We start from the raw sequence: 57,524 nt of genomic DNA on the forward strand, positions 1-57,524 counted from the left end.
GCTTGCCGACCGAATCGGCGACCGGGTGGCTGCCGACGGTCAGCGCGGCGAACCCGGCCTCGGTCGCCAACCGTGCCGACCACGCGTCCCACACCGTCGGCAAGATCACCGGATTCCCCGGCTGGTGCAGCGCCAGCAGCGCGGCTGCGCGGTCGGCGAGTGTGCGCTCTGCTGGCATCGGTGCGGCCCTTTCCGTCGCACGGACGTGACCTGCCTCACCTCCGCTGTGTGCGATGGATAGTATCGAGGGACGTACTGTGATCCACGACACCATCAGCTCAGGAGATCCGTTGTCGAGCCCCACTGAATTCGCCGAACTGCACAACCTCATCGGTGGTTTGCGGCGGTGTGTGACCTCGCTGAAGTCGCGCTATGGCGACACTCCGGCGATGCGGCGCATCGTCAACGACGCCGAGCGGATTCTCAACGATGTCGAACTGCTCGACATCGACGCCGGGGAGCTGGAGTTGGCGCACGCCAGCGTCCCGCATGCCGGTGAGAAAATCCCGATCCCCGACACCGAATACGACGCCGAATTCTGGCGCGACGTCGACGACGAGGGAGTTGGCGGGCACAGCCGGCCCTGAGGACCCCCGCGGTTCGGGTGCGCAGGTGTGACTTAGTACCCTCCAACGAGCCCCACGCGAAGAGGATCACAGTTGATGAGCGCACCTACCGCGAACCGTCCTGCCACCGGCGTCTTCTCGCCCACCCGCGCGCAGCTGTCGCAGCGCACGCTGCGCACCGACCGGTGGTGGATGCCGATCTTTTGGACAGACCTGGGTCTGTCGGTGTTCATCATCTACGCGACAATCCGGGCTTTTTGGGGCAGCGCCTATTACGTCGAGAAGTACCACTACCTGACGCCGTTCTACTCACCGTGCGTGAGCGCGTCATGCGTGGAGGGAGCCCGGCACTTCGGCACGTGGGTCGGTGAACTGCCCTGGTTCATCCCCATGGCATTCATCTCGCTGCCGTTCCTGCTGGCCTTCCGGTTGACCTGCTACTACTACCGCAAGGCTTACTACCGGACCGTGTGGCAGTCCCCGCCGGCATGCGCTGTGGCAGAACCACATTCGAAGTACACCGGCGAGACACGGCTTCCGCTGATCATGCAGAACGTGCACCGCTACTTCTTCTACGTGGCGTGCGTCATCTCACTGATCAATACCTACGATGCCATCAAGGCGTTCCACTCGCCGAGCGGCTTCGGCATCGGACTGGGCAACGTGATCCTCACGGGCAACGTGATTTTGCTGTGGATCTACACGCTGTCCTGCCACTCCTGCCGCCACGTGACCGGCGGCCGGCTCAAGCACTTCTCGAAACATCCGGTGCGCTACTGGCTCTGGACGCAGGTCAGCGTGATCAACACCAAGCACATGCAGTGGGCGTGGATCACCCTGGGCACCCTGATCCTGACGGACTGCTACGTCATGCTGGTGTCCAGCGGCGTCATCTCAGACCTGAGATTCATTGGCTGACAAGACAAGTGAGGGTTCATGGTTGAGGTCGAACGGCACTCCTACGACGTAGTCGTCATCGGTGCCGGCGGCGCGGGGCTGCGTGCGGTCATCGAGGCGCGCGAACGGGGCCTGAAGGTCGCCGTGGTGTGCAAATCCCTTTTCGGCAAGGCACATACGGTGATGGCCGAGGGCGGTTGCGCGGCGTCGATGGGCAACGCCAACCCGAAAGACAACTGGCAGGTGCATTTCCGCGACACCATGCGGGGTGGGAAGTTCCTGAACAACTGGCGGATGGCCGAGCTGCACGCCAAGGAGGCGCCGGACCGGGTCTGGGAACTGGAGACCTACGGCGCGCTGTTCGACCGCACCAAAGACGGCAAGATCAGCCAGCGCAACTTCGGCGGGCACACCTACGCGCGGCTCGCCCACGTCGGCGACCGCACCGGGCTGGAACTGATCCGCACGATGCAGCAGAAGATCGTCTCGCTGCAACAAGAGGACTACGCCGAGCTCGGCGACTACGAGGCGCGGATCAAGGTGTTCGCCGAGTGCACGATCACCGAACTGCTCAAGGACGGTGACGCCATCGCGGGAGCGTTCGGCTACTGGCGCGAGTCCGGCCGGTTCATCCTGTTCGAGGCGCCCGCGGTGGTGATGGCCACCGGCGGAATCGGCAAGTCGTTCAAGGTGACGTCGAACTCCTGGGAGTACACCGGCGACGGGCACGCGCTGGCGCTGCGGGCCGGCGCGACGCTGATCAACATGGAGTTCGTCCAGTTCCACCCGACCGGCATGGTGTGGCCGCCCAGCGTGAAGGGGATCCTGGTCACCGAGGGCGTGCGCGGTGACGGCGGGGTGCTGAAGAACTCCGACGGCAAGCGGTTCATGTTCGACTACATCCCGCCGGTGTTCAAGGGCCAGTACGCCGAGACCGAGCAAGAGGCCGACCAGTGGCTCAAGGACAACGACTCGGCCCGGCGCACCCCGGACCTGCTGCCCCGCGATGAGGTGGCCCGCGCCATCAACTCGGAAGTCAAGGCCGGCCGCGGCACGCCGCACGGCGGGGTCTACCTCGACATCGCGTCGCGGTTGACGCCCGCGGAGATCAAGCAGCGGCTGCCCTCGATGTATCACCAGTTCATGGAGCTTGCCGGGGTCGACATCACCAAGGAGCCAATGGAAGTCGGGCCCACCTGCCACTACGTGATGGGCGGTATCGAGGTCGACCCGGACACCGGCGCGGCGACGGTCCCCGGGCTCTTCGCCGCCGGCGAATGCTCCGGCGGGATGCACGGCTCCAACCGGCTGGGCGGCAACTCGCTGTCGGACCTGCTGGTGTTCGGCCGGCGCGCCGGCCTGGGCGCCGCCGACTACGTCCGCGCGCTGCGCAGCCGTCCGTCCGTCTCCCAAGAGTCCGTCGACGCCGCTGCCACGCTGGCGCTAGAACCTTTCGAGGGACCCAAAGACGGTTCGCCGGCGGAGAATCCGTACAAACTGCAGATCGACCTGCAGGACACGATGAACGACCTGGTCGGCATCATCCGCAAGGCCGACGAGATCTCCGAGGCGCTGTCCCGGCTGGAGGAGTTGCGGACCCGGTTCACCAGGATGCAGGTGGAGGGCAACCGGCAGTACAACCCCGGCTGGAACCTGGCCATCGACCTGCGCAACATGCTGATGGTCAGCGAATGCGTGGCCCGCGCGGCGCTGGAACGCACCGAGAGCCGCGGCGGCCATACCCGTGACGACCATCCCGCCATGGAGGCCGACTGGCGCAACACGTTGCTGGTGTGCCGGGCTGACGGGGACCAGAGCCTGCCTCACATCAGCGTCACCCGCGAGGAGCAGGTCCCAATGCGGCCCGACCTGCTGGAGCTCTTCGAGATCTCCGAGTTGGAGAAGTACTACACCGACGGCGAGCTGGCCGAGCACCCAGGACGGAGAAGCTAGAAGATGAGCTACAACGCGAGCATGCGGGTGTGGCGCGGCGACGACGACGGCGGCGCGCTGCAGGATTTCAGCGTCGAGGTCAACGAGGGCGAGGTGGTGCTCGACGTCATCCACCGGCTGCAACAAACCCAGACACCCGACCTTGCGGTGCGGTGGAACTGCAAGGCCGGCAAGTGCGGGTCGTGTTCGGCGGAGATCAACGGCCGGCCCCGGCTGATGTGCATGACGCGGATGTCGACGTTCGCCGAGGACGAGGTCGTCACCGTGACGCCGCTGCGGACGTTCCCGGTGATCCGCGACCTGGTCACCGACGTGTCGTTCAACTACGAAAAGGCCCGCGAAATCCCGTCGTTCACTCCGCCCAAGGAGCTGCAGCCCGGTGAATACCGGATGGCGCAGGTCGACGTGCAGCGCTCTCAGGAATTCCGTAAGTGCATCGAATGCTTCCTGTGCCAGAACGTCTGCCACGTCGTCCGCGACCACGAGGAGAACAAGAAAGCCTTCGCCGGACCGCGCTATTTGATGCGGATCGCCGAGTTGGAGATGCATCCGCTGGACACCCTGGACCGGCGCAACCAAGCGCAGGAGGAACACGGCCTGGGCTTTTGCAACATCACCAAGTGCTGCACCGAGGTGTGCCCGGAAAACATCAAGATCACCGACAACGCGCTGATCCCGATGAAGGAGCGCGTGGCCGACCGCAAATACGATCCGGTGGTGTGGTTGGGCAACAAGCTCTTCCGTCGCTGAGCGCACGTTAGCTCGCGGCCGGTCCGGGGTATCCCGTTGTGATGCCCATCCGACAATCCCACAGCATCAACGACATTCGAACCGCGATCCGGGAGCTGTCCGCTCGTGCCGAGCTTGCGCGCAAAGAGGGGCGACACGACGAGGCCGACGAGATCGATCAGCGCATCCAGGGTTACCGCGACGAACTGGGCCACCGCCCCTAGCGGTCAGGCGCCGAGGCGGCGGAAGACGCTGCGGTGAAACACGATGGGCGCCACGTCCGGGTCCACCCGGACATCGCTGACCCGTAGCACGACGATCGTGTGGTCCCCGGCGGAGACCAACTGGTCGACGCTGCTTTCCAGCCAGACGCTGGTGCCCTTGATGAACACGGCGCCGCTACGGTAGGACACCGTCTCCAAGCCGGCGAACCGGTCGCCGGTCTTGGCCGCCAGCGTGCGAACCGCCTCGTCGTGCGCCTCCCCCAGCACGCTGATCCCCAGTGCCGGTGCGTCTTTGAGCTTCGGCCACGTCGTCGATGTGTTCTGCACGCAGAACGACACCAGCGGTGGATCCAGCGAAACCGGAACGAACGTACTGGCGGCCAAACCTTCCCGCACGCCGTCGACCTCGGCGGCGATCGCGATCACGCCGGTCGGGAAATGCCCGAAGGCTTCGCGCAATGACGACGGTGTCAGCTTGTCGGGTGAGTTCACCGGGCTTCATTCGTATAGACGGGTTTTCGCCTCACGACCCTACCGAGTAGCCGTGCGCCTCGGCGACGTCGGGGTGTGCGCGCAGCCTGCTCTTCCAGGCGTTACGGCCGTAGACCGCGAAAATCGGATCCGACGGGTCCACGCGCCTGCCCCCGCGCACCGCCAGGTCCGGCGGCAACGACAAAACGGGCAGCTGCGCGTCCAGCCGCGGGTTGAAAAAGTACGGCACCGAAATCCGGTCGGCCGCCTCATACAGGTTCACCCGGTGCTCGGTGGCGCGCAGATACCCTCCGGTCGCCAGCTCCAACAGCTCGCCGATGTTGACGACGAACGCGCCGTCACGCGCGGGGACGTCGATCCAGCCGTCGCGCCGGCCGCGCACCTGCAGGCCACGGCTACCGGGCTCGGCCAACAACAACGTGAGCACCCCGGCGTCGCGATGTGCGCCCACCCCCTGCGAGGTCGTCGCGCCCGCCGGGTACCGGACGATCTTGATCAGGGTGGCCGGCGTCTCGGCGAAGGCCGCGTCGAACACGTCGGGTGCGCTGCCCAGTGCGGCCGCCCAATGCCGCAGCAGGGTTCGGGCCACCCGGGAAAGCGCGGCGTCCCACGCGTCGACGAGGCCGGGCAGCTCCGGTAGCCCGGCCGGCCACTGATTAGGGCCCTGCAGCCACAGGTAGTCCGGCTGGCCGGCGCTGCCGACGGGCGCCCGTTCCGGCCCGATGTCGATCTGCTCGCGCCAGTCCACCTTGCCGCCGGTCAGCTCGCCGCCCAGCCGGGTGTAGCCGCGGAAATGCGGACTGCGCACCATCGCGATGGCGTCCTTGTCGGCCTGCGGCAGCGCGAACAGCCGCCGCGCCGCGTCCAGCATCGCCAGGGTCAGCGTCTCGGGCACGTCGTGGCCGGTCAGGTAGAAGAAACCGACCTCGTGGGCGGCCTCGCGCAGCCGTCGTCGCAGTGCGCCGGGATGCTCGCTGAGGTCGACGACAGGAAGCGCAGTGATGGCCGACACAGATCCCACGGGTACATCATCGCCGCAGGTGAGGCCGCCCGCCATGGTAGTGCTCAGGCCGATCCCAACCGGTTGGTTGAAATCTTGCTCACACTCGCTTGCGTTGAAGTTACTGACCCGTTAAGTTTAGCGGTGTTACTGGTGGGTAACTTAGCCTTAGTACCCAACCAACAAGTGGCATTCTCATCGAGGAGGAGCACGTGAGCCACTACAAGAGCAACGTCCGCGACCAGGTATTCAACCTTTTCGAGGTCTTCGGCGTGGACAAAGCATTCGGGGAGGGCAGCTTCAGCGATCTCGACGTCGACACGGCGCGGGAGATGCTGGGCGAGATCAGCCGACTGGCCGAAGGTCCGGTTGCCGAGTCGTTCGTCGAGGGTGACCGCAACCCGCCGACCTTCGACCCGGAGACGCACGCGGTGACGTTGCCCGAGTCCTTCAAGCAATCCGTCCGCGCGGTCATCGACGGCGGTTGGGACAAGGTCGGCATCGACGAGGCTCTGGGCGGCATGCCGATGCCCCGGTCGTTGGTGTGGGCGCTGCACGAGCACATCCTGGGCGCCAACCCGGCGGTGTGGATGTACGGCGGCGGCGCAGGCTTCGCCAACATCCTCTACCACCTAGGTACCGAGGAGCAGAAGAAGTGGGCCGTGGTGGCCGCCGAGCGTGGTTGGGGCTCGACGATGGTGCTGACCGAGCCGGACGCCGGTTCGGATGTGGGCGCCGCCCGCACCAAGGCTGTGCAGCAGGACGACGGCTCCTGGCACATCGACGGTGTCAAGCGGTTCATCACCTCCGCGGACTCCGGCGACCTGTTCGAAAACATCTTCCACCTGGTGCTGGCCCGCCCGGAGGGCGCCGGCCCCGGCACCAAGGGTTTGTCGCTGTTCTTCGTGCCGAAGTTCCACTTCGACCCCGAGACCGGCGAGCTGGGCGAGCGCAACGGTGTGTTCGTCACCAACGTCGAGCACAAGATGGGCCTGAAGGTCTCCGCCACCTGTGAGCTGTCCTTCGGCCAGCACGGCGTACCGGCCAAGGGCTGGCTGGTCGGCGAGGTGCACAACGGCATCGCGCAGATGTTCGAGGTCATCGAGCAGGCCCGAATGATGGTCGGCACCAAGGCAATTGCCACACTTTCCACTGGCTACCTCAACGCGCTGGACTACGCCAAGGAGCGTGTGCAGGGCGCCGACATGACGCAGATGACCGACAAGACCGCGCCGCGGGTGACCATTACTCACCACCCCGACGTTCGCCGGTCGCTGATGACCCAGAAGGCCTACGCCGAGGGTCTGCGGGCGCTGTACCTCTACACCGCGACCTACCAGGACGCCGAGGTGGCCAAGGCTGTGCACGGTGTGGACGCCGAGCTGGCGGTCAAGGTCAACGACCTGATGCTGCCGGTGGTCAAGGGCGTCGGCTCCGAGCAGGCCTACGCCAAACTCACCGAGAGCCTGCAGACGCTGGGTGGGTCCGGCTTCCTGCAGGACTACCCGATCGAGCAGTACATCCGTGACTCGAAGATCGACTCGCTCTACGAGGGCACCACGGCCATCCAGGCGCAGGACTTCTTCTTCCGCAAGATCGTCCGCGACAAGGGTGTGGCGCTGGCCCACGTGTCGAGCCAGATCGAGGAGTTCGTCAAGAACGAGGCCGGCAATGGCCGGCTGAAGGCCGAGCGTGCGCTGCTGGCCACCGCGCTGGCCGACGTCCAGGCGATGGCCGCGTCGCTGACCGGCTACCTGATGGCCGCGCAGGAGGACATCTCCAGCGTCTACAAGGTGGGCCTGGGTTCGGTGCGCTTCCTGATGGCCGTCGGCGACCTGGTGATCGGCTGGTTGCTGCAGCGTCAGGCCGCGGTGGCGGTCGAGGCGCTGGACGCCGGCGCCGGCGACGGCGACCGGGCGTTCTACGAGGGCAAGATCGCGGTGGCGTCGTTCTTCGCGAAGAACTTCCTGCCGCTGCTGACCAGCACCCGGACCATTCTGGAGAACATCGACAACGACATCATGGAGCTCGACGAGGCAGCCTTCTAAGCCTGCCGAGAACACGTAAAAGGTCCCGACACGCACGGCGTGTCGGGACCTTTTACGTCTGGTCGCGCAACAGGGCGCGGGTGCGGGCCCGAACCTCGGGGGAGCGGTCGAACACGACGCCGACGAACTCGTCGACTCCGGCGGCGCGCAAGCCGTCCAGCCGCTCGCCGACCGAGGCCTCGTCACCGATGATCACGGCGTCTTCCGGTCCGGCGTAACCCTCCCGGTCGAGCATGGCGCGGTACGACGGCAGCTGGCCGTACATCGCGAACTGTTCGGCGGCCTGCGCCCGTGCGGCGGCGACGTCATCGGTGACGCTCACCGGAAGCGCGGCCACGACTCGCGCCGAACGCCCGGCTTCGGCGGCGGCCTGCCGCAGCGTCGGCCCGATGTGCTCGGCCAGGGTCGTGGGGCCGGTCATCCAGGTCACCGTGCCTGCCGTGCGCCGGCCCGCCAGCCGCAACAGTTGCGGGCCCAATGCCGCGATGTACACGTCCGGCGCCGCAGCGCCCGGGATCTGCAGCGCGCCGCGGGTGGTGACGGTCTCGCCGACCGCGTCGGCCTTGTTCCCCGCCAGCAACGGCTGCAGGCCGTCGAGGTACTCACGCAACCGCCGAACGGGTTTGTCCCAGGGGATCCCCCACATGCCTTCGGTGACCGCCTGATGCGTCATACCCAGCCCGAGGATGAAGCGGCCGCCGCTGATCAGGCTGAGCGTCAACGCGCGCTGCGCCAACAGCATCGGGTGCTGGTTCTGGATCGGTATGACGCCGGTGCCGACCTCGATGCGGTCGACTTCGCGCAGCGCAACGGCGAGCACGGTGAGCAGATCCGGTTCATAGGGCATCTGCGTCATCCAGACCCGGCGGAAGCCCTCGTCGCGCAAGCTGGCCAGGTTCTCCACGGTGGCGTCGACGGGCGAGCGGCCCTGGGTATCGCTCAACGAGCCGAGGATGCTGATCTGCACGACTCATCGTAACGGCGTCGACGGTCGAAAAAAGGGGCCGCCGCTGGATCCCCTCTTTTCAGCGGCGGCCCCTAAATCCAGGGATGCCCCGCGCTGCCATCGGGTCGGGGGGTCGGACGACAACACGGAGCTATCCGGTCTATCGGATAGCCGTGACGTCGCGTTACTAAACTTTTCCGGCGGAAATTTTTCCGCCGTTTCCGCTGGTAGCGGCTCAGGCTTCGAGGATGGCGGCCACGCCTTGGCCGCCCGCCGCGCAGATCGAAATCAGCGCGCGCAGCGGCTTTCCGCCGGACCCCTTCTGCTCGGCCTTCTTCTCGGCCAGCTGCTTGGCGGTCTGTGCCAGGATCCGTCCGCCGGTGGCGGCGAACGGGTGGCCGGCGGCCAGTGACGAGCCGTTGACGTTGAGCTTGGACCGGTCGATCGGCCCCAGCGCGGCATCCAGGCCCAGCCGTTCCTTGCAGTACTCCTCGGACTCCCAGGACTGCAGGTGCGCCAGCACCACCGAGGCGAACGCCTCGTGGATCTCGTAGAAGTCAAAGTCTTGCAGGCTCAACCCATTTCGGGCCAGCAGCCGCGGCACCGCATACGTCGGCGCCATCAGCAGACCGTCGGCGCCGCTGACATAGTCCACTGCCGCGGTCTCGGCGTCGACAAAGTAAGCCAGCGGGGTCAGCGAGTGCTCGGCCGCCCACTCTTCGCTGGCCAGCAACGCCACCGAAGCGCCGTCGGTCAACGGCGTGGAGTTGCCGGCCGTCATCGTGGCGTCGCCGGCTTTGACCCCGAAGACCGGCTTGAGCTTGGCCAGCTTCTCCACCGACGCGTCGGGCCGCAGGTTGTCGTCGCGGTAGAGCCCGAGGAACGGCGTGACCAGGTCGTCGAAGAAACCGCGGTCGTACGCGGCGGCCATGTTTTGGTGGCTGGCGGCGGCCAGCTCGTCCTGGGCGACCCGGGTGATGCCCAGCTGCTTGGTGGTGATGGCCTGGTGCTCGCCCATCGACAGGCCGGTACGGGGCTCGCTGTTCACCGGGATCTCCACGCCGAGGCTGGCGGGTAGCTTGCCGACCAGCTTCAGCCGCTGGACGTTGGTCTTGGCCCGGCGCAGTCCGAGCAGCGTGCGGCGAAGGTCGTCGCCGAAGCCGATCGGCGCGTCGGAGGTGGTGTCCACCCCGCCGGCAGCGGCGGCCTCGTAGCGGCCGGCGGCGATCCCGTCGGCGGCGCAGATCGCGGCCTGCAGACCCGTCCCGCAGGCCTGCTGGATGTCGAACGCCGGCGTGTAGGACGACAGCTTCGACCCGAGCACGCACTCGCGCATCAGGTTGAAGTCGCGGCTGTGCTTGAGCACGGCGCCGCCGATCACCGCGCCCAGCCGTTCGCCGGCCAGACCGAACCGGTCGACCAGCCCGCCCAACGCGGCGGTGAACATGTCCTGGTTGGACGCCTCTGCGTACGCGCGGTCGGAGCGCGCGAACGGGATGCGGTTGCCGCCCAGTACGGCGACGCGTCGCTGGGACTTGGAACTTGCAGAAGAATTTTCAGGGGCCACGCTTATCTCCGTCAGTTGAGGGTTACTCGCGGTTGAGGGCCATACTACCCACTGTTCTTACTCTGGAGTAAGTTCGGTCTTCGATACGGTTAGACGGCACGCTCGACATGGAAGGCAACATCAGTGGCCCCCAAGCTTTCATCGGATTTATTCTCCCAGGTCGTCAACTCCGGCCCCGGGTCGTTTCTGGCCAAGCAGCTCGGCGTTCCTCAGCCCGAGCCGCTGCGCCGCTACCGGGTCGGTGAACCGCCGCTGGCCGGTTCCCTGCTGATCGGCGGCGAAGGCCGCGTCACCGAACCGCTGCGCGCCGCGTTGGAGCGCGACTACGACGTGGTGGGCGCCAACCTCGGCGGCCGCTGGGCCGACTCGTTCGGCGGGCTGGTTTTCGATGCCACCGGGATCACCGCGCCGGCCGGGCTGAAGGCACTGCACGAGTTCTTTCCCCCGCTGCTGCGCAACGTCGCGCCCTCCGGACGCGTGGTCGTGGTGGGCACCACCCCTGAGGCGGCGGGCAGTAGCGACGAGCGGATCGCGCAGCGGGCGCTGGAGGGCTTCACCCGCTCGCTGGCCAAGGAGCTGCGGCGGGGCGCCACCGCTCAGCTGGTCTACCTGGCGCCGGACGCCAAACCGGCCGCCACCGGCCTGGAGTCGACGATGCGGTTCATCCTGTCGGGCAAGTCGGCCTATGTGGACGGTCAGGTGTTCTACGTCGGCGCCGAGGACGCGACGCCGCCGGCTGACTGGGACCGGCCGCTGGACGGCAAGATCGCGATCGTGACCGGCGCCGCCCGGGGGATCGGCGCGACGATCGCCGAGGTGTTCGCCCGGGATGGCGCCCGGGTGGTGGCGATCGACGTCGATGCCGCCGCCGAGGCGCTGGAGAAGACCGCCAGCAAGGTCGGCGGCACGGCGCTGACGCTCGACGTCACCGCCGCCGACGCCGTCGACAAGATCACCGAGCACCTGCGCGACCACCACAACGGCCGGGCCGACGTTCTGGTCAACAACGCGGGCATCACCCGCGACAAGTTGCTGGTCAACATGGACGAGGGCCGCTGGGACGCGGTGCTGGCCGTCAATTTGCTTGCCCCACTTCGTCTTACCGAGGGATTGGTCGGCAACGGCAGCATCGGCGAGGGCGGCCGGGTGGTCGGGCTGTCGTCGATGGCCGGCATCGCCGGCAACCGCGGGCAGACCAACTACGCCACCACCAAGGCCGGCATGATCGGGATTACCCAGGCGTTGGCGCCGGAGCTGGCGGGCAAGGGCATCACGATCAACGCCGTCGCACCGGGATTCATCGAAACGCAGATGACCGCCGCGATCCCGCTTGCCACCCGCGAGGTGGGCCGCCGGCTGAACTCGCTGTTCCAGGGTGGCCAGCCCGTCGACGTGGCCGAGACAATCGCTTACTTCGCCAGCCCCGCGTCAAACGCCGTGACCGGCAACGTGATTCGGGTGTGCGGCCAGGCCATGATGGGGGCATGACGCGCCGGCGACGATGCAGAGCGAAGCGATGAGGAGGAGCGGCGCAATGAACACGACCCAGCCGAGTGGTCTGAAGAACCTGGTGCGCGCGGCGGCGGGGGCAGTGCCGTTGGTACCTCGCGGCGACCAGCTGCCCAGCCGCACGCTGACCGTGAAGGACGTGCCCATCGACCGCGCGAACGTCGCCGCCTATGCGGCGGTCACCGGGCTGCGCTACGGCGACAACGTCCCACTGACCTATCCGTTCGCGCTGACCTTCCCGACGATGATGTCGTTGGTGACCGGATTCGACTTCCCGTTCGCCGCAATGGGTTCCGTTCACATCGAAAACCACATCACGCAGTATCGGCCGATCGCGGTGACCGACACCGTCAACATCTCGGTGCACGCGGAAAACCTTCGCGAGCATCGCAAGGGACTGCTCGTCGACCTGGTGACCGACGTCAGCGTCGGCAACGACACGGCGTGGCACCAGGTGACGACCTTCCTGCACCAGCAGCGCACCAGCTTGTCCGACGAGCCCAAGCCACCGCCGCAGAAGCAGCCGAAATTACCTCCGCCCACCGCGATCCTGCGCGTCAGCGCGGGACAGATCCGCAAGTATGCCTCGGTGGGCGGTGACCACAACCCGATCCACACCAATCCGATCGGCGCCAAGCTGTTCGGGTTTCCGACCGTCATTGCACACGGAATGTTCAGTGCTGCAGCGGTATTGGTGAACCTCGAGGGCAAGCTGCCCGACCAGGTGAGCTATTCGGTGCGGTTCGGCAAGCCGTTGGTGCTGCCCGGCACCGCGGGGCTCTACGTCGACCAGGTGGACAACGGCTGGGACCTCAACCTGCGCAACATCGCCAAGGGCTACCCGTACCTGACCGGCACACTTCGCGAGCTGTAGAAAGGCAATTCGCGAGACTTAAATGTCTGCGATTCCTCGCGGCGTGTCATCGCAAAGATTTAAGTGTCGCGGTAATGCCGAGACTAGGTGCTGGTCGTGATTTCGGTGGGCGTGCCCTTGAGACCGCGCCAGAACAGGTTGATCATCAGCTCGGCCGCCTCGTCGACGTCGGTGTCGCCCGTGCTCAGTCGGGTGGCGACCGCCTCGCCGGCCCCCACCAGCGCCACCGCCATCATCTCGAAGTCGGTGCCCGGCTCGGGGTTTCGGGTCCCCGCCTGCAGAAGGCGGCCCACCAGCGCGATGATCCGCTCGCGGCCCTCGCGCACGGTGTGCGCAAACGCCTGCGAGCTGGTGGCCTGGGTGTACATCACTATCCACGACGCCCGGTTGGCGTCGATATAGCGCAAAAACGACACAATGGTGTTGCGCAGCAAATCCTTTGGGCTTTGCTCGAGGTCGATGTCTTCGCGTACGCCGTCGATGAACCGAGACAGCTCGCGGTTCAGGCAGGCGCCGAACAGTTCTTCCTTGGAGCCGTAGTACAGGTACAGCATCGGTTTGGAGATCTCGGCCTTGGCGGCGATGGCGTCCATCGAGGTCTCGTGGTAGCCGTTGACCGAGAACATCTGCACGGCGGCGTCGAGCATCTGCTGCTCGCGGACTGCACGCGGTAACCGCTTGGTACCACCTGCCATGAGCCGTCCTTCACCTGCAACCGGAGTTATCTGACCCCAGAGTAAGCAATGCGTGCGCTCTACCTGCCACATCCGGGCGACGACTTCTTCATCGTCGCGATCCGATGCAGCGAGGCGTCGACGGCCGGCTGGGCCAACTCGCCCGCGGCCAACGCCTTCTCCAGTCGGTCCAGCACGGCGGGCACTTCGTCGGTGGTGACCCATAGCGCGACGTCACTGCCGGCCTGCAGGGCGCGCAGGGCCGCGTCGGGCACGCCGTAGCGTTCGTTGATCGCGGCCATGCTGGACAGGTCGTCGCTGAACACCGGACCGTCGAAGGGCGGTCCGCCGTAGCCGGTTCCGGTGCGCAGCAGCTGCACGGCGGCCGGGCTCAAGCTGGCCGGCTGGTCGCCGGTCAGACCGGGAACCTGCAGGTGACCGATCATCACCCCGACCGGGGATGCGCTGACCAGCGTCCGATAGGGCACCAGGTCGTCGCCTTGCAGCTGGTCCAACGGCGGTGTGGTCACCCCGCCGGTGTGCGAGTCGCCCGAGCCGTGCCCGTGGCCGGGAAAATGCTTGAGCACCGGCAGCAGTCCGGCGTCGCGCAGGCCGCGGGCATACGCGCCGGCGTAGTCGGTGACCACCGCGGGATCCGAGCCGAACGACCGGTCACCGATCACGGTGTCGTCCGCGGTGTCGGTGACGTCGACGACCGGTGCGAAGTCGATGGTGACGCCCAGGCCGCGCATCTTGTGGCCGCGCTCCAGCGCGATCGCGTAGACCTCGTCAGGGGTATGCGTCTGCGCGAGCACCTTCGCCGAGGGCGCCGTGCCGATCAGCGACGAGAGCCGGGACACCCGGCCGCCCTCCTCGTCGACGCTGACTGCCAGCGGCAGGGAGCCCGCGGCGCCGGTGATGCCGTGCAGCGAGCCGTCGGTCAGCATCGACAGGTCGGTCCAGCTGCCGATAAAGATGCCGCCGACATGGTGGTCGGTGACCACGGCCTTGGCGTCGGCGGCGTTGCGCACGCCCACCATCAGCAGCTGGGCCAGCTTGTCGCGGGCGGACAGGCCAGCCGTCGGGTCCCCACACGCAGGCGGGTGACCGGCGGCCGGGGTCGACGGCGCCGCGGATGGTTTGGTGTGGTGGCCGCATGCGGCAACCATCGCCGACACCACGGCAAGCACCGCCAGGACGCGTGAGAAGGCCATCGGCCCATGTTGTCATGGGCACACATCCCGACGACCGCGCGCCGACGCCTCAGCCACGCGCGAAGGCTCTGCTAGGTTTGGCGACTAAGTCCCGCACGTTGAGGAGCTCCCGATGAACCGGTTCGTTGCGCCCGCCGCAGCAAGCATCGTCGTCGGTCTGCTGCTGGGCGCGGCCGCGATCTTCGGGATCACCCTGATGGTGCAGCAAGACACCAAGCCGCCACTGCCCGGCGGCGACCCGCAGTCGTCTGTGCTCAACCGGGTTGAGTACGGCAACCGCACCTAACCTGAGCGCGGAGTCGCTGCCGCGGCGCTGGTTGTGGTTGGTCGGGGCGGCGGCTCTGGCCTTGAGCTTCGCCCAGTCGCCCGGGCAGATCTCCCCCGACACCAAACTGGATCTCACCGCCAACCCGCTGCGCTTTTTGGCCCGCGCCACCAACCTGTGGAATAGCGAGCTGCCGTTTGGCCAGGCGCAAAACCAGGCCTACGGCTACCTGTTCCCGCACGGCACCTTCTTTCTGGCCGGCCACCTGCTGGGTGTGCCCGGCTGGGTGACGCAGCGGCTGTGGTGGGCATTGCTGCTCACCGTGGGCTTTTGGGGCCTGCTGCGGGTCGCCGAGGCGCTCGGTATCGGAAGCCCGACGTCTCGAGTGGTTGCCGCGACGGCGTTCGCGCTGTCCCCGCGGGTGCTGACCACTCTGGGGTCGATCTCGTCGGAAACCTTGCCGATCATGCTGGCGCCGTGGGTGTTGCTGCCCACGATCCTGGCGTTACGCGGCGAGAGGTCGGTGCGACGGCTGGCCGGGCAGGCCGGGCTGGCGGTGGCGCTGATGGGCGCAGTCAACGCGATCGCGACGTTGGCGGGCTGCCTGCCCGCGGTGATCTGGTGGGCCTGTCACCGGCCGAACCGGTTGTGGTGGCGCTACACCGCCTGGTGGCTGCTGGCGCTGACACTCGCGATGACGTGGTGGCTGGTGGCGCTGGTCCTGATGGCCCGGATCAGCCCGCCGTTTCTGGACTTCATCGAGTCCTCCGGCGTGACCACGCAATGGTCGTCACTGGTGGAAGTGCTGCGCGGCACCGAGAGCTGGACGCCGTTCGTGGCGCCCAACGCCACTGCGGGCGCGCCGCTGGTCACCGGCACGGTGGCCATCCTGGCCACCTGCCTGGTGGCTGCGGCGGGTTTGGCCGGCCTCGCGATGTCCGGCATGCCCGCCCGAGGTCGGCTGGTCACGATGCTGCTGGTCGGGGTGGTGCTGATCGCCGCCGGCTACTCCGGCGGGCTGGGGTCGCCGCTGGCCCACCACGTGCAGGCATTTCTGGATGCCGGCGGCGCGCCGCTGCGCAACGTGCACAAGCTGGAGTCGCTGATCCGGATCCCGCTGGTGCTGGGTTTGGCGCAGCTGCTGAGCCGCGTGCCGCTACCGGGAAGCGCGCCGACGCCGGTGTGGCTCCGCGCCTTCGACCATCCGGAACGCGACCGGCGCGTCGCGGCCGGGATCGTCGTGCTGATCGCATTACTGGTCAGCACGTCGCTGGCCTGGACCGGTCGGCTCACCCCACCCGGCGCGTTCCGCGCGATACCGCAGTATTGGCACGACGCCGCCGGCTGGCTCGACGAGCACAACACCGGCGGGCGGGTGCTGGTGGTGCCCGGCGCGCCGTTCGCCACTCAGGTGTGGGGCACCAGCCACGACGAGCCCCTGCAGGTGCTGGGCGACAGCTCGTGGGGGGTGCGCGATTCGATTCCGCTGACCCCGCCGCAGACTATCCGCGCGCTGGACTCGGTGCAGCGGCTGCTCGCCGCCGGTAGGCCGTCTGCCGGTTTGGCGGATACCCTTGCCCGGCAAGGCATTTCGTACGTCGTGCTGCGCAACGATCTCGATCCGGACACGTCGCGCTCGGCCCGCCCGATCCTGGTGCACCGCGCCATCGTCGGGTCGGCGCGGCTAAAGAAGGTGGCGCAGTTCGGCGCGCCGGTGGGGCCCGGCCCCGTGCAGGGGTTTGTCAGCGACAGCGAACTGCGGCCGCGGTATCCCGCCGTGGAGATCTACCGGGTCGGCGCCGCTGCGGGCAACCCTGGCGCGCCCTACCTCGCCAACCTCGACCAAATGCCCCGCGTCGACGGCGGACCCGAGGTGCTGTTGCGCCTCGACGAACGGCGACGGCTACTCGGTAAGCCGGCGCTGGGACCGGTGCTGCTGACCGCCGACGCGCAGCACGCCGGCCTGCCGGTACCCGTCGTGACCGTCAGCGACACACCCGTCGCGCGGGAGACCGACTATGGCCGGGTCGATCACCACTCGTCGGCGATTCGCGCCGCGGGCGATGCCCGCCACACGTTCAACCGAGTGCCCGACTACCCCAGCCCGGGCGCGGAACCCGTCTACGGCGGCTGGACCGGCGGGCGGCTGACCGTATCGAGCTCGTCGTCGGATGCCACTGCGCTGCCCGACGTCGCACCGGCCGCGTCACCCGCCGCCGCGATCGACAGTGACCCGGCGACCGCGTGGGTCTCCAACGGGCTGCAGTCGGCCGTCGGGCAATGGCTGCAGGTGGACTTCGACCACCCAGTGACCAACGGCGTCATCACCCTCACGCCGAGCGCAACCGCCGTCGGCGCCCAGATCCGCCGCATCCAGATCGAAACCCTCAACGGCACCACCACGCTGCGGTTCGACGAGGCCGGCAAGCCACTGAGCGCGGCGCTGCCCTACGGCGAAACACCATGGGTGCGGATCACCGCGATCGGCACCGACGACGGGTCCGCCGGTGTGCAGTTCGGCATCACCGACCTGTCGATCACTCAGTACGACGCGTCGGGCTTCGCTCACCCGATCGACTTGCGGCACACCGTGCGAGTTCCGCCGCCGCCCGCCGGCGCCGCGGTGGCGGGATGGGACCTGGGTTCGGAGATGCTGGGCCGGCCGGGCTGCGCGCGCGGTCCCGACGACGTGCGCTGCGCGGCATCGATGGCGCTCACCCCGGAAACGCCGGCCACCTTCAGCCGCACCCTGAGCGTCCCGGGCCCGGTGTCGGTGACGCCGACGGTGTGGGTGCGAGCCCGGCAGGGCCCGAAGTTGGCCGACCTGGTCGCCGCGCCGGACAGCACCCGCGCGCGCGGCGACTCCGATCTGGTCGACGTCCTGGGCTCGGCGTATGCGGCCACCGACGGCGATCCGGCCACAGCCTGGACGGCACCACAGCGGGTGGTGCAGCACAAGACTCCGCCGACGCTGACCGTGACCCTGCCCCGGCCGGCCGAGGTGACCGGATTGCGGCTCACCCCCAGCGCTTCGGCAGTGCCCACGCATCCGAGGCTTGTCGCTGTCGACTTGGGCGACGGCCCGCAGACTCGCGAACTGAAATCGGGTGACGGCGGCGCCCAGACCGTGCCGCTGAAACCGCGAGTCACCGACACCGTCAGGGTGAGCCTGCTCGACTGGGACGACGTGATCGACCGCACCGCGCTGGGCTTCGACCAGCTCAAACCGCCGGGGCTGGCCGAGCTCACAGTGCTGGGCGGCGACGGCGAACCGGTCGCGGCCGCCGATCCCGCCCGCAACCGTTCCCGTGAGGTGACCGTCGACTGCAGCAGTGGGCCGGTCGTCGCGATCGCGGGACGTTTCGTGCACACGGCGATCAAGACCACGGTGGGTGCGCTGCTGGACGGCGAGCCGGTGGCCAGCCAACCGTGTGAGCATGAACCGATCTCGTTGCCGGCCGGTCAGCAGGAGCTGTTGATCAGCCCCGGCGAGCAGTTCGTCGTCGACGGCGCCCAGTTGACCAGCGGACCCGAATTAGCGAGTGCCCCAACGAGTCCCGTCGAGATCGCGTCATGGGGCCCGGCCCGTCGGGAGGTTCGGGTAGGTGCGGCGCCGACCGCGCGGGTGCTGGTGGTGCCGGAAAGCATCAATCGCGGCTGGGTGGCGCGTACCGACACCGGCGCCCGGCTGGAGCCCGTCGGTGTCAACGGCTGGCAGCAAGGCTGGGTGGTGCCCGCCGGAACCTCCGGCACCATCACGTTGACCTTTGCGCCCAACTCGGCCTACCGAGTCGGACTGGCCGGCGGCCTTGCGCTGCTACCGCTGCTGATGCTGATGGCGTTATGGCGTGGGCGCCGGCGACCGCCAGACGACCCACCCGCGCAGCCGTGGGCGCCCGGCCGGTGGGCGGCCGTTGCGGTGCTGGCGGCCGGCGCAGTGATCGCGGGTGCGGCCGGTGTCCTGGTATTCGCGGCCTTCCTCGGGCTGCAGTGGCTGCGGCCGCAACACCGAATGACGGTCGGGTTTTCTGCGGCGGGACTGATCTTGGCCGGCGCCGTGTTGTCGCGGCATCCGTGGCGCTCGGTGGACGGCTATGCCGGCCATTCGCCGTGGGTGCAACTGCTGGCGCTGATTTCCATGGGCGCTTTGGTCGGCTCGGTGGTGGTATTGCGACCACGCGAACCGGGGTAAGCGAGACAATAGACGTCCACCGTCGCAGGAGCCGCGGGCATGGAATGGTTCGGCGCACCCGAATATTGGCTGGGCAGGCTGGTACTTGAGCGCGGTATCGCAGCCGTCTACCTGATTGCGTTCGTCGCGGCGGCCCGACAATTTCGCGCGTTGATCGGCGAGCACGGAATGCTGCCGGTGCCGCAGTTCGTGGCTCGAGTGAGTTTCCGGGAACTGCCGAGCATCTTCCATTTCCGCTACTCCGATCGGCTTTTCGCCGCCGTCGCTTGGTTCGGTGCGGCACTGTCCGCGGCGATCGTCGCCGGTGTGGCCGGCTTGGTGCCGCTCTGGGCCGCAATGCTGATGTGGCTGGTGCTGTGGCTGCTCTATTTGTCGATCGTCAACGTCGGGCAGACCTGGTATTCGTTCGGCTGGGAGTCGCTGCTGTGCGAGACCGGCTTCCTGGCGATCTTCCTCGGCAACGACCAGGTGGCTCCGCCCGTGCTGACGATCTGGCTGGCCCGCCTACTGCTGTTCCGGCTCGAGTTCGGTGCGGGGCTGATCAAGCTGCGCGGTGACCGGTGCTGGCGCGACCTGACCTGCCTGTACTACCACCACGAGACCCAGCCGATGCCGGGGCCGTTGAGCTGGTTCTTCCATCACCTGCCCAAGCCGCTGCACCGGATCGAGGTGGCGGGCAATCATTTCGCGCAGCTCGTCGTGCCGTTCGCGTTGTTCGCGCCGCAGCCGGTGGCGAGCGTCGCGGGCGCGATCGTTGTCATCACCCAGCTGTGGCTGGTGGCGTCCGGCAATTTCGCCTGGCTCAACTGGCTGACGATCCTGTTGGGGTGCAGCGTGATCGACGTGTCGTCGGCGTCGGCGGTGCTGCCGATTCCGCCGCAGCCGGCGATGGCCGAGCCGCCGCTCTGGTTCGCGGTGTTTGTGATCATGTTTGCCGCGGTGTCGGTGTTCTTGAGCTATTGGCCGGTGCGCAACATGATTTCGCGGCGACAGCGGATGAACATGTCGTTCAACCCATTTCACTTGATCAACACCTACGGCGCGTTCGGCAGCATCGGCCGGGTCCGCCGAGAGGTCGTGATTGAGGGGACCGACGAGCCGACGATCACCGACCAGACCGTCTGGAAGGAATACGAATTCAAAGGCAAGCCGGGCTCGGTGCGCCGGCTGCCGCCGCAATGGGCGCCCTATCACCTGCGGCTGGATTGGCTGATGTGGTTCGCGGCGATCTCTCCGCACTACGCGTACCCGTGGCTGCGAGGGTTCTTGGTGCGGCTGTTGCAAAACGACAAGCCGACGCTACGACTGCTGCGGCACAACCCCTTCCCGGATTCGCCGCCGAAGTTCGTCCGCGCCCAGCTCTACCGCTATCGGTTCACCACGCCCAGGGAACTGGTCAGGGAACGGGCGTGGTGGCATCGCACGCTCGAAGGGCTGTACGTTCCGCCGGTGGCGTTGGAGAAGGTTCATCGGGCTAGCGCGTAGCTATCTAGCACGGATGCCGTCTTCGACTCTCTTGCCGATGTCGCGGTCGATGTTGTACCAGTATTCGACGACTCGGGACAGCACGGGTTCTTTGACACCGTCGGTGACGTGGTGAACGATGTTGTGCACCAACCGCTCACGGGCCGCGTCGTCCATCACCTCGCGAACCAGAGCGCCGGCCTGGCTCCAGTCGTCGTCATCGGACCGCAGCGTGTATGCGGCGCGCACCATCTCCGTCGGCGGCCCGTCGCACCTCGGAGGCCCGATCGGGATCGGCTTTAGGCCCACCGACGTGCGAGACTTGTCCGCAGCACTAGCACGCGCGAAGGAGATCTCGTGCTCTTCCGGCAGCTGGAATATTTCGTCGCGGTCGCCGAGGAGCGCCACTTCGCTCGCGCGGCGGAGAAGTGCTATGTGTCGCAGCCCGCGCTTTCCGCCGCGATCGCCAAGCTCGAACGCGAACTGGACGTCACGCTGATCAAACGCGGACGCAGCTTCGAAGGCCTCACTCCGGAGGGAGACCGGTTACTGGTGTGGGCCAAGCGAATAATCGCCGAGCACGACGCTTTCCGCGACGAGGTGCGGGCGATGCGGTCCGGGGTCGTCGGCACACTGCGGCTCGGCACCATACCGACTGCCTCGACCACCTCATCTCTGGTCCTCTCGGCATTCTGTTCGGCTCATCCGCTGGCCAAAGTGCAAATCCGATCGCAGCTGGCCACCTCCGATTTGTACCGGCGGCTGCGCGGGTTTGAGCTCGACGCCGCCATTGTCCCCGTCGGACCGGAAGACACCAAGGGCTTGGATGTGTTGCCGCTGTATGAGGATCGCTACGTCCTCATCGCGCCGGCCGACATGCTGCCCGCAGGTACCACGACAATGCGGTGGCCGGAAGCAGCCCTGCTGCCGCTGGCCTTACTCACGCCGGACATGCGGGTCCGCCAGATCATCGACGCGACCTTCGCCGGCCACGGCATCACGGTGAGCCCGCATGTCGAGACCGACTCGGTCAGTACGTTGCTCGCCCAGGCCACCACCGGCGACAGGGCGTGCATCGTTCCGCAAACCTGGCTCTGGGCCAACCTGATGGCTGCCGATTTGCGGGCAGTCGAACTCGTCGACCCGGTGCTCAAGACACAGATCGCCGTCGCCGCCAACTCGACGGGACCCGGTTCGCCGGTGGCCCGGGCGTTCGTGGAGAGCGCCCAGAAGCTGGAGCTCGACGAGTTCTTCGCCAAGCGGCTCGGCAGCATCTACCGCCATTGACCCGTCGTGAAACGCCTTAGCAGTGCCTTGTGGCCCATCGCGCAGACCGCGATCGCCGCCAGCCTCGCGTGGTACCTCGCTCGCGACGTACTCGGCCATCACAACCCGTTTTTCGCGCCCATCGCCGCTGCGGTGTGTTGCGCCGACGAACTGCAGCGGGTGGCCGACCTCAGCGGGTGATGCGGTCCGGCCGACTGTAGACGTTCATGGAGTCGCCGCGCAGGAAGGCGACCAGCGTCAAGCCAGACTGCGTGGCCAAGTCCACCGCCAGTGACGACGGCGCGGAAACGGCTGCCAGTACCGGGATTCCGGCCATCACGGCCTTCTGGGTCAACTCGAACGACGCGCGGCCACTGACGAGTAGCACCGTGCCGGACAACGGAATTCGACTCTGCTCGACGGCCCAGCCGATCACCTTGTCGACCGCGTTGTGGCGGCCGATGTCCTCGCGTACCACCAGCATCCGGGCGTCGGCGTCGAACAGTGCCGCACCATGAAGGCCGCCGGTGCTGGCGAACACGTTCTGCGCGTCCCGGAGCCGGTCCGGCATAGCGGTAATCGCTTGCGCGTCAACGGTGACCGGATCGTCGCCCGGACAGTACCGGCTGATCGACTGCACCGCTTCCAGGGAAGCCTTGCCGCATACCCCGCACGACGACGTGGTGTAGAAGTTGCGGGTGACGTCCACCTCGGGCATCGGTACACCGGGCGCCAAGGTCACGTCGAGCACGTTGTAGGTGTTGAGGTTGTCGGCCCGCGGCGATCGCAAGCGCGGCGAAGCCGGGCGCAGCGGGTCGCCGCCATCGGATTGGGCGCCACGGCAATACCGGACGGTGAGCACATCGTCGCGGCGGGCGATCACACCTTCGGTAAGCAGAAACCCTTGGGCCAGCTCGAAATCGGAGCCGGGCGTGCGCATCGTAACCGTCAATGGGCGGCCGTTGACCCTGATCTCCAACGGCTCCTCGACCGCCAGCGTCTCGGGCCGTTCGGCCGCATGACCAGCTGCCAGGTGACTGGCGCGCCGCCGTGCCGTTACGCGACCCATGGTTACCGGGCCGCCGATCGGGTAACTTCGATCGGGACGTGCTTCATCACCGGTTGGCCACTCTCGGCGTTGAAGTTCCCGATCGGGCACAGCACGTTGAGCTCGGGCATGTATCCCGCCGCGCAGCCGCGGGGAATGTTATAGCCGACCGCGCGATAGCCGTACACGCTGCGACGGGTGCCGTCCTTGGCGATGCTGGTGATGTCGATGTAGTCAAACTCGGAGATACCCATCTCGGCCATGTCGGTGGTGTTCATAAACAGTAGCGTGCGCAGGTTCTTTACCCCGCGGTACCGGTCGTCGTCGGAATAGACGGTGGTGTTGAACTGGTCGTGGGAGCGCATCGTGCCCAAGATGAGTTGCCCCTCGGAGGGAACCACATCCGGCAACTCCGCAGCGGAAAATTCGGCTTTGCCGGAGTCGGTGAGAAACACGAGTTCTCGTGCGGGCTGGCGGATTCGGAAGCCCAGCGGTTGGCGCACCCGCCGGTTGAAGTCCTCAAAGCCGTAGAGTCCCTTGGCCATCCGGTCGCGGATCAGGTCGTAGTCAGCGACCAGTTCGCGCCACGGGGTCTTGGAGTTCGGCAGCGTAGCTTCGGCCATGCCGGCTACGATGGCCGGCTCCGACAGCAGGTGCGGTGACGCCGGTTCCTTCATGCCCACCGACAGGTGCACCATACTCATCGAGTCCTCTACCGTGATCGACTGAATTCCGCTGGCCTGCCGGTCGATTTCGGTGCGGGCCACGCAGGGCAAGATCAATGCCCGTCGGCCGTGGACCAAATGGCTGCGGTTCAGTTTGGTGGAGACGTGCACGGTCAGGTCGCACTGGCGCAACGCTTCGAAGGTGTAGGCGGTGTCGGGCGCGGCCAGCGCGAAGTTGCCGCCCATCCCGAAGAACACCTTGACGTCGCCGCGGTGCATCGCATTGAGGGTGGCGACCACATCGAGCCCGTGCTCACGGGGCACGTCGATCTCGCAGGCGGCCGCGATGCGGTCCAGGAACTCCTTGGACGGATGGTGGTCGACGCCGCAGGTCCGGTTGCCCTGCACGTTGCTGTGGCCGCGAATCGGACAGGGCCCCGCGCCTTCCCGGCCGATGTTACCGCGCAGCAGCAACAGGTTGACGATCTCGCGCACCGCGTCGGGGCCGTGGGCGTGCTGGCTCACACCCAGGCACCAGGCGATGATGGTGGCCCGGGCCTTCCGATAAACATCGGCCAGGGCACGGATTTGGTCGACCAGCACGCCCGACTGGTGTTCGATCTCCGGCCAGCTCACCGCCTCGCATGCCGCTTTGTACTCGCCGAAACCTCGGGTGTAGCGCTCGATGAACAACTCGTCGATAGCCCCGGGGTCGTCGTTGGCTGTTTCCAGCAATGCCTTTGCGACGCCCCGGATCAACGCGAAATCCCCTCCGGTGCGAGGCTGGATGTTCATCGTGCTGATGTCGGTGGCGCGGAAGAGTGCCATGTCGAGCATCTCGTGCGGCACGATCGTGCGGGTCGCTGCCGCCTCGATCAGCGGGTTGATATGCACGATGGCCGCCCCGCGGCGGTGCGCTTCCACCAATGCCGTCAGCATCCGCGGCGCGTTGGTGGCGGCGTTGACGCCCATGATGATCAGCGCGTCGGCCTCCTCCCAGTCGACCAGGTCGACGGTGCCCTTGCCGGTGCCCAGCGTCGACAACAACGCGACACCGCTGGCCTCCTGACACATGTTCGAGCAGTCCGGGAAATTGTTGGTGCCGAACTCGCGAACGAACCACTGGTAGAGGAACGTTGCCTCGTTGCCCAGTCGGCCCGACGTGTAGAAGGAGGCCTGGTTGGGCGAGTCCAGCCCGCGCAGCGTCTCTCCGATCAGGGCGAACGCCCGCTCCCACTCGATGGGCACGTAGTGATCGGATTGCGGGTCGTACACCATGGGTTGGGTGAGCCGGCCGGCGTCCTCCAGCGCGAAATCGCTCCATGTCAGCAACTCGGTAACGCTATGGACGGCAAAGAAATCAGCGCCGACGCGCTTGGGGTCCATTTCCCAGGTCGAGTGCTTGATGCCGTTCTCGCAGATGTCCAGGCGCAGGCCCTTGCGGTTGTCCGGCCAGGCGCAGCCCGGGCAGTCGAACCCGCCGTTCTCGTGGTTCATCCGCACGATCACCTGCGGACCTTCCAGCAACTCCCGACGTTGCAGCAGTACCTTACTGACGCTCATCGCTGCGCCCCATCCCGCCGCGGGATGGTGATAGTCGCGTTTCTTCGGACGGCCCTCCCCCGGCCCGCATCCGGGCGCCGCCGAATCGGGCGTGCCCTGGCCTAGCAGAACCTCTGCACCCTCGCCGGGCAGCCGGGATGCCGACTCGTCGGGCGTTGTTGTGGTCATCGTCGTACTCTCCTTATGCCGCAGGGGCTTTGCGGTCAACAGTGACGCGCGGCCCCGCGGCGTCCCTGCGCAGTCCGATCGACGGCGGGATAGCGTCGGCCGAAATCCGGCGGCGGAACACCCAGTACGTCCACGCCTGGGCGATCAGCACCGCCGGAGCGGTGATCAGCGCGGCCCACGTCATGATCTTCAGCGTGTAGGGGGTCGACGACCCGTTGTAGATGGTGACGCTCCACTGCGGGTTCAGAGTCGACGGCACCAGGTTTGGGTACAACGCGCCGAACAGCAGCACGACGACCGCAGCGACAACGAGCGTCGTGCACACGAAAGTCCAGCCTTCCCTGGGGTTTCCGGTCATGACCTTCAGACCGATCCACTGACGCCACACCAGCACGACCGCGACAAGCTGAGCGACCACGGCAGCGGCCAGCACATACCAGGTCCAGTCCTTTCCGTGGGCCAACTGGGTCCACAGACCGAACGCCGCAACGACGGCCGTCACCGGCAGCGACAAGACGGTCGCGAACCGCAACGCATCCTCGCGAACTCCCTGGGCGGTCTTGAGGACCAGAAAGACGGCGCCATGGAACAAGAACAGCGCGGCGGTCGTCACGCCGCCCAACACCGTGTAGGGGTTGATGATGTCGCCGAACGACAGATGCACACGATGGTTCGCATCCACCGGCAGCCCGCGAACCAGGATGGCGAACGCGACGCCCCACAGCACGGCGGGCAGCCAGGATCCGGCCGCGATGCCGACGTCGGCCCACTTGCGCCACCCCGTGTCGTCGACCTTGCCGCGCCATTCGATGGCCACGACGCGAAGGATCATGCCGAAAAGGATTGCCAACAACGGCAGATAGAGCGCAGAGAAAACCGTTGCGTACCAGTTGGGAAACGCGGCGAACATCGATCCGCCGGCGACGATCAGCCATACTTCGTTGCCGTCCCACACCGGACCGATCGTGTTGAGAACCGCCCGCCGGTGCATCTCGGGGTCGCCCTTGGCGACGCGGCCCAGCGGCGCCATCAGCATCCCGACGCCGAAGTCGAAGCCTTCCAGAATGAAGAAGCCGACAAACAGCGCGGCGAGGATGAAGAACCACAGCTCTTGCAAGTGAATCCCTTTCAATACGCGAACGACAGCGGCGCGACCTCGTCCGGGCTCGGTACGGCCGGCGGCGCTGGTTCGACATCGTGTTCTTGGGGACCGGCAACGACGTAGCGGCGCAACAACCCGAACCAGATCACCGCGAGCACCGCATAAACCAGCGTGAGGGTGATCACCGAGAACAGCACCATTCCGGCGACGTGGTCGGACACCCCCTGCTGCACGGTGATGTGGATCATCTGGTCGCCGGTCGGGTTGGGCACCACGATCCACGGCTGGCGGCCCATCTCGGTGAAGATCCAGCCCGCACTGTTAGCCAAAAACGGGGTTGGGATGGTCAGCAGCGCAAACCAGGACAGCCAGCGCCACTTGGGAATCCGGCCACGTCGCGTCAGCCAGAGGGCGACAAGGGAAAACAACACCGGCACGGCCAAGAGGCCGACCATCGCGCGGAACGACCAATACGTCACGAACAGGTTGGGCTGGTAGTTGCCCGGACCGAATTGCTCTTCGTACCGCAGCTGGATGTCCTTGACGCCTTCGAGTGTGACGCCGCTGAACTTGCCCTCAGCCAGGAACGGCAGCGCGTATCGCGCCTCGAGAACGCGCGCCACGCTGTCGCAGTTGTTGTGGGTGCCCACCGTCAGAATCGAGAAGGTGGGGTCGGTTTCGGTGTGGCACAACGACTCCGCAGAGGCCATCTTCATCGGCTGCTGCTTGAACATCAGCTTGCCCTGGATATCACCGGTGAAGAACAAGCCCACGGAGGCGACCAGCACAACCAGACACCCCAGGATGGTTGCCGGGCGGTACATCGTGCGTGCTTCGTCTGCCGTGGGTTCGCGCATCATCAGCCACGCAGAAACTGCGGCAACGAACACGCCGGCGGTCAGCCAGGCGCCTACGACCGTGTGGGTGAACGCCGCTATCGCCGTGTTATTGGTGAAAAGCGCGACGATGCTGTCGAGTTCGGCGCGTTTGGTTTCCGGGTTGTAGTGCGCTCCGACCGGATGCTGCATAAAAGAGTTGGCAGCGATGATGAAGAACGCCGACACGTTGACCGAGATCGCCACCACCCAGATGCAGGCCAGGTGCACGAGACGTGGCAGGCGACTCCACCCGAAGATCCACAACCCGACGAACACCGACTCGAAGAAGAACGCGGCGAGGCCCTCCATGGCCAACGGGGCGCCGAAGATGTCCCCGACGAACCGCGAGTATTCACTCCAGTTCATCCCGAACTGGAACTCCTGCACGATCCCGGTTGCGACGCCGAGCGCGAAGTTGATCAAGAACAGCTTGCCGAAGAACCTCGCCAGCCGATACCACGAGGTGTTGCCAGTGACCACCCATGCCGTCTGCATCAGTGCGATCAGCGGAGCCAGCCCGATCGTCAGCGGCACCATGATGAAGTGATAGACGGTCGTGATCCCGAACTGCCATCGTGAGACGTCGACTACATCCATCAGGGCGTCACCTGCCGGTCTCGAGGGCCACCGGGCCTTGGTGCTGTCGGCTAACCGTCCCCGCAAGAGAGCAGACGCTCATGAGCAAACGATAGGCCGGGTCAGCGGCCGCACGCGAGGGTTCCGGCAGACTATTCAATAGATGTTTTTTATTAGTCCTGCACCTTGCCGGTTAACATTTTTGGCCTGTAATTTTTTCGTTCGGTAATCGGCGCAACAGAGCATCATCGCGTCGACCCGCAAGCCGTAATCGCAGCTATCTCAACGGAAGCTCGGTGTGCTTGCAGAACTCTCCAATGAATACGTCTGCCATTCGTTGAACAATCGACACTGCGTGAGCGACGGTTACACCGCGCGTCGGACAGCGGGACGCTGCTGGGCCACGGTCGCCGCACGCCACTGCGGCCTCTTAGCGGTTGCGCTGCGGGCCCGTCGAACACCGGCCATGACCTTCGGGCCGACGGTGACGGCCACCGGGATCCACAGCGGGAACATGATGAAGAACATGAAGACGGTGAGCTGTAGAAATGCCACGAGGTACTCGCTTTCTTCGCAAGATGGAATTGGGATCTCGTGCGCTCGGCCGTCGCGCTGCAATGAAAATTACCCAGGCCGGGCGTGGCGGGCGATGTCGTCAGCGGACCAAGTTTCGGCGCCGTCTTGTCCGCGGAAGACAAGGCGGCGCGAATATCCGCAATTGCCAAAAACTAAGCACGTCAACCGGGTTACGATGTCAACCACCAGGTGAGATACCCCCGACGGGCCGGGCGAAATGATCGAATTGACAATAGCGTCAGCGTTTATCAATGCCGGACAGTCGCTTGGGGGCTACACGATCGAGTACCGGCGCCGCACCAGGTTCTTCGACGCCGGTAACGACGAGGCCTATTCGCCGGTCGAATCTCGGCCGCTGACGAGCGTCAGCGCTGCTGACACCAGGGCGTGATGGCCGACGGCGCCGACGACGCGGTCGTTGTCGCGGCCGCGGCCACGATCATCGGCAGGCTGGAAGACCGGCTGGCCGAGCTGACGCGTTCGACCCAGGAGTTCCTGGTCAGCGAGATCGTGGACCTGCGCGGGGATGTGCAGTTGCTGCAGCTGTTGCGGGACACCGTCTCCAGCAATATCGACACGTTCTTCTCCGCCATTCGCAACCGGATCCCGGTCGAGCACATCGAGCCGCCGGCGGCCGCACTAGAATACGCGCGGCGGCTGGCGCAGCGCGACGTGTCGGCCAACGCGTTGGTGCGTGCATACCGGCTGGGGCATCAAGAGGTGCTCAAGACTGCGCTGGAGGAAATCCGTGCATCGGAGCTGGATCCCAAGCTGAGCCTCAACGTCTACGAGCTCATCGCGACAGTCTCGTTCGAGTACATCGACCGAATCTCGCAGCTGGTGGTGGTGACCTACCAGGACGAGCGTGAGCAGTGGCTGGAACGCCGGAACACGTTGCGCGCGTTGATGGTTCGCAAGCTGCTTTCTGGCGCGGATGTCGACATCGATGCAATGACAACCGCAGTCCGCTACCCGCTCAAGCAGAACCACCTGGCGCTGGTTGTCTGGTGCCCCGAGTCGGATCGTGGCGACGAACTGGCGTCAATGGAGCGATTCGTGCACAAGCTCGCCGAATCGATTGGCGCCCGCGATGCTCCGTTGTTCGTCTCGATCGACCATGTGACGGCCTGGGCATGGATTCCGCTGTTGGGCAAGGCGGCATCGGACACGCCGTCGCGGATCCGCGAATTCGCGAGCACGACGGCGGACGCGCCTTTCATCGCCACCGGCAATCCGTTGCCGGGGATCGAGGGCTTCCGCCGCTCGCATCAGCAGGCGCTGGATGCTCGCACCGTCGTAACCGCGTCGGAAACGGAAGTGCCGGCGGTGATCACGGCCAGTGATCCCGGGCTTGCGGTGGCGGGACTGGTCGCCGACAACGCTGGAGCGGCGGCTGCCTGGGTCGGGGAGGTACTCGGTCCGCTCTCATCCACCACCGAAGGCGACGAACGGCTCCGGGAAACGCTGCGGGTGTTTTTGCGGACGGGTTCCAGCTACAAAGCCGCCTCCGAGGAGCTGCACCTACACGTCAACTCGGTGAAATACCGGGTGCAGCGGGCGGTCGAACGTCGGGGCAAGCCAATCGCCGACGACCGCCTGGACGTCGAGGTCGCCTTGTTGCTGTGCCAATGGTTCGGCTCGGCGGTGCTGCGCGAGGACTGATTGCGTGGGCCGTCATCCTCCGGCAACTGCGGCGTCCTTCGTGGCGACCTTCTCCCGGTATATCGGGGAACAGCGGCTCGCCCAATGGGACCAGCTTGTTGATGAGCGTTTTCACCGGCCCTGACCGCGTGATCTTGGCGTAGACCTCGCTGTTGATGATCCCGCGAGCCAGGTTGTACTCGCCGCGCCAGAATTTGTCGGCGATGTCACCGGGCATCAGCAAAGTGACGTCAGGCTGCAGGTCGCTGGGGCCGAAGACGACTTGGTAGTCCTCGCGGAACGCGACGGTCAGCTCGCAGTCGAGGTCGGTGAGGACGACCCGCAAGACGAGGTTTTCCGCCCGAACCTTGGGGCCGACCTCGGGATGATTGCCCGCGTCGCGAAACATTCCGCAGATGTATTCGTCAACCTCGTCTGCATTCTTGAAGAACATTGTCCCCAACTCCTCCCTGGGGGTAACCGGTATGGGTCAAGTATTTGGCGGGGCACAGGAGACTGCTATGGAACCGTTGCCAAGATGCGCACCGCGTCCTTGGTGGCCGTTACAAACGACGCGGGCGATTAGAGCGTGCTGTCGAGTTGGCCGAGGCGCTCGGTCAACCGCAGGTTCTCCGAGTAGTCCACCGGGCAGGAGATCAGCGAGACACCGTCGTCGTCGAGCGCGGCTTTCAGTGTCGGCAGCAGATCGTCGGCGCTTGTGATGCGATATCCCTTGGCGCCGAAGCTTTCCGCGTAGCTCACCACGTCGGGGTTGCCGAACTTGACGTAGTAGTGGTCGCCGAGTTCGAGGTCCATCTTCCACTCGATGAGCCCGTATCCGCCGTCGTCCCAGATCAGCACCACCAGCGGGATCTTTTCCCGAACGGCGGTCTCGATCTCCTGCGAGTTCATCAGGAACGCGCCGTCACCCACGACCGCCAACACCTTGGCATCGGGACGCGCCAGCTTGACGCCCAGCGCCCCGGGCAACGCAAAGGCCATGGTGGACAAGCCATTCGAGATCAGACAGGTGTTGCGCTCATACGTCGGATACAGCCGCGCCATCCACATCTTGGTGGCGCCGGTGTCCACCAGGACCACGTCGTCGCGGCCCAGTGCGGCACGAGTATCTGCGACCACCCGCTGCGGCGCGAGAGGAAACCGCGAATCCTGTTGCCCTCGTTCGAATTCCTCGGTGAGCAGATCACAGCCGGGAGCCGCGGCGTCGGTGCTGAAGCGGTGCCCCGCAAGCGCGTCGGTGAGCGCATCGAGAGAGGCGCTGATGTCACCGATGATGCCGACGGCAACCGGGTAGTGAACGTCGACCTCGGCGGGGAACCGGTGAATGTGGATGATCTGTTTGTCACCGTTCGGGTTGATCTGGACCGGGTCGAACTCCTGCAGCTCGTAGCCGACAGCGACCACGACGTCGGCGTTGTCGAACCCGAAGTTGACGTAGTCGTGGCGCATGAACCCCATCGTCCCGATGCTGTTCGGATGGTCGTCGGGCATCACGCCCTTGCCGTGGAAGGTATTGGCGACCGGGATCGAGAGCTCCTCGGAGAACCGGACAAGGGCCGCGGTGGCGTCGTTGCGGGCCGCGCCGTGGCCGGCCAGCACCACGGGACGTTTCGCGGCGCGAAGGATGTCGGCCGCACGCTGCACCTGACCTTCGGCCGGCGCCTCAGCGCGGGGGACGTTGCGCGGCAACGGCTTCAAGTCGTAATCGGTGTCATCTGTGTCTATGTCTTCGGGCACCGCGAGATACACCGCCGCCGGACGTTCGGCCTCGGCCAGCTTGAACGCCTTGCGGAACATCTCCGGGATCGCCCGCGCGGTCGGCACACCGTCGGCCCAGCGGGTGATGGGCGCGAACATCGACACCAGGTCGACGTACTGGTGCGACTCCTTGTACTCCCGGTCGTGGCCGACCTGGGCGGAGATCGCGACCATCGGCGTGCTGTTGGTGGTGGCGTCGGCGACCCCGAGCTGCATGTTGATGGCACCCGGGCCGAGCGTGGTGGACACCACCGCCGCGCGGCCGGTGACCCGGCCGTACATCTCGGCCATGAACGCCGCCGCCTGCTCGTGGCGGGTCAGCACGTAGCGGATGTCGGAGTCGGCCAGCGCCTGCACAAAGCGGATGTTCTCCTCACCCGGTATGCCGAAGACCACCGACACACCCTCGTTTTCCAGGCACTTCACCATCAGCTGGGCGGCAGTACTCACAGCCGCCACGATAGTGGGCGCCATCATGTATGTATTTTGTATGTATATAGAGCTATCATGCATACATGAGTTCGTTGGTGCAGATCCGCAACGTCCCCGAGGCGGCCCGTCGGGAACTCAAAGCACGCGCTGCCGCGCGCGGTCAGTCGCTGAATGCTTACCTGCTTGACATGATCAACCGGGAGGTCGGCCGGCCCTCGGTCGCCGAAGTCCTTGAGCGTGCCGCGCAACGCGCCGAGCGTTCTACCGGGTCTGCAGTCGAGGTCGTCGACGTCGCTCGAGCCGAGCGAGACGAGCAGTTGACTCGCCGTCGCGCGTGATCGTCATCGATAGCGCGGCGCTCGTCGACGCACTCACTGTCGTCGAGGGCACCGACGAGCTGCGCGACGACCTCGCCGCCGAGGAACTACATGCTCCTACGTTGCTGGACTTCGAGGTGGTCTCGGCGCTGCGCGGGCTAACGCTGTCCGGGCACATCAGCCCGGCTCGAGCACGCGATGCCTTGACCGACTTCGATGCCCTAGCTATTTGGCGGTGGCCGAGCAGCGCAGCCTTTCGGTTACGGGCCTTCGGCCTCCGCGACAACCTCACTGCGGACGACGCCGCATACGTAGTGCTCGCCGAAGCGCTGGAATGTCCAATCCTGACTCGGGACACACGACTGTCGCGCTCCAGCGGCCACGATGTGGAGATTCGTGTCCGTTGAGTGGCAGGCTGGAAGAGAACGTGCCGCCCATTCAAGGAGCTCACCGTGTCCATCGCCACGATCAACCCCGCCACCGGAGAGACGGTCAAGACCTTCACCCCGGCGACGGCCGAGGAAATCGACGCCGCGATCGCCCGCGCGCATGACCGGTTCGCCGATTACCGTCGCACCAGCTACGCGCAGCGTGCCGAGTGGACCAACGCGACGGCGGACCTGCTGGAGGCTGAAGCCGACCAGGTCGCTGCGATGATGACCTTGGAGATGGGCAAGACGCTGGCGTCGGCGAAGGCAGAAGTCCTGAAGTGCGCCAAGGGTTTTCGGTACTACGCCGAACACGCAGAGCAGCTGCTGGCCGACGAGCCGGCGGACAGTAAAGCGGTGGGCGCAACCAAGGCATACACCCGCTACCAGCCGCTGGGCGTCGTGCTGGCCGTCATGCCGTGGAACTTCCCGCTGTGGCAGGCGGTCCGGTTCGCGGCGCCGGCGCTGATGGCCGGCAACGTCGGGATCCTCAAGCACGCATCGAACGTGCCGCAGACCGCGTTGTATCTGTCCGACGTCATCCGTCGCGGCGGCTTCCCTGAGGGTTGTTTCCAGACGCTGCTGGTGCCGTCGAGCGCGGTCGAGGACATCCTGCGCGATCCGCGGGTGGCGGCGGCGACGCTGACGGGCAGCGAGCCGGCGGGCCAATCAGTCGGAGCCATCGCGGGCGACGAGATCAAGCCGACCGTGCTGGAGCTTGGCGGCAGCGACCCGTTCATCGTGATGCCGTCGGCGGATCTGGACGCGGCGGTGTCGACCGCGGTCACCGCGCGGGTGCAGAACAACGGCCAGTCGTGCATTGCGGCCAAACGCTTCATCGTCCACACCGACGTCTACGACGAGTTCGTGGACAAGTTCGTCGAGAAGATGGCCGCTCTACGGGTGGGTGACCCGACCGACCCGGACACCGACGTCGGCCCGCTGGCCACCGAGTCCGGCCGCGCCGACGTCGAGAAGCTGGTCGACGAGGCCGCGGCGGCGGGCGCGGTAATCCGTTGCGGCGGAAAGCGTGTCGACGGGCCTGGCTGGTTCTACCCGCCGACGGTGATCACCGATATCACCCGCGATATGCCGCTCTTCTACGAGGAGGTGTTCGGGCCGGTCGCCTCGGTGTACCGCGCGGCCGACATCGACGAGGCGATCGAGATCGCCAACGCCACCACCTTCGGACTGGGCTCCAACGCGTGGTCCCGCGACGAGTCGGAGATCAGCCGTTTTGTCGACGACATCGAGGCCGGGCAGGTCTTCATCAACGGGATGACGGTGTCCTATCCCGAGCTGCCGTTCGGCGGCATCAAGCGCTCCGGCTATGGCCGCGAGCTGTCGGGTCACGGGATCCGGGAATTCTGCAACGCCAAGACCGTCTGGGTCGGGTAGCCGACAGGATTTCGGCGCGATAATCGTCGCTCAGCGACGTGTCCTGTGTCGGGACATCGCTGACAGGTGTATGTCTCGGGACATCGCTGACACCTAAGTAGGGCTGCGACCAGGATGGTCCATGGCCCAGAAGGTGACGGCGATGGATATCCGTGCCGCGACGGCGTTAGCCGGGCAGATCAACAATGTTTCGCAGTTTTGCCGTGATCGGCAGATCAGTCGGCAGACGTTTTACAAGTGGCGGCGTCGGTTCGGTCAGGACGGTCTGGCTGGCCTGCAAGAGCAGTCACGGCGGCCAAATTCGTCGCCCGGTCAGACCCCGGTCGCGGTGGAAGAAGCCGTGCTGCGTAAACGCAAACAGCTGCTTGAGCAGGGCCTCGATCATGGGCCGCAATCGATCGTGTGGGCGCTACAACGCGACGAAACGCCAGCGCCGTCACCCTCGACGGTGTGGCGGATTTTGACCCGTCACGGCGTGATCGTTGCCCAGCCGCAGAAACGGCCCAAATCGGCGACCAAACGGTTTTGCTTTACCCGACCCAATGAATGCTGGCAGTCCGACTGGACCGGGTGGGACTTGGCCGACGGCGCTGCGGTGGCTATCGCCGCCAGCCTCGATGACCACTCTCGCTATGTGCCCGCCCTACAGGCCGGCCTCGGCTACGGCACCGCTGAGTTGGTGTGGTCGACGATGCTGGCCGGTATCGGCGAATGCGGGATCCCGACAATGTCGTTGGCCGACAACGGATTCGTCTATACCGGTCGGCTACGCGCGTTCGAGTCAGCATTCGAGGCCAACCTGCGCGCACTGGGCACACGCACCATCAACTCGACCCCGGCCCATCCGCAAACCTGCGGCAAGATCGAACGGTTCTGGCAGACGTTGAAGAAGTGGCTACGCGCCAAGCCGGCCCCGGCCACCCTCGATGAACTCAACGTACTGCTAGACCAATTCCGCGACTTCTACAACCATCACCGGCCTCACCGGGCCCTGCGCGGAGCTACCCCCGCCCAAGCCTTCCACGCCACGGAGAAGGCCCGACCCAGCGACCGCCCGCTACCGACACCGGTCTTCGTCAGCCGCCACACCGTTGGCGAAACCTCCGGCAAACTGCACGTGGCGCCCTACCGCGTCAACGTCGGACTGCGCTGGGCCGGACACAGCTGCGATGTCGTACGCCAAGATGACTACATCGCCATCTTCAGCGGCACCACCCTGATACGCGCACTCACCGCCGACCCGACACGCAACTACCAACCCGGCGACAAAACCACCCGTACCTACCGCACCCGCGAACCCAAACCGACATCATGAGTGTCAGCGATGTCCCGAGACATAACTGTCAACGATGTCCCGAGACACCACACCTCGCTCAGCGACGAAAACCGCGCCCAAATCAAGCGGAGGCGGCCAGGACCCGTTGGTCCTCGTCGGCGAAGGTGTCCTCCAGCTGGAGCGGCGAGTAGTCGAGGTCGATCTCCTCGACCGGCCGACCGCGGGCACTGCTGATCGTGCCGAACCGTCGCATGCCCTTGTCGCTGGCGTAGGCGAGGAATTCGTCGGTGGACAGGCCGAACGGGATGTCGGGCGCATACAGCGCAAAGCCTTCTTCGGTGAGCTTGAGCGCCAGCGGCATCAGCTCGTTCATCCGGGTTTCGAAGACCGTCCAGTTGGCGTCGTCGGCGGCGACGTGGCGCCGGCAGGTGAACGTGCCCCACGCCATGTGGCGCCGCTCGTCGTCGCCGATGTGCCGGACCAGCGCCTGCATTCCGGGCAGGATGCCGCGTTCCACGCAGATCTTGTGCCAGGCGTAGTAGCCGGTCAGCGCCAACATGCCCTCGACGATGTGGTTGTAGGTCACCGACGCCCGGACTTGAGCCGCCGGTGAGGGATCGTCGGACAGCGCGTCGAGCGACTGCGGAAGTTCCTCGTTGAACATTTGCCGATAGGCCGGCAGGTCGTCGAAGTAGCTGTGCAGATCGGCGCTGATCCCGACGGCGTCGAGCCACCGCCGAAAGACCGACACGTGTTTGGCTTCCTCGAAAGCGAACTGGGTCAGATACATCTCGTCGCCCAATCGGCCTTCGGCGCGCATGGCGTCCATGAAGGGCTGGATGTCCTTGGTGACCGCTTCCTCGCCGGCGATGAACTGGGTGCACAGCCGGGTGGCATAGTCGCGTTCACGGTCGGAGAGCTTCTCCCAGTCGGCGCGGTCCTTGGAGAAGTCGATGTCGGCCGGGTCCCAGAATTTCGCGTTGCCTCCTGCAAAGAGCTTGAGCGGCAAGCTATCCCAGTTGAGACCGCCGGCGGCCAGTGAACCGTAATGTGTCCGTGTCATACGTCGACCTCCTTGATCGTTGGCTGGCCGGCGAATGCGGCCGCCAGTACCGCGACCAGCCGGCGCACCGCCAGCGCCGGCTGCTCCGGTGTGGGCTCGTCGAGCCCGAGGATTGGATCCATCCCGCGCACGTAGGGCGCCAGAGCCAGATGCGGAAAGATCAACAGCAGCAACGACAGCAACGCGTCGGTGTCCGCATCGGAACGCAGGTCGCCGCGGACCTGCGCATCGCGCACCAGCGGCCTGAGCACTTCGAGGTAGTGCCGGTGGATGACGGTTCGCACGCTGACGCGGGCGTCGGTGTCGACTTCCAGGCTGGCCGCAGCATGCAGCGAACGTTCCCGGGGGTGGTCGGCGAAGTAAGCGACCCAGTCGTCGAGCAGGTCGGTGAGGAACTCGAAAAATGGTCTGCTCGGGTCGAGTTCGCGGATGCGGTCCTCCATGTAGGAGCGCACGCGCTGGCTGCCGACGTCGGCAATGAACGCGTAGAGGTCGCGCTTGTCCGCGAAGTATTGGAACAGGCTGCCCTTGGCGACGCCGGCGCGGCGCGCGATGACGTTCAGGCTGCCGCGGGAAAACCCGTGCGCGCCGAATTCAGCCTCGGCGGCTTCTATCACGGCTGCGCGCCGAGCCGGGTCGACGCGAGCCCACGTCACGGTCGGCATCGGTCCCTCCTAGCGGTCGATGACCACTGGTCATTCTAGTGTGACGCGGCTCACTCCTCAAGATGCGAAGATGCTCAGATGAACCGGCCGTTCGACGAGCTTGTGGCAGAGGCCGATTCGGTATCGGTCGCCGGCTGGGACTTCTCCTGGCTGGAGGGTCGGGCCACCGAAGAGCGCCCGTCGTGGGGATATCAGCGGTTGCTGCGTGAGCATCTGGCGGGGGTCTCGTCTGCGCTGGACATCTATACCGGCGGGGGTGAGGTTCTGGCCGGGGCCGGTCCTTTTCCACCGACGATGGCCGCCACGGAGCCGTGGCCGCCGAACATCGCTCTCGCCACTCAGCTACTGCATCCGCTGGGTGTGGTCGTGGTCGCCACAGGTGACGAGCCGCCACTTCCGTTCGCCGATGCGGCTTTCGATCTGGTGACCAGTCGGCATCCGTCGGCCGTGTGGTGGGACGAGATCGCCAGGGTATTAACGCCGGGCGGTACCTATTTCGCACAGCATGTCGGCGTCATCTACTTGCGCAAACTGATTGAGTACTTCATGGGGCCACAGCCTCAGTCGCGGATCCGCGGGCAATTGAACCCGGATAGCGTCGGCGACGAGGTCGCAGCAACCGGCCTGGACGTGGTTGACCTACGCCACGAGGAGATCCGGCTCGAGTTCTTTGATGTCGGGGCCGTGATCTATTTTCTGCGCAAGTTGAGTTGGGTCGTTCCGGACTTCACAGTCGCCAAGTACCACGACAAGCTACTCAGATTGCATCAGCGGATCGAAGCCGAGGGAGCTTTCGTCACCCACAGCTCACGAGTACTAATCGAGGCGCGCAAGAGGGGTCAGCGATGAGTCAGCCAGATCGACTACGCAGCGCGATCATCGGCGCCGGCATGGTCGGCTCGGTGCATGCTCACGCCGTGCATCGAGCTGGCGGAAAGCTCGTGGCGATCTGCGGCAGCACGCCGCAAAGCAGTCAGCGCTCCGCGCAGCGCCTCGGAGCGGAACGCGCAGCCACTGCAGAAGACATCTTCACCGCTGATGACGTCGACGTCGTGCACATCTGCACACCGAACCATCTGCACCTCGAGCAGGCCACCGCGGCCCTGGCGGCAGGAAAGCACGTCATCTGTGAAAAGCCTTTAGCCACAACAGTTGCCGACGCCGCCGCCCTCGTCGACGCCGCCGATGCCGCCCGCACCGTCGCGGCTGTGTCGTTCATTTACCGCTTTTACGCGATGGTGCGCGAGGCTCGTTGCCGGATCACCGATGCGGCTGTGTGGCTCATGCACGGCGGCTACATGCAAGACCACATGGCTAAAGCCGACCCGCAAGGCTGGCGATCCGATCCAACGCAAAGCGGTGTTTCGATGACCTTCGCCGACATCGGCTCGCACTGGTGTGACTTGATGGAATTCGTCACCGGCCATCGCATCAGCGCTGTGGTGGCAACGGAGGCCACTGCACCGAAAGGCGACGGTGCAGTGGTCGCTTTTCGCACCGACCGCGGCGCGATCGGCAGCGTGGTCGTCAGCCAGGCCTCACCCGGCCGAAAAAACCAGTTGTCCTTCTCTTTCGACAGTCGCGAAACAGCGGTGCAGTTCGACCAGGAACACCCCGACGAGCTGATCATCGGCGGGCTGCACGCCAACACGGTGTTATCGCGTGACGGGGATGCGCTCGATCCGCGCAGCGCGCGCTACTCCGTGCTGCCCGCGGGACATCCCCAGGGATACCAGGATTGCTTCAACTTGTTTGTCGCCGACGTGTACGAGGCCATCCAAACCGGCAGCGCGCCCGAGGGATTGCCCACGTTTGCAGATGGCTTGCGCGCAGCCAAGGTTCACGCCGCGGTGGCCGCCTCGGTGTCCAGCGGTGCATGGACCGACGTCGAATCACCGGGTGACCGGTGAGCGCTAAGCCGCTGCGGCTCGCCCTCATTGGGTTGGGCAACATGGGAATGGAGCACTTGGCGATCTTCGCTAGCCTGCACCCACAGGCCCAGATCACCGCACTGGCCGACAGCCATGTCCCGTTCGCCGAACGCGCCGCCGCTTCTGTGCCGACCGCAGCCGTTTTCCACGATCCCTTGGACTGCGTGAACAACGCCGACGTCGACGCGGTAGTGGTGGCGACCGCTGACGATACCCACCACAAGATCGTCGAAGCGTGCATCGCCCGCGGTCTGTTCGTGCTCTGCGAAAAACCGCTTACTACGTCGGCCGACCAGTCGCTGCAGTTGGTCAACGCCGAACGGGCCACTGGTCGCCGGCTGGTGCAGGTCGGTTATATGCGTCGCTACGACGCCACCTATCAGGATGTCCACCGCGCGCTGCAGTCCGGGCGCATCGGTGAACCCGTCCTGATCACTCAACGCCACCGTAATCCGCTGTCGCTCATCACCTTTGACGAACAGCAGCTCATCACGAGCTCTGCGTCCCACGACATCGACGTGTTCCGTTGGCTGTGCGGTGAGGACATCAGCGAGGTTTCCGCCATCGCCAAGACCAGCCGCGACGGATCAACCGTGTTCGTCGTCCTCACGCTGACCTCGGAGTCGGGTGTGCTCGGCATCATGGAGCTCGGCCGCGGACCGGGGCTGGAATACGACATCGGCTGCGACATCGTCGGCAGCTCCGGGGTACTCACCCTAGCCTCGCCCGCACCTGCCGCGCGGTCTGAGGCCTGGATGCAACGTTTCCACGAGGCGTATCGCGCACAAGATGCAGCGTGGTTGGCCGCGGTGGCCGGCGAGCGTTTCACCGGAGCCTCGAGCTACGACGGGTATGCCACCAACGTTGTCATCGATGCGGCGCTGGCTTCCCTGGCCAGTGGTCACCCATATTCGGTACGGCAGACGCGAAAGTCGGAAATCTGAAGTGACCGTGCCAGCACTGCGGCGCGGAAACCGACATCGCGGCCGAACCGGATGACGCTTCACCAACGCAATCTCGCCTATTTCAACCCGCGAGAGTCCTAGCATCACCCCCATGTCGCAACTGAATACTGCACGCGGACCGATCGATACTGCCGACCTCGGCGTCACGCTGATGCACGAGCACGTGTTCATCATGACCACCGAGATCGCGTTGAACTATCCCGAAGCCTGGGGCGACGAGGAGCAGCGGGTCGCCGACGCTGTCAACCGACTCAACGAACTGAAAGCCCGCGGCGTCGACACCATCGTCGACCTGACCGTGATCGGGCTGGGCCGCTACATCCCGCGCATCGCGCGCGTCGCTGCGGCCACCGATCTGAATATCGTTGTGGCAACCGGGCTTTACACCTACAATGACGTGCCGTTCCGGTTCCACTACGAGGGTCCGGGCGGACTGCTGGACGGCCCGGAGATCATGACCGAGATGTTCGTCCGCGACATCGAACAAGGCATCGCTGATACCGGTATCAAAGCGGGCATCCTCAAGTGTGCGACCGACGAGCCCGGCATCACCCCTGGCGTCGAGCGCGTGCTGCGGGCCGTCGCCCAGGCGCACAAACGCACCGGAGTGCCGATCTCCACCCACACCCACGCAGGCCTGCGCCGCGGGCTCGAGCAGCAACGCATCTTCGAATCCGAAGGCGTCGACCTCTCCCGGGTGGTGATCGGGCACTCGGGTGACAGCACCGATGTCGGCTACCTCGAGGAGCTCATCGCCGCGGGGTCGTATCTGGGGATGGACCGGTTCGGCATCGACGTGATCCTGCCCTTCGAGGAACGCGTCGGCATCGTGGCGACGATGTGCGAACGCGGGCACGCCGACAAGATGGTGCTGTCGCACGACGCCAACTGCTACTTCGACGCGCTGCCCGAAGACCTCGTGCCACAGATCGCACCCAATTGGCACTACCTGCACATCCACAACGACGTGATCCCGGCGCTGAAGGAACGCGGCGTCACCGACGAGCAACTGCACACCATGCTCGTCGACAACCCGCAGCGAATCTTCGAACGGCAGGGCGGCTATGAATGAGATCCCGCCGATCGGCACCCAGATCGCACAGCTGGCCGCCAAAGCCCCCGACGAACCCGCCGTCACCTGCGACGGCCAGACCATCACCCGCGCGGAGCTGGACCGCTCGACCAACCGCCTGGCCCGCGCCTACGCCGAACGAGGCGTGGGCGCAGGCGACTACGTGACGATCGTGCTGCCGAATTCGATCGAGTGGGTACAGGCCACCGTCGCCTGCTGGAAGCTGGGCGCGGTGCCCCAGCCGCTGTCCCCGCGGCTTCCGGCAGCCGAATTCGCGGGCATCCTCGAGCTACGGCCCCGAGCCCTACTTGTCGGCCGTGGACATCCTGGAATCCCCAGTGTGCCAGCAGGATTCACGCCAAATACCTCCGACGATCCGCTGCCCGAAGCGGTGTCGCCGTGCTGGAAGTCGATGGCCTCCGGCGGCAGCACCGGTCGCCCCAAATTGATCGAAGCTGGCGGCGACAACCGGATACCGCCCGAGATCGGCTACCCGTTGGGCGCGCAAGAGGGCGACGTCAACCTGATCTCGGTGCCGCTGACCCACAACACCGGCTTCACCACCGCGGTGGTCGGCCTGTTGATGCGCCACCACCTGGTGCTGATGCCCAGGTTCGAGCCGCACGAATTCCTGCGGCTGGTCACCGAACATCGCGTCACGTTCCTGACCACAGTGCCGACGATCATGCAGCGTCTGCTGCCGGTGTATCGCGCCGATCCGAGTGCCTACGACCTGTCATCGATCCGGCGGTTCTGGCATCTCGGAGCACCATGCCCGCCGGCCATCAAGCAGGCGTGGATCGATCTGCTCGGCCCGGAAAAGGTGTGGGAACTCTACGGCGGCACCGAACTTCAGGCTCTGACGTTCATCTCGGGCGACCAATGGCTGACCCATCGCGGCTCGGTAGGTGTCGTGGTCGCCGGCGAAATGAAAGTGCTCGACGACGATGGCCGGGAATGTCCGCCCGGCGTCGTCGGCGAGATCTACATGCGCCCCAGTCCCGGCACCGCGCCGACCTACCGCTACGTCGGCGTCACCGCCAAGAGCCGCGACGGCTGGGATTCGCTGGGCGATCTGGGCTACTTCGACGAAGACGGGTTTTTGTACCTATCGGATCGGCGCGTCGACATGTTCACCGTCGGCGGCCGCAACGTCTATCCCGCCGAAATCGAGAATGCGTTGTCGGCACATCCGGATGTTTTGTCTTGCTTGGTGGTTGGCGTGCCCGACGACGATCTGGGCCAAGTGCCCTACGCCCTGGTTCAAGCCGAGACTCTGGATGAGCAAGCGGTGCAAGCATTTCTGGCCGAACGCATTGCCGCATACAAGGTGCCACGCCACGTCGAGTTCGTCGACACCCCGCTGCGCGACGACGCCGGCAAGGCGAGGCGTTCCGCGGTGCGCGCCGAAGTCATGGCGCGATTGCGTCCTCTTGGCGCCGGCTGACCGCCTCACGCCGGCGGATCTCCCACTGCCGCAACGCTTCCCGGCAGGGTGACTCGACCAGCGCGTAGCTCACGGCGGCGATCGCGATGGCGAAGATCAGAGTCAACACCAACACCTCGGGCATGTGGCCGCGGAACGAGAACTCGCCGATCACCGGGAACACCATGGTCAGCGCCGCCAGGTGCCAGATGAAAATGCCATAGGACCAGCGGCCCAGCGTCACCATCGGCGCGCTGCCCAACAGCCGGTGCGGGGTGTCGGGCCGGTCCAGGACCAGCGGCGCCACTAGCGCGGCCGCCAGCAGTGAACCCATCGCGGTCTTCACCGCGAACTGCGCGGCGGTGCTGGGCGTCAACCCCGCCGGACCCGCCAACGGCGAGGCGGCCACCAGATAGGCGCCGGCGGCGACGACGGCCATCAGCAGCCGGCGCCGCGCCAGCCGATGCGGTAAGCCGATCGGGCTGTGCACCCACTCCGCGAGCAGCATGCCGGCGGCGAACCAGGAGAAAAACGCCGGCGGCCAGTTCAGCGGGTTGAGCCCGGACGCCGCGTGGAAGGGAATCCAGCCCCACAGCCAGCTGGCGATCCCCAGCCCGGCGATCACCGGCACCCGGAAGCGCACCGGTAACCGGGCGGCCAGTAGCGCGAGGATCGGCAGCGCCATATAGAAGGTGACCTCAACCGACAGGCTCCACATTTGGGTCAGTCCGGCGGTCAGCGTCAGCGGCACGTAGACCTGCGTCAGCGTCAGGTTCGCCAGCCAGACGGTCAGGCTGGCGTGCTCGGCGTCGGGCAGCAGGGTCAGGATCACCACGACGGCCACCACATACGCCGGCATGATGCGCACCACCCGCGAGCGCAGATAGTGACCGGTCGACGGGCTGGGTCCCAGCCCGCGGGCCGCCGCGGCGTGCCCGCGCCACAGCAGGAAGCCCGACAACGCGAAGAACACCGCGACCGCCAAGTCGAAGCGGCCGAACAGCCGGCCGTCGACCCCGCTGGAATGCCCGGTCTGGAACGCGACGTGGGTGATGACGACGCCAATGGCCGCGCACGCGCGCATACCCTCGACGGCGGGCAGGAAGCTGCGGGTCCCGCCCACCTGCTGGCCATCGCTCATGGGAGACAGTGTGCCTGCGATGCAACGCAGGACTAAGCCGGCACCTTAAATTTTGCTGTTAGGGTCAAACGAGTTTTGGCTTTGCTCCAGGTCGGCCGGTCTTGGACCAGAAGGAGGACGCGGGTGAACCGAGCAGTCATGTTGCGGATCGCCGCATGCGGAATCATGGGGCTCGGGGCCGCCCTGCTGATCGCCGCGCTGCTGCTCTGGACGTATACCGCCAGCAGAATCACCAAGATTCCGCTGAACCTGGACACCACGCTGATCAGCGACGGCAGCGGAACCGCCCTGGACCCCGCGTCTCTGTCCGGCGACCACTTCGTCGTCGACAAGAACGTGCCGCTGGTTTCCCAGCAGCAGATCAGCGTCGAGTCGCCCGCCAACGCCGACGTCGTCACCTTCCAGGTGGGCACGTCGGTTCGGCGCACCGACAAGCAGAAGGACACCGGCCTGCTGCTGGCACTGGTCGACACCGTCACCATCAACCGCAAGACGGCGATGGCGGTATCCGACGAGACCCATCCCGGCGGCGCCGTACAAAAGCCGCGCACCATCAACGACGACAACCCGCCGACGAACATCGCGCTGCCGCACGACGGGCTGTCCTACCGGTTCCCGTTCCACACCGAAAAGCAGACGTACTCCTACTTCGACCCGATTGCGCAGAAGGCGTTCGACGCCAACTACAGCGCCGAAGAAGACGTCAACGGCCTGACCACCTACAAGTTCACCCAGAACGTCGGGTATGACGACGACGGCAAGCTGGTCGACCCGGTGAAATACCCGTCGCTCTACGCCAACGACGAGGACAGCAAGGCCACGGCGACGGCCGCGATGTGGGACGTCCCCAGCGACAACCCGGACGAGAAGATCACCATGACCCGCTACTACGCGGCGCAGAAGACCTTCTGGGTGGACCCCGAGTCGGGCACCATCGTCAAGGAAGAAGTGCACGCCAACCACTACTTCGCCCGCGACCCGCTGAAGCCCGAGGTGGCGCTGGCCGACTACAAGGTCACCACCAACGAAGAGACGATCGAGGCGCAGGTCAACGCGGCCCGCAACGAGCGCGACCGCCTGGCGCTGTGGTCGCGGGTGCTGCCGATCACCTTCACCGCCGCCGGCTTGATCGCACTGATCGGCGGGGTGCTGCTCGGTACATTCAGCTTGCGGACCGAGGCGGCGCTGCTCGACCCGGGCCTGGACACCGCCGACCATGGCTTCTTCGGCCGCGGCGGACCGCCGGCCGAGCCGGTGCCCGGGGCCGAGGCCGAGACCGAGAAGCTGCCCACACCGCCGTCCGACCTCCATCGAGATGCCGGTCCGCCGCCACCGGCCCCGCCCGAGTCCGGTCCGCCCGACCGGACCTAGCCGCCCAGGGTGACCGGGATCGGCCGCTGGGTTGTGCAGTGGTCCCGTCCCGGGTACGCGCTGGTGCTGGCGCTGCTGGTGACCGGGCCGCTGCTGAGGCCGGGTTATCTGCTGTTGCGCGACGCGGTGTCCACGCCGCGGTCCTATCTGTCCGACAGTGCGCTGGGTCTCTCCGAATCGGCGCCGCGGGCGACGCCGCAGGATTTCGCGGTGGCTTTGGCTTCCCATGTCGTCGATGGCGGCGTGGTGGTCAAGGCGCTGCTCATTGCGGGCCTGTGGCTGGCGGGTTGGGGGGCGGCCCGCTTGGTTGTTGCCGTGCTGCCCGACGCTGGGGCAAGCGGCCAGTTCGTCGCGACCACGTTGGCGATCTGGAATCCCTATGTCGGTGAACGACTGCTGCAAGGGCACTGGAGTCTGCTGGTGGGCTACGGCTGCCTTCCCTGGGTGGCGACGACGATGCTCACGCTGCGGTCGGCAGGCGGGTGGCCGCGGTTCTTCGGGCTGGCGTTCTGGATCGCGCTGGCCGGGCTGACGCCGACCGGGCTCATGCTGGCTGCGACGGTGGCGCTGGTCTGTGTGGTGGCGCCTGGACTTGGCCACCCGCGCTGGCTGTGTGCTTTGGCGACGCTGGCGGGCGCGGTGGTGGCGGCGTCGCCGTGGTTGACGGCGACGGTGCTTGGCTCGTCCTTGCCGGCGGAGCAAGGTGCCGCGATTACGGCGTTTGCGGCGCGCGCCGAGCCGGGTCTGGGCACTCTGGGCAGCCTGGCCAGTCTGGGCGGCATCTGGAACGGTGAGGCGGTACCACCAACTCGCGCAACACTTTTCGCTCTGGTTTCGGCGGTTGTGTTGCTCGGTGTGGTCGTGTGTGGACTGCCGGTCGTGCTGCGGCGTCCGGCGGCGGTTCCGCTCCTGGTGCTGGCGGCGGTGTCGGTGCTGGTGCCTTCGGTGTTGGCCACCGGTCCGGGCCTGGCGGTGCTGCGGGCCGTCGTCGACGCCGCGTCGGGCCTTGGTGTGCTGCGCGACGGGCAGAAGTGGGTGGCGCTGGCGATGCCCGGCTACGCGCTGGCGGGCGGAGGTGCGGTCCTGACGCTGCGCCGTTGGGTGTACCCCGCGGTGACAGCGCTAACCTGTTGTGCCGCATTGGTATTGACGCTGCCCGACCTGGCCTGGGGTATCTGGGGCAAGGTGGAGCCGGTGCACTACCCGCCCGGCTGGGCCGCGGTCGCGGCGGCGATCAACGACCACCCCGGAGCGGTGGCGGTGTTACCGGCCGGCAGCATGCGCCGATTCTCGTGGTCGGGCCCGGCGCCCGTGCTGGATCCGCTGCCCCGCTGGGTGCGCGCCGATGTGCTGACCACCGGCGACCTCACCATTTCCGGGGTGACCGTTCCCGGCGAGGGCAGCCGGGCCCGCGCGGTGCAACAGCTGCTGTTAACGGGCGCGGATCCCGGTGAGCTGGCCCGCGCCGGTGTGGCGTGGCTGGTCGTCGAACGGGACACGCCTGGCGAGATGGGCGCTGCGGCACGGACTTTCGATCGACTGCCGCCGGTCTATCGCGGGGTCGACCTGGAGCTGTATCGACTCGGCGGCGACAGTGTCGGCGCGCCAGCAGGTCGGCTGGCCGTCCTTGTCGCACATTTCGTGTGGCTGGCGATGCTCCTTGGCGGGGGCGTTGGCTACGCCGTCACCAGGCTGTTCATAGCCAGGGGTGTCCCGAAGTAACCGACCTGGGGATCGACAACGACCGTCTTGGCTTCGCCTTGCCGGGCAAGCACCTCGCGAGCCATCTGTTCGAACGAGATCTTCTCAGGCCCGCCGATATTCTCGATGCCATCCAACGGTTCACCTTTGGCCACCCGGGCGACCTCAGCCGCGAGGTCCTCCGCGGCGATCGGCTGGATCAGCGCGTCCGGTACGCGCACTTCGTCACCAACCGTCATCGACGCCGTAATCGCGTCGGTGAACTCCACGAACTGCGTGGCACGCACGATCGAGTAGGGCACCCCCGACTCTTCGATGAGCTTCTCCTGGGCGACCTTCGCCCGCAGGTATCCGCTGTCGGGCAGCTGGTCGCAGCCAACGATCGACACCACGACGCAGTGCCCAATGCCCGCGGTCTTCGCGGCGGCCAAGAGATTGGCGGTCGATTTCGTGAAGAACTCCATCACCGCGTCGTCTTCGAACGAAGGGGAATTGGACACGTCGACAACCACGTCGGCACCCGACAGTGCGTCGGCGAGGCCTTTGCCGGTCAGGGTGTTGACGCCGGTCCGGGGCGACGCCGCCACGGCGTCGTCGCCGGAAGCGCGCAGTTTGTCAACCACTTTCGATCCGAGGATCCCTGTGCCACCAATCACGACGATCTTCATGGGCTTCCTTTCAGCCGCCACCCAAGTTAACGCAAGGATTGCACCATGAGCTTGTCAAAAGACGAAGTGCGCAAGGTCGTCGCAACCTATCTGCGCGCGTGGAGTGCCCAAGACCCCGACCTGATCACCACTATTTTCACGCCCGCGGCCACCTACCACGAACGCGTGCTCGAGGAGCCGATCCGCGGCGAGGCCGCGATCCGCCACTACTGGCAAACCAAAGTTGTTGAGGGACAGGCGAATATCGAGGTCGAGCTGCTCAACCTCTACCTCGACGGCACCACGGCCATTGCCGAGTGGGAAGCCCGGTTCGACGATCTCGTCCAAGGCCACCGCAAGCTGATGCGCGAGGTCGCCATCCTGGAATTCGACGGCGATCGGATCGGCGGCCTGCGCGAATACTGGGCGTCGCAACGAGTTGGTTAACTACTGTCGTCGGTGCCCCAGCTGCTCGGCATCATCGGCATGGTCGGCCCGCCGGTCTCATCGTCGGCCAGCGTGGTCAGGCCCGCCGCTTGTCCGGCAGCGGCCTTCTGCGCGGTACCGGCGAAGCCCAGCGTTCCCGCGCCCTGGTCCGAGGCCGCCACGTCGGGCTCCAGATCCATGTACTCGTAACCCCGGCCGAGCTGTGTCACTTTGGTTCGGCGTCGACGCTGGCGCGCCTCTTGCTGGGCTGCCGCCGCGGCCGCAGCGGCGGCCGAGTCGGGTTCTGACACCTTCATTTTGGCTCCGGCGCGCACACTCATCGGCGCGCCGAACCCGGTGCCGGGCGGGCCTACCACGTACGGGTAGGCGAAACCCGCCCCGCCGGGCGGGGGCGGTGCCGGCGGGGCGGTGGTCGCTACGGTGCTCGCCGCGGGCGCGGTCGCGGGTGCCGGGGCCGCAGCCGGGGCGGCGGCGGCCGTGGGCGCGGGTGCGGGCGCCGTTCCGGCGACGGGCTGGATGTCGGCGGGCGTCGGGGCGGGCACGACGGCGGGCACGTCGGGCGTCGAGACGGGAGCGGATTGCGACAGGCCAGCCAGCCCGGCCAGGCCGGCTGCGCCTGCCAGCGGGATGGCGGGCGCGACCAAACCGAACGAGAGCTCCGAGAGTTGCGTCAACTGAGGGGCGAACGTGAGATACACCTCGCCTCCCCAGCGGGGAATCCAATACGTGAAAATCTGATAGAGCACTTGGGCGTTCGTCGGATTCGGGTTCGTCAGCTCATTCCAAATAGCGCTGCCGATTTTGTCCAGGCGCTCAGTCCACCAACTCGGATCGGTGGGACCCGGCCCCTCGTCCTGGCTTCCGCCGGAGTTGTTGTTGCTGTTGGATTTCTGGATTTCCGGGGCAGGGTCAGTTTGCGGCGTCGACGCCACCGCGGTGCTGGTCACCGCTTGATACGTCGTCATCGTGGTGGCCGCTTGCACCCACATCCGCGCATAGTCGGCCTCGTTGACCGCGATCGGGATCGTGTTGATCCCAAAGAAATTCGTCGCCACCAACACCGCGTGCATGGCGTGGTTGGCGGCCAGCTCGCCCAGGGTCGGCATGGCCGCCAACGCGGCGGTGTACGCCGCCGCCACGGTCTCCTGCGCAGTGGCCGTCGCCGCGCTGTTCGCGCTGGTCTGCATCAGCCAGGCCAGATACGGAACATGCGCAGCCACATACGATTCGGCGCTGGGGCCCTGCCAGGCCCCCGTCTGCACCGCCGCCAGCAGCGAGCTGAGTTCTTCAGCCGCCGACTCGTATTCGACGCTCAACGAGTTCCACACGCCAGCGGCCGCCAGCAACGCCTCCGGTCCCGGACCGCTGCTCAGCAACGCCGAATGCACCTCCGGCGGCGAAGCCATCCAGATCGGCGCAGTCATCGTCGAACACCCACGGGCATCCCTCCCGGGGTAATTCTTCCGCGAACGGGGTGCCTGCGCAATAAAGAATTGCGGTCGATTCAGGTGGTTTAGTCCGCCTTTTCGGACTATTAGTCTCGATTTCTGCGCGAAAGCGCTTTCACTCGTCGGGCAGCCGGACGAGGTATCCGGTCGTGATCAGCGTTCGGGCCAGTGCCGTCTGCTGCTCGGCAGGCAGCTCAGGCAGATCGCGAACCCGGAATGGCTCGGTACTCCTCGACACGAACTGCATCGCGGCTTTGTGCTCGGGCGTGACCCTTATCAGCAGTTGAGCAAACTGCAGGCCAACACTTGCGGTGTCGGCCACGACCCGCGAATAGAGCGGCTGGTACTTGACTACCAGTGTGTTTCCGTCGATCCCAACGGCGTTCGAGATCTGTCCCACCGGTGGGCATCGGCCACGCCGGACCAGGACCTCCTCCATCGCCTCGAGACCTTCCGCGATGGCGCTGGGGTCCTCGACGCTTCGGACGACGTCGCGCACCAGGTCGGTCAAGCCGGCGCGTACCCGGGCGTCGTCGAGATGCCGCGGAGGCAGACGGGCGTGCATGCCGTTGTCGCGCAGGCTCAGCGCATGGAGCACATGGGTCATGAGAGTCAGCACAGTGGGCGCGTGTATTCCGACGGTCAAGTGGACGGATGGCTCCGACTGCGTCTCCGCCCCGTGAACTCGGCCCCGTGGCAGATACAGCACGTCGCCGGCTTCCAGGCGCAGCTCGGTCGGCGACGAAAGCTCGGGTGTGGCAACCGTATCCGGACGATGCATCTCGTGGGGCGGGACCGCGTCGTCGTTGGACAGATACCAGACCTTCGACCCCTGGATCTGAAGAACCAACACGTCGTGCGGGTCGTAGTGGGGGACGAAGCCGGCCGATCCCGGCGGCGTGATGTAGCCGTTGACCCGCGTCGGGAAGTTCAGCTCGACCTCGATCGAGTGAGTCAACGAACCGATCGTCCGCGCGTACTCCTCAAGCCTGTTGAGGACGATCGTGTAGCCGTCCGCAAAGTTATCGCGGACGCGATCCAGGTCGAGGCTGCCGTCCGAAAGCCGGTAACTACCCGGCTCCTTGTCCTCACCGCGCCGCACCAGCCGCACCCCGGATGGCTCTGGCCGGACGTACTCCAAGAGTTCGTCGATTACCGACGGTCCCTGCAGCAGACGGTCGAAGTAGCCTGGGTTGCCTCGCTTGACGTGGTGGTGCGTCTGCCCCCATACCTCGTCGAGGAAGGTTTGCACGCGCAGAGGGTGGAGCAGCCAGGCCAGCGACGTGTCGGCCACGGCTACACCACGCCGCTGATCTGCTTTCCGGCCAACACGGATTCCAGGACCGAGCGCATCGCGTCGGCGCTTTGCTGCCAAGAGAATTCGGCACTGCGCGCTTGCGCCTTGGCCCCGAGTTGATCGCGCAGCACCGAGTCGTCCAGCAGTTGGCGCAGGCGATTCACCAGCTCGGTCCGATCGTCGACGAGAACGCCGGTCACTCCGTCGATGATCGAATCGGTCAGCCCTCCCGACGACCGGTAGCCGATGGTGGGCACCGCGTGCTGCGCCGCCTCGACCACAGCCAGGCCCCACCCTTCTTTGCGCGACGGCAGCACATGCACCCAAGCCTGTTGCATCACATGGTGTTTGGCGACGTCGTCGACGTGACCGTGGAACGTCACCGCGTGGCTGATACCAAGGCGCGACGCGTGATCGACCAGCCGCTGCCGCCACCATCCACCGCCGACAATGTCCAGATGCAGATCCGGTATCCGCAGTTCCGCCACTGCTTCCAGCGCGTCCTCGATCTGCTTGTGGGGCACCAGCCGGGACAACACCACCACCCGCGGCGTCGTCGCTCGCGGCTCGCTCAGCGTGGGTGCCGGCGCCTCGTCAAGACCGTTGCGCACCACCGCGATTCGCTCGTGGCCCACACCCAGCGCAACCAAGTCGCGGGCCGACGGCAGCGACACCGTCACGTACTGGTTGCGCCGGTGCACTCGCGGCGACAACCACGACTCGACGAACCAGCCCAGCCTGCCGATCATCCGACCGGCCACCGGCCACTGCTCCCGGTGGCAATGGTGCACCAGCACCGCCACCCGTCGCCCGTAGATCAGCCGGGCCAGAAACGGCAGGCCGTTCTGGGTATCGATCACCACATCGGGTCGCACATGCCGCAGCGGCCCCAGCCCGAGTCGGGCCGCCGCCATCGCCAGCAGTGCCCACACATACACCGAATAGCGTCCGCCGGCGCGGCTGATCTGGACGCCGTCGATCACTTCGCTGCGAGCTGCACCCGGGTAGCGGGCGGTCCGCAGCGTGACCGCGATACCGGACTCGGCAAGCTGCGCGCCAATGCGCTGCAGATAGGTTTCGCTGCCTCCGCCCTGCGGGTGGCCGGTGTCACGCCAGCACAGCAGCAGGACGGAGCGCAGACCGGACATCAGGGGTCAGCCTAATGGGAATCGCTCCGTAGGCTGACGGCGATGGTCGTGACCGACGTGTTCGCCCGGCGGGCGACGCTGTCCCGCTCGGTGCGGCTGCTCTCGGAGTTCCGCTACGAGCAATCGCAGCCGGCCCGGTTCTACGGCGCGCTGGCCGCCGATACCGCGGCGATGGTCGACGACCTCTGGCGCGGGATCCACGGCGAATCCGCGACGGGCCACACGCTGCTCGACGTCGGCGGCGGGCCGGGATACTTCGCGTCGGCGTTCGCTGACGCCGGAATCCGGTACGTCGGCGTCGAACCGGACCCCGACGAAATGCACGCGGCTGCACCGTCTTTCGCCCAGAGCTCGGGCGAATTCGTGCGGGCGTCGGGGATGGCGCTGCCGTTCGCCGACGACTCGGTCGACATCTGCCTGTCATCCAATGTCGCCGAGCACGTCCCGCGACCCTGGCAACTCGGCGCCGAGCTGCTTCGGGTGACCCGGCCGGGCGGGCTGGTGGTGTTGTCGTACACGGTGTGGCTGGGGCCGTTCGGCGGACATGAGATGGGGCTGACCCACTACCTGGGCGGCGAGCGCGCCGCCGCGCGGTATGCCCGCAAACACGGCCACCCGGCGAAGAACAACTACGGGTCGTCGTTATTCGCGGTCTCGGCGGCCGACGGTTTGAACTGGGCGGCCAGCACCGGGGCGCTCGTCGCCGCATTTCCGCGCTACCACCCGCGATGGGCCTGGTGGATGACGTCCGTGCCGACGCTGCGGGAATTTCTGGTGAGCAATTTGGTGCTGGTGCTGCAGCCGTAGCCGTCAGTTGACTGGAACCTGTTCTCGTTTTGCCGGTGGCTGGGTAGGGTGGCGCCATGACCCACAGTCAGAAGACCGAATACGACAAGCTGTTCATCGGCGGCAAGTGGACCCAACCGTCGAGTACCGACGTCATCGAGGTGCACTGTCCGGCCACCGGTGAGTACGTCGGCAAGGTGCCGCTGGCGGCCGCGGCCGACGTCGACGCCGCCGTCGCGGCGGCCCGCAAGGCGTTCGACACCGGACCGTGGCCCTCGACACCGCCGGCTGAGCGCGCGGCCGTCATCGCCAACGCGCTCAAGTTGATGGAAGAGCGCAAGGATCTGTTCACCCGGATCCTCGCCGACGAGACCGGCCAGCCGCCGACGACCATCGAGACGATGCACTGGATGAGCTCGATCGGGGCGCTGAATTTCTTCGCCGGCCCCGCCGTCGAGCAGGTCCGGTGGAAAGAGGTTCGCAACGGCGGATACGGGCAAAGCATCGTCTATCGCGAGCCGCTCGGCGTCGTCGGCGCGATCGTCGCCTGGAACGTGCCGCTGTTCCTGGCCGTCAACAAACTGGGCCCGGCGCTGCTGGCCGGCTGCACGGTGGTGCTGAAGCCCGCTGCCGAAACACCGTTGAGCGCAAACGCTTTGGCGGAGGTGTTCGCCGAGGCCGGCCTGCCCGACGGGGTGCTGTCTATCGTTCCCGGCGGGATCGAGACCGGACAGGCGCTGACATCCAACCCCGACATCGACATCTTCACGTTCACCGGCAGCTCGGCCGTCGGGAAGGAGATCGGTCGGCGCGCCGCGGACCTGCTCAAGCCGTGCACACTGGAGCTCGGCGGGAAATCGGCGGCCATCGTGCTCGACGACGTCGACCTGGCCTCCGCCATACCGATGTTGGTGTTCTCCGGGATCATGAACACCGGGCAAGCTTGTGTCGCCCAGACCCGCATCCTGGCGCCTCGCTCACGCTACGACGAGATCGTCGACGCGGTAAGCACTTTCGTACAGGCGCTGCCGGTCGGCCTGCCGTCGGACCCGGCCGCCCAAATCGGTTCACTGATCTCGGAGAAGCAGCGCACCCGGGTCGAGGGCTACATCGCCAAAGGCAAAGAAGAAGGCGCCCGGCTGGTGTGCGGCGGGGGACGTCCCGACGGGCTGGACAATGGCTTCTTTGTGCAGCCAACGGTTTTCGCCGACGTCGACAACAAGATGACGATCGCCCAGGAGGAGATCTTCGGGCCGGTGCTTTCGATCATTCCTTACGACAGCGAAGACGACGCGATCAAGATCGCCAACGACTCGGTGTACGGCCTCGCCGGCAGCGTGTGGACCACCAATGTTCCACGCGGCATCGAGATCTCGGAGAAGATCCGCACCGGGACATACGCCATCAACTGGTACGCGTTCGACCCCTGCTGTCCGTTCGGCGGCTACAAGAACTCCGGCATCGGCCGCGAAAACGGGCCGGAAGGCGTCGAGCACTTCACTCAGCAGAAGAGCGTGCTGATGCCGATGGGGTACACGATCGACAGCTGACTGCAGTCACCTGTGCATTACGGCTGCGCTTCCGGTGGCGCGATGGGAGCAACTGGTGGATGCACCGGACGTCGGGTGGGACTTCCGTTGTTCGGTGGCGCCAGCTCGCTGTCGCAGCTGCTCGCCGTGCAGGTAACAACGTAAGTGCCGTCGTCGTAGTTGTCGCAGGTTTGGGTGCCGTAGGCGTCCGTGTAGCAACACTTTGAGTATCGGTGTCCGCCACCGATGGTTGTGGTGTATGTGCCTCCAGCGGACTTGCATTCGCTTTGGATGGTCGATTCGGGTTCCGCTTGGGAGACGGGTGCGGTCAGGACGGTCGCGCCGAGCGCGATGGCGGCCGCCCCGACCGGCACGCCTAGTTGAGAAAGTTTCACGGTCTCATTCCCTAACAGCTAGCGTTTGCGCGCGGTGATAAGCAGGTACTCCCACCGCATCGTCGACGATCCGGCCAGGGATCGATTCCCTAGTTCCGCCAACGCACTATCGAGCGCGGCGACGCGGTCAAGGTTGGCCGCGATATTGCGATACGTGGTGATCGTCGGTCCATAGTTGGCCTTGAAGAAATCGCGGAATGCCTCGCCGGTGGCAAATAGGTCGACGCTCAATGTGCGTCGCTGCATGGCCAGGTCGGTGACCCGTTCACCCAGCAGCTGCTGGACATACTCTTCCTTCCCCCACAGCGGCGGTGGCTGCACCCCGGGTGGTGGCATCGGCGCAAAGGGCTTCATCGTCGCGAACATCTGACCGATGAAGCCCTCGGGTGTCCAGTTGATCAGCGCGAGCGTTCCGCCGGGACGGCATACGCGGACCAGTTCGTCGGCAGCCCGTTGATGATGCGGGGCGAACATCACCCCGATACACGACACCACTGCGTCAAAGTCGTTGTCGTCGAACGGCAGTGCCTCGGCATCGGCTTCCGCCCATTCGAGTTCGACACCGCGCTCGGCTGCCGCCGCGCGTCCGACTTCCAACAACTCAGGAGTGAGGTCGCTCGCGACCACGCAGGCCCCGGCCGCCGCGGCGGGGATTGAGGCGTTGCCGGTTCCGGCGGCCACATCGAGAACGCGGTCGCCTGGTCCGATGCCGCTGGCGTGCACCAGCACTGGCCCCAGCGGCGCAACCAGGTCGCTGGCCACTACGCGGTAGTCGCCGGTTGCCCAGACCGCGCGATGTTTGGCGGCCAACTCACGATCGGCGGTAGTGGCGGCATCAGCAGTCACGGTGACCTCCTGGTTCGAGCTGGTGCGGCAGGGCCATCGTCCGTTCACAAGCGCGGCGATTCCAGTGCCAAATCTGAACCGAACATGGTTCTGAATCTGTATCGGTCCCCGGGCTGCGGAGGTATCGTCACACCATGCCGTCCTACGGTCAGTTCTGCCCGGTCGCCAAAGCCATGGAGCTGCTCGACGAGCGATGGACGATGCTGGTAGTGCGTGAATTACTCGAGGGCAGTAGGCATTTCAACGACCTGCGCCGCGGCGTACCCAAAATGTCGCCGGCCCTGCTGTCCAAGCGGCTGCAGACCCTGACCCGCGCGGGTCTCGTCGAACGCTCCCAGGCCGACGGGCGAACCTCATACACCCTGACCCCCTGCGGCAAGGAACTGCACGACGTCGTGCAGGCAATCGGCGCCTGGGGTGTGCGATGGATTCCGGAAATCGGCGACGACGAGCTCGACCCGCACCTGCTGATGTGGGACATCCACCGAAAGATGCCGATCGACAAGTGGCCGCGCGAACGGACCGTGCTGGCATTCCGGCTGTCGAGCGTGGCGCCGAAGGCGTCGTCGTGGTGGCTCATAGTCGCCGACGGCCGAGCCGACATCTGCGACTTCGACCCCGGCTACGACGTCGCCGCCACCGTGTCGTGCACCCTGCGCACACTCACCGAGATCTGGCGCGGCGACGTGTCCTGGTCGCGTGCGCTGATCGACGGGTCGGTATCCATCGACGCACCGTCGCAGGTGCGACGCGCGGTGCCCACGTGGATCGGTCAATCGCGGCTGGCCGCCGTCCCACGCCCTGCGTAGTCTGCGTCGAACCTAACGCCGCTAACGTCCCTCGAACCGGGCCTGCCGGCGCTCGATAAACGACTGCACGCCCTCGGCGGCGTCGGCGGTGCCGAACAGGGTGGCAACCTCCGGCCGCAGCCGCTCGATGGCGGCCGCATCACCGTGTGCCCGCGCTCGGTGCGCCGACGCCAGCGTGGCCCGCACGCCCAGCGGCGCAGCGCGGTCAGCGATGGTGTGCGCGATCTCGCGCGCGCGGGCCAGCGCGGCGGCCGCGTCCTCGGCAACCTCCTGTACCAGGCCGATCCGATACGCCTCGTCGGCGTCGAACTCGTCGCCGGTGAGCAGCCAGCGCATCGCATTGCCCCAGCCGGCGTCGCGGGGAAGCCGGATTGTCGCGCCGCCGAACGGATAGATCCCGCGCTGCACCTCGAGTTGCGCGAATCGGGTACCGGTCGCCGCGATGCGGATATCGGCGGCCAGCAGCAGCTCGATGCCCAGCGTCATGCACCAACCCTGGGCGGCGGCGACCAGCGGCGTGGTCCAAGGTCCGTCGAGGCGCCACGGATCGCGCCCGTCTGCAGGAAACTCCAATTCGCCAGCAGCGATGGCCGGTGCGACGTCGACGAGGTCTAAGCCGCCGGTGAAGTGGTCGCCGTGAGCGAACAGCACCCCGACACGTACATCGGGGTCGGACTCCAGCAGCGCATATGCCCGGGACAGATCAGCGAGCATCGTCCGGTTGAAGGCATTGCGTTTGTCCGGCCGGTTCAGACCGATCAGCAGCACGTGACCGTCCCGCTCGAGGGTGACGGTCTCTAGGGAGGTCTCAGGCATGGGCCGAGTCAACCGCAGAACTAAGTAATATGCAATAGCGCATAGAAAAGGCTGGGCGGTGCGATCGAAGGCCGTAATAGCCGTATCTACTTGCATAGAACTCCTAGCTTGTTCTATGCTTCCCCACATAATCATGGGCCCACCTGGCGCATGAGGCAGGAGAAGATCATGTGGGTCGTCGAGTTGAACATCGTCGGTTACCGCTTTACCCGTCAGGTTCCTGACCTGCCCCACACGTCGTTGAAGTCGGTGCGGTTGCACCCGCGCAGCGTGCACTGGCGCGTGCCGCAACTG

51 protein-coding genes and 2 pseudogenes (2 of these 53 cut by a window edge) are annotated in these 57,524 nt (G+C 66.2%); 30 read left to right on the top strand and 23 right to left on the bottom strand.

Annotated elements, in window-relative coordinates:
* A protein-coding gene (locus tag MFM001_RS00545) for an isocitrate lyase/phosphoenolpyruvate mutase family protein (RefSeq protein ID WP_116372528.1) crosses the window boundary here: on the bottom strand, positions 1-178 show its 5' portion. Its footprint begins 584 nt before the window's first position; only the first 178 of its 762 coding nucleotides appear in the window; its start codon is at positions 176-178; its stop codon lies off the left edge, out of view.
* Positions 179-290: 112 nt separating this feature from the next.
* Between MFM001_RS00545 and MFM001_RS00550 the strand changes: the two genes are divergently transcribed.
* The 5 genes from MFM001_RS00550 (at position 291) to MFM001_RS24555 (ending at position 4,369) form a co-directional block, all read left to right on the top strand.
* On the top strand, positions 291-587 hold the full coding sequence (locus tag MFM001_RS00550) for a hypothetical protein (protein WP_116373506.1): 297 nt from the start codon (positions 291-293) through the stop codon (positions 585-587).
* Positions 588-662: 75 nt separating this feature from the next.
* The gene (locus MFM001_RS00555) at positions 663-1,484 is read left to right on the top strand and encodes a hypothetical protein (protein ID WP_116372530.1); all 822 of its coding nucleotides are present in this window, start codon (positions 663-665) and stop codon (positions 1,482-1,484) included.
* Positions 1,485-1,502: 18 nt separating this feature from the next.
* Positions 1,503-3,416, top strand: coding sequence for a fumarate reductase/succinate dehydrogenase flavoprotein subunit (locus MFM001_RS00560; RefSeq protein WP_116372532.1), 1,914 nt, complete (start codon positions 1,503-1,505; stop codon positions 3,414-3,416).
* A 3-nt stretch (positions 3,417-3,419) separates the two neighbouring features.
* The gene (locus tag MFM001_RS00565) at positions 3,420-4,166 is read left to right on the top strand and encodes a succinate dehydrogenase/fumarate reductase iron-sulfur subunit (RefSeq protein ID WP_116372534.1); all 747 of its coding nucleotides are present in this window, start codon (positions 3,420-3,422) and stop codon (positions 4,164-4,166) included.
* 41 nt (positions 4,167-4,207) lie between these two features.
* Positions 4,208-4,369: a hypothetical protein gene (locus tag MFM001_RS24555; protein WP_192886844.1), complete on the top strand. Its 162-nt coding sequence runs from the start codon at positions 4,208-4,210 to the stop codon at positions 4,367-4,369.
* A 3-nt stretch (positions 4,370-4,372) separates the two neighbouring features.
* Here MFM001_RS24555 and MFM001_RS00570 read toward each other — a convergent pair whose 3' ends face one another.
* Both MFM001_RS00570 and MFM001_RS00575 read right to left on the bottom strand, forming a co-directional pair.
* The gene (locus tag MFM001_RS00570) at positions 4,373-4,861 is read right to left on the bottom strand and encodes a flavin reductase family protein (protein WP_116372535.1); all 489 of its coding nucleotides are present in this window, start codon (positions 4,859-4,861) and stop codon (positions 4,373-4,375) included.
* 31 nt (positions 4,862-4,892) lie between these two features.
* Positions 4,893-5,918 carry a 2-oxoglutarate and iron-dependent oxygenase domain-containing protein gene (locus MFM001_RS00575; protein WP_116372537.1) on the bottom strand — a complete coding sequence of 342 codons (1,026 nt, stop codon included), beginning with the start codon at positions 5,916-5,918 and terminating at the stop codon, positions 4,893-4,895.
* Between the two features lie 155 nt (positions 5,919-6,073).
* On the opposite strand from MFM001_RS00575, the gene MFM001_RS00580 reads away from it, so the two are divergent.
* Complete coding sequence (locus MFM001_RS00580) at positions 6,074-7,909, top strand: acyl-CoA dehydrogenase (protein ID WP_116372539.1); 1,836 nt, start codon at positions 6,074-6,076, stop codon at positions 7,907-7,909.
* Between the two features lie 52 nt (positions 7,910-7,961).
* On the opposite strand, the gene MFM001_RS00585 is transcribed toward MFM001_RS00580, so the two are convergent.
* Both MFM001_RS00585 and MFM001_RS00590 read right to left on the bottom strand, forming a co-directional pair.
* A complete protein-coding gene (locus MFM001_RS00585) occupies positions 7,962-8,876 on the bottom strand; it encodes a TIGR03564 family F420-dependent LLM class oxidoreductase (protein ID WP_116372541.1) in 915 nt (304 codons plus the stop codon).
* Between the two features lie 214 nt (positions 8,877-9,090).
* Positions 9,091-10,422: an acetyl-CoA C-acetyltransferase gene (locus MFM001_RS00590; protein ID WP_116372543.1), complete on the bottom strand. Its 1,332-nt coding sequence runs from the start codon at positions 10,420-10,422 to the stop codon at positions 9,091-9,093.
* 123 nt (positions 10,423-10,545) lie between these two features.
* Here MFM001_RS00590 and MFM001_RS00595 point away from each other — a divergent pair, with 123 nt between their 5' ends.
* Positions 10,546-11,910 (top strand): 3-oxoacyl-ACP reductase, encoded by a 1,365-nt coding sequence (locus MFM001_RS00595; RefSeq protein ID WP_116372545.1) that lies wholly within the window; start codon positions 10,546-10,548, stop codon positions 11,908-11,910.
* Between the two features lie 46 nt (positions 11,911-11,956).
* Positions 11,957-12,805 (top strand): MaoC/PaaZ C-terminal domain-containing protein, encoded by an 849-nt coding sequence (locus MFM001_RS00600; RefSeq protein ID WP_116372547.1) that lies wholly within the window; start codon positions 11,957-11,959, stop codon positions 12,803-12,805.
* Between the two features lie 83 nt (positions 12,806-12,888).
* Here MFM001_RS00600 and MFM001_RS00605 read toward each other — a convergent pair whose 3' ends face one another.
* Positions 12,889-13,500 carry a TetR/AcrR family transcriptional regulator gene (locus MFM001_RS00605; RefSeq protein WP_116372549.1) on the bottom strand — a complete coding sequence of 204 codons (612 nt, stop codon included), beginning with the start codon at positions 13,498-13,500 and terminating at the stop codon, positions 12,889-12,891.
* 59 nt (positions 13,501-13,559) lie between these two features.
* On the bottom strand, positions 13,560-14,693 hold the full coding sequence (locus tag MFM001_RS00610; protein WP_116372551.1) for a glycoside hydrolase family 3 N-terminal domain-containing protein: 1,134 nt from the start codon (positions 14,691-14,693) through the stop codon (positions 13,560-13,562).
* Positions 14,694-14,805: 112 nt separating this feature from the next.
* Here MFM001_RS00610 and MFM001_RS00615 point away from each other — a divergent pair, with 112 nt between their 5' ends.
* From MFM001_RS00615 to MFM001_RS00625, 3 genes are read left to right on the top strand one after another with little or no spacing between them, the layout of a single operon-like run.
* Positions 14,806-14,979: a DUF2613 domain-containing protein gene (locus tag MFM001_RS00615; RefSeq protein WP_065013670.1), complete on the top strand. Its 174-nt coding sequence runs from the start codon at positions 14,806-14,808 to the stop codon at positions 14,977-14,979.
* A gap of 16 nt (positions 14,980-14,995) precedes the next feature.
* Positions 14,996-19,150 (top strand): alpha-(1->3)-arabinofuranosyltransferase family protein, encoded by a 4,155-nt coding sequence (locus MFM001_RS00620; protein WP_116373508.1) that lies wholly within the window; start codon positions 14,996-14,998, stop codon positions 19,148-19,150.
* Between the two features lie 39 nt (positions 19,151-19,189).
* The gene (locus MFM001_RS00625; protein WP_116372553.1) at positions 19,190-20,635 is read left to right on the top strand and encodes a lipase maturation factor family protein; all 1,446 of its coding nucleotides are present in this window, start codon (positions 19,190-19,192) and stop codon (positions 20,633-20,635) included.
* On the opposite strand, the pseudogene MFM001_RS00630 reads toward MFM001_RS00625, so the two are convergent.
* Positions 20,636-20,924: pseudogene (locus tag MFM001_RS00630) on the bottom strand (catalase-related domain-containing protein); the annotation flags it as partial.
* Positions 20,925-20,971: 47 nt separating this feature from the next.
* Here MFM001_RS00630 and MFM001_RS00635 point away from each other — a divergent pair.
* Together MFM001_RS00635 and MFM001_RS00640 are read left to right on the top strand one after the other, a co-directional pair.
* The gene (locus MFM001_RS00635) at positions 20,972-21,901 is read left to right on the top strand and encodes a LysR family transcriptional regulator (RefSeq protein ID WP_116372555.1); all 930 of its coding nucleotides are present in this window, start codon (positions 20,972-20,974) and stop codon (positions 21,899-21,901) included.
* A 6-nt stretch (positions 21,902-21,907) separates the two neighbouring features.
* Positions 21,908-22,081 (top strand): hypothetical protein, encoded by a 174-nt coding sequence (locus MFM001_RS00640; protein WP_238158822.1) that lies wholly within the window; start codon positions 21,908-21,910, stop codon positions 22,079-22,081.
* Here the strand turns inward: MFM001_RS00640 and fdhD are convergent.
* From fdhD to MFM001_RS00665, 5 genes are all read right to left on the bottom strand, one after another.
* On the bottom strand, positions 22,071-22,949 hold the full coding sequence (gene fdhD, locus MFM001_RS00645) for a formate dehydrogenase accessory sulfurtransferase FdhD (protein WP_116372557.1): 879 nt from the start codon (positions 22,947-22,949) through the stop codon (positions 22,071-22,073). The two genes, MFM001_RS00640 and fdhD, sit on opposite strands and share 11 nt — an antisense overlap.
* 2 nt (positions 22,950-22,951) lie before the next feature.
* Positions 22,952-25,324 (bottom strand): FdhF/YdeP family oxidoreductase, encoded by a 2,373-nt coding sequence (locus MFM001_RS00650; protein WP_116372559.1) that lies wholly within the window; start codon positions 25,322-25,324, stop codon positions 22,952-22,954.
* Between the two features lie 13 nt (positions 25,325-25,337).
* Positions 25,338-26,447, bottom strand: a complete 1,110-nt coding sequence (cydB, locus tag MFM001_RS00655; protein ID WP_116373510.1) for a cytochrome d ubiquinol oxidase subunit II — start codon at positions 26,445-26,447, stop codon at positions 25,338-25,340.
* A 5-nt stretch (positions 26,448-26,452) separates the two neighbouring features.
* The gene (locus MFM001_RS00660) at positions 26,453-27,901 is read right to left on the bottom strand and encodes a cytochrome ubiquinol oxidase subunit I (RefSeq protein WP_116372561.1); all 1,449 of its coding nucleotides are present in this window, start codon (positions 27,899-27,901) and stop codon (positions 26,453-26,455) included.
* 345 nt (positions 27,902-28,246) lie between these two features.
* The gene (locus MFM001_RS00665) at positions 28,247-28,435 is read right to left on the bottom strand and encodes a hypothetical protein (RefSeq protein ID WP_142760655.1); all 189 of its coding nucleotides are present in this window, start codon (positions 28,433-28,435) and stop codon (positions 28,247-28,249) included.
* Positions 28,436-28,846: 411 nt separating this feature from the next.
* On the opposite strand from MFM001_RS00665, the gene MFM001_RS00670 reads away from it, so the two are divergent.
* Positions 28,847-30,118, top strand: coding sequence for a CdaR family transcriptional regulator (locus MFM001_RS00670; RefSeq protein ID WP_116372565.1), 1,272 nt, complete (start codon positions 28,847-28,849; stop codon positions 30,116-30,118).
* A gap of 561 nt (positions 30,119-30,679) precedes the next feature.
* Here MFM001_RS00670 and MFM001_RS00680 read toward each other — a convergent pair.
* Positions 30,680-32,350 carry an acetolactate synthase large subunit gene (locus MFM001_RS00680; RefSeq protein WP_255421923.1) on the bottom strand — a complete coding sequence of 557 codons (1,671 nt, stop codon included), beginning with the start codon at positions 32,348-32,350 and terminating at the stop codon, positions 30,680-30,682.
* Positions 32,351-32,391: 41 nt separating this feature from the next.
* Here MFM001_RS00680 and MFM001_RS00685 point away from each other — a divergent pair, with 41 nt between their 5' ends.
* The 4 genes from MFM001_RS00685 to MFM001_RS00700 all read left to right on the top strand — a co-directional run bounded on the left by MFM001_RS00685 (position 32,392) and on the right by MFM001_RS00700 (position 35,766).
* The gene (locus MFM001_RS00685; RefSeq protein WP_116372567.1) at positions 32,392-32,646 is read left to right on the top strand and encodes a hypothetical protein; all 255 of its coding nucleotides are present in this window, start codon (positions 32,392-32,394) and stop codon (positions 32,644-32,646) included.
* On the top strand, positions 32,643-33,032 hold the full coding sequence (locus tag MFM001_RS00690; RefSeq protein ID WP_116372569.1) for a type II toxin-antitoxin system VapC family toxin: 390 nt from the start codon (positions 32,643-32,645) through the stop codon (positions 33,030-33,032). Before MFM001_RS00685 ends, MFM001_RS00690 begins: the two co-directional genes overlap by 4 nt.
* A gap of 45 nt (positions 33,033-33,077) precedes the next feature.
* Positions 33,078-34,451, top strand: coding sequence for an NADP-dependent succinic semialdehyde dehydrogenase (locus tag MFM001_RS00695; RefSeq protein WP_116373514.1), 1,374 nt, complete (start codon positions 33,078-33,080; stop codon positions 34,449-34,451).
* A gap of 121 nt (positions 34,452-34,572) precedes the next feature.
* On the top strand, positions 34,573-35,766 hold the full coding sequence (locus MFM001_RS00700) for an integrase core domain-containing protein (RefSeq protein WP_116372571.1): 1,194 nt from the start codon (positions 34,573-34,575) through the stop codon (positions 35,764-35,766).
* 82 nt (positions 35,767-35,848) lie between these two features.
* Here the strand turns inward: MFM001_RS00700 and MFM001_RS00705 are convergent, their stop codons facing one another.
* A complete protein-coding gene (locus MFM001_RS00705; protein WP_116372573.1) occupies positions 35,849-36,790 on the bottom strand; it encodes a R2-like ligand-binding oxidase in 942 nt (313 codons plus the stop codon).
* Positions 36,787-37,455, bottom strand: a complete 669-nt coding sequence (locus tag MFM001_RS00710) for a TetR/AcrR family transcriptional regulator (RefSeq protein WP_116372575.1) — start codon at positions 37,453-37,455, stop codon at positions 36,787-36,789. Before MFM001_RS00710 ends, MFM001_RS00705 begins: the two co-directional genes overlap by 4 nt.
* Positions 37,456-37,533: 78 nt before the next feature.
* On the opposite strand from MFM001_RS00710, the gene MFM001_RS00715 reads away from it, so the two are divergent.
* The 5 genes from MFM001_RS00715 (at position 37,534) to MFM001_RS00735 (ending at position 42,870) form a co-directional block, all read left to right on the top strand.
* A complete protein-coding gene (locus MFM001_RS00715) occupies positions 37,534-38,304 on the top strand; it encodes a class I SAM-dependent methyltransferase (RefSeq protein ID WP_116372577.1) in 771 nt (256 codons plus the stop codon).
* A complete protein-coding gene (locus MFM001_RS00720) occupies positions 38,301-39,365 on the top strand; it encodes a Gfo/Idh/MocA family protein (RefSeq protein WP_116372579.1) in 1,065 nt (354 codons plus the stop codon). Before MFM001_RS00715 ends, MFM001_RS00720 begins: the two co-directional genes overlap by 4 nt.
* Positions 39,362-40,330 carry a Gfo/Idh/MocA family protein gene (locus tag MFM001_RS00725; RefSeq protein WP_116372581.1) on the top strand — a complete coding sequence of 323 codons (969 nt, stop codon included), beginning with the start codon at positions 39,362-39,364 and terminating at the stop codon, positions 40,328-40,330. Before MFM001_RS00720 ends, MFM001_RS00725 begins: the two co-directional genes overlap by 4 nt.
* A 112-nt stretch (positions 40,331-40,442) precedes the next feature.
* Positions 40,443-41,423 carry a phosphotriesterase-related protein gene (locus tag MFM001_RS00730; protein WP_116372583.1) on the top strand — a complete coding sequence of 327 codons (981 nt, stop codon included), beginning with the start codon at positions 40,443-40,445 and terminating at the stop codon, positions 41,421-41,423.
* On the top strand, positions 41,416-42,870 hold the full coding sequence (locus MFM001_RS00735; RefSeq protein ID WP_116372585.1) for an AMP-binding protein: 1,455 nt from the start codon (positions 41,416-41,418) through the stop codon (positions 42,868-42,870). The genes MFM001_RS00730 and MFM001_RS00735 overlap by 8 nt, the downstream gene beginning before the upstream one ends.
* Here MFM001_RS00735 and MFM001_RS00740 read toward each other — a convergent pair.
* Positions 42,836-44,015: pseudogene (locus MFM001_RS00740) on the bottom strand (acyltransferase family protein). The gene MFM001_RS00735 and the pseudogene MFM001_RS00740 sit on opposite strands and share 35 nt — an antisense overlap.
* Before the next feature lie 98 nt (positions 44,016-44,113).
* Here MFM001_RS00740 and MFM001_RS00745 point away from each other — a divergent pair.
* Together MFM001_RS00745 and MFM001_RS00750 are read left to right on the top strand one after the other, a co-directional pair.
* A complete protein-coding gene (locus MFM001_RS00745; protein WP_160117981.1) occupies positions 44,114-45,361 on the top strand; it encodes a DUF3068 domain-containing protein in 1,248 nt (415 codons plus the stop codon).
* Positions 45,362-45,394: 33 nt separating this feature from the next.
* Positions 45,395-47,083: a hypothetical protein gene (locus MFM001_RS00750; RefSeq protein WP_116373519.1), complete on the top strand. Its 1,689-nt coding sequence runs from the start codon at positions 45,395-45,397 to the stop codon at positions 47,081-47,083.
* Here the strand turns inward: MFM001_RS00750 and MFM001_RS00755 are convergent.
* A complete protein-coding gene (locus MFM001_RS00755) occupies positions 47,038-47,730 on the bottom strand; it encodes an SDR family oxidoreductase (RefSeq protein ID WP_116372589.1) in 693 nt (230 codons plus the stop codon). The genes MFM001_RS00750 and MFM001_RS00755 overlap by 46 nt on opposite strands.
* A 45-nt stretch (positions 47,731-47,775) precedes the next feature.
* Here MFM001_RS00755 and MFM001_RS00760 point away from each other — a divergent pair, with 45 nt between their 5' ends.
* Complete coding sequence (locus MFM001_RS00760; RefSeq protein ID WP_116372591.1) at positions 47,776-48,156, top strand: nuclear transport factor 2 family protein; 381 nt, start codon at positions 47,776-47,778, stop codon at positions 48,154-48,156.
* Here MFM001_RS00760 and MFM001_RS00765 read toward each other — a convergent pair.
* From MFM001_RS00765 to MFM001_RS00775, 3 genes are all read right to left on the bottom strand, one after another.
* Positions 48,153-49,580, bottom strand: coding sequence for a PPE family protein (locus MFM001_RS00765; protein ID WP_116372593.1), 1,428 nt, complete (start codon positions 49,578-49,580; stop codon positions 48,153-48,155). The two genes, MFM001_RS00760 and MFM001_RS00765, sit on opposite strands and share 4 nt — an antisense overlap.
* Positions 49,581-49,719: 139 nt before the next feature.
* Positions 49,720-50,898 (bottom strand): cupin domain-containing protein, encoded by a 1,179-nt coding sequence (locus tag MFM001_RS00770; protein ID WP_116372595.1) that lies wholly within the window; start codon positions 50,896-50,898, stop codon positions 49,720-49,722.
* A gap of 2 nt (positions 50,899-50,900) precedes the next feature.
* Positions 50,901-52,049, bottom strand: a complete 1,149-nt coding sequence (locus MFM001_RS00775) for a glycosyltransferase family 4 protein (protein WP_116372597.1) — start codon at positions 52,047-52,049, stop codon at positions 50,901-50,903.
* A gap of 42 nt (positions 52,050-52,091) precedes the next feature.
* Between MFM001_RS00775 and MFM001_RS00780 the strand changes: the two genes are divergently transcribed.
* Both MFM001_RS00780 and MFM001_RS00785 read left to right on the top strand, forming a co-directional pair.
* Positions 52,092-52,856: a class I SAM-dependent methyltransferase gene (locus MFM001_RS00780; protein ID WP_116372599.1), complete on the top strand. Its 765-nt coding sequence runs from the start codon at positions 52,092-52,094 to the stop codon at positions 52,854-52,856.
* A 56-nt stretch (positions 52,857-52,912) separates the two neighbouring features.
* On the top strand, positions 52,913-54,385 hold the full coding sequence (locus MFM001_RS00785) for an aldehyde dehydrogenase (protein WP_116372601.1): 1,473 nt from the start codon (positions 52,913-52,915) through the stop codon (positions 54,383-54,385).
* 392 nt (positions 54,386-54,777) lie between these two features.
* Here MFM001_RS00785 and MFM001_RS00795 read toward each other — a convergent pair whose 3' ends face one another.
* The gene (locus tag MFM001_RS00795; RefSeq protein ID WP_116373521.1) at positions 54,778-55,605 is read right to left on the bottom strand and encodes a class I SAM-dependent methyltransferase; all 828 of its coding nucleotides are present in this window, start codon (positions 55,603-55,605) and stop codon (positions 54,778-54,780) included.
* Between the two features lie 134 nt (positions 55,606-55,739).
* Between MFM001_RS00795 and MFM001_RS00800 the strand changes: the two genes are divergently transcribed.
* Positions 55,740-56,414 carry a helix-turn-helix domain-containing protein gene (locus MFM001_RS00800; RefSeq protein ID WP_116372604.1) on the top strand — a complete coding sequence of 225 codons (675 nt, stop codon included), beginning with the start codon at positions 55,740-55,742 and terminating at the stop codon, positions 56,412-56,414.
* Between the two features lie 21 nt (positions 56,415-56,435).
* Here the strand turns inward: MFM001_RS00800 and MFM001_RS00805 are convergent, their stop codons facing one another.
* Positions 56,436-57,230, bottom strand: coding sequence for a crotonase/enoyl-CoA hydratase family protein (locus MFM001_RS00805; protein ID WP_116372606.1), 795 nt, complete (start codon positions 57,228-57,230; stop codon positions 56,436-56,438).
* Positions 57,231-57,398: 168 nt separating this feature from the next.
* On the opposite strand from MFM001_RS00805, the gene MFM001_RS24560 reads away from it, so the two are divergent.
* Positions 57,399-57,524, top strand: partial view of a hypothetical protein gene (locus tag MFM001_RS24560; RefSeq protein WP_192886816.1) — the 5' portion only. The gene runs 21 nt beyond the window's last position; the window shows 126 of its 147 coding nt (coding positions 1-126); the start codon lies at positions 57,399-57,401; its stop codon lies off the right edge, out of view.

It is taken from the genome of Mycobacterium sp. MFM001, assembly GCF_003402475.1.
Taxonomy (GTDB): Bacteria; Actinomycetota; Actinomycetes; order Mycobacteriales; family Mycobacteriaceae; genus Mycobacterium.

Bases quoted from the DNA above. Each gene is read 5' to 3' on its own strand.
- MFM001_RS00555 (WP_116372530.1), top strand. From the start codon at position 663: ATGAGCGCACCTACCGCGAACCGTCCTGCCACCGGCGTCTTCTCGCCC.
- MFM001_RS00560 (WP_116372532.1), top strand. From the start codon at position 1,503: ATGGTTGAGGTCGAACGGCACTCCTACGACGTAGTCGTCATCGGTGCC.
- MFM001_RS00565 (WP_116372534.1), top strand. From the start codon at position 3,420: ATGAGCTACAACGCGAGCATGCGGGTGTGGCGCGGCGACGACGACGGC.
- MFM001_RS24555 (WP_192886844.1), top strand. From the start codon at position 4,208: ATGCCCATCCGACAATCCCACAGCATCAACGACATTCGAACCGCGATC.
- MFM001_RS00575 (WP_116372537.1), bottom strand. From the start codon at position 5,918: ATGGCGGGCGGCCTCACCTGCGGCGATGATGTACCCGTGGGATCTGTG.
- MFM001_RS00600 (WP_116372547.1), top strand. From the start codon at position 11,957: ATGAACACGACCCAGCCGAGTGGTCTGAAGAACCTGGTGCGCGCGGCG.
- MFM001_RS00605 (WP_116372549.1), bottom strand. From the start codon at position 13,500: ATGGCAGGTGGTACCAAGCGGTTACCGCGTGCAGTCCGCGAGCAGCAG.
- MFM001_RS00610 (WP_116372551.1), bottom strand. From the start codon at position 14,693: ATGGCCTTCTCACGCGTCCTGGCGGTGCTTGCCGTGGTGTCGGCGATG.
- MFM001_RS00615 (WP_065013670.1), top strand. From the start codon at position 14,806: ATGAACCGGTTCGTTGCGCCCGCCGCAGCAAGCATCGTCGTCGGTCTG.
- MFM001_RS00625 (WP_116372553.1), top strand. From the start codon at position 19,190: ATGGAATGGTTCGGCGCACCCGAATATTGGCTGGGCAGGCTGGTACTT.
- fdhD (WP_116372557.1), bottom strand. From the start codon at position 22,949: ATGGGTCGCGTAACGGCACGGCGGCGCGCCAGTCACCTGGCAGCTGGT.
- MFM001_RS00650 (WP_116372559.1), bottom strand. From the start codon at position 25,324: ATGACCACAACAACGCCCGACGAGTCGGCATCCCGGCTGCCCGGCGAG.
- MFM001_RS00660 (WP_116372561.1), bottom strand. From the start codon at position 27,901: ATGGATGTAGTCGACGTCTCACGATGGCAGTTCGGGATCACGACCGTC.
- MFM001_RS00670 (WP_116372565.1), top strand. From the start codon at position 28,847: ATGGCCGACGGCGCCGACGACGCGGTCGTTGTCGCGGCCGCGGCCACG.
- MFM001_RS00680 (WP_255421923.1), bottom strand. From the start codon at position 32,350: ATGGCGCCCACTATCGTGGCGGCTGTGAGTACTGCCGCCCAGCTGATG.
- MFM001_RS00685 (WP_116372567.1), top strand. From the start codon at position 32,392: ATGAGTTCGTTGGTGCAGATCCGCAACGTCCCCGAGGCGGCCCGTCGG.
- MFM001_RS00700 (WP_116372571.1), top strand. From the start codon at position 34,573: ATGGCCCAGAAGGTGACGGCGATGGATATCCGTGCCGCGACGGCGTTA.
- MFM001_RS00705 (WP_116372573.1), bottom strand. From the start codon at position 36,790: ATGACACGGACACATTACGGTTCACTGGCCGCCGGCGGTCTCAACTGG.
- MFM001_RS00710 (WP_116372575.1), bottom strand. From the start codon at position 37,455: ATGCCGACCGTGACGTGGGCTCGCGTCGACCCGGCTCGGCGCGCAGCC.
- MFM001_RS00715 (WP_116372577.1), top strand. From the start codon at position 37,534: ATGAACCGGCCGTTCGACGAGCTTGTGGCAGAGGCCGATTCGGTATCG.
- MFM001_RS00720 (WP_116372579.1), top strand. From the start codon at position 38,301: ATGAGTCAGCCAGATCGACTACGCAGCGCGATCATCGGCGCCGGCATG.
- MFM001_RS00730 (WP_116372583.1), top strand. From the start codon at position 40,443: ATGTCGCAACTGAATACTGCACGCGGACCGATCGATACTGCCGACCTC.
- MFM001_RS00735 (WP_116372585.1), top strand. From the start codon at position 41,416: ATGAATGAGATCCCGCCGATCGGCACCCAGATCGCACAGCTGGCCGCC.
- MFM001_RS00755 (WP_116372589.1), bottom strand. From the start codon at position 47,730: ATGAAGATCGTCGTGATTGGTGGCACAGGGATCCTCGGATCGAAAGTG.
- MFM001_RS00760 (WP_116372591.1), top strand. From the start codon at position 47,776: ATGAGCTTGTCAAAAGACGAAGTGCGCAAGGTCGTCGCAACCTATCTG.
- MFM001_RS00765 (WP_116372593.1), bottom strand. From the start codon at position 49,580: ATGACTGCGCCGATCTGGATGGCTTCGCCGCCGGAGGTGCATTCGGCG.
- MFM001_RS00775 (WP_116372597.1), bottom strand. From the start codon at position 52,049: ATGTCCGGTCTGCGCTCCGTCCTGCTGCTGTGCTGGCGTGACACCGGC.
- MFM001_RS00780 (WP_116372599.1), top strand. From the start codon at position 52,092: ATGGTCGTGACCGACGTGTTCGCCCGGCGGGCGACGCTGTCCCGCTCG.
- MFM001_RS00785 (WP_116372601.1), top strand. From the start codon at position 52,913: ATGACCCACAGTCAGAAGACCGAATACGACAAGCTGTTCATCGGCGGC.
- MFM001_RS00800 (WP_116372604.1), top strand. From the start codon at position 55,740: ATGCCGTCCTACGGTCAGTTCTGCCCGGTCGCCAAAGCCATGGAGCTG.
- MFM001_RS00805 (WP_116372606.1), bottom strand. From the start codon at position 57,230: ATGCCTGAGACCTCCCTAGAGACCGTCACCCTCGAGCGGGACGGTCAC.